We start from the raw sequence: 57172 nt of genomic DNA on the forward strand, positions 1-57172 counted from the left end.
TCCGCCACGCTCTTCTCGATCTCCAGCAGCAGCAGGATGGCGCGCTCGATCTCGGGCTCGTCCACCAGCACGATGTCGCGCACCCGTTCGCGCACGATGGGCAGGGTCAGCCTGCCGGGCTGCTTGACGGCGATGCCCTCGGCCAGGGTCGCCAGGCCGCAGTGGATCGGTTCGCCGGCCAGCGCCTGCTGCATGGCGGGGAAGCGGGTGGTCTGCACCCCGACCACCTCGATGCCGGGCTTGAGCTCCGTGGCGGCAATGGCGTTGCCGCCGATCAGCCCGCCGCCGCCGATGGGGATCACCAGGGCGTCGAGGTCGGGGGCGTCCTCGAGCATCTCCAGGGCGATGGTGCCTTGCCCCGCGATGATGCGCTCGTCGTCGTAGGGGTGCACGAACACCAGGTCGCGCTCGGCGGCGAGGCGGTGGGCGTAGTCGCCGGCCTCGGCGACCCCGTCGCCGTGGAGGTGCACCTCGGCGCCGAGCCGGCGGGTGTTGTGCACCTTGAGGTTGGGCGTATGCCGCGGCATGACGATGGTGGCGCGGATGCCCAGCCGGGCGGCGTGATAGGCCACCGCCTGGGCGTGGTTGCCGGCGGACATGGCGATGACCCCACGCTCGCGCTCCTCGGGGGTGAGAGTGAGCAGGTGGTTCAGCGCGCCGCGTTCCTTGAAGGCGGCGGTGAACTGGTGGTTCTCGAACTTGATGAAGAGTTCGCAGCCGGTGATCCGCGACAGGGTACGGGAGTGCAGGCAGGGGGTGCGCTCCACGCTGCCCCGGATGCGCTCGGCGGCGGTGCGGATGTCTTCTAGGGTGACGCTCATCTGGGCCGCTCCGTGGTTCGTGTCAACCCTCATCATGCTGTCTCGCACCGGGGATGTCGAAACCCTGCGGCTGGGATAGAGTCCCTCCAGGACACCCTTCCTTCATGCATGGGATCACGAGGAGAGCGCGATGAACGCCAGCAAGATTCTCGAGCAGCTGATGCGCCAGGCAGGCGGCCAGTCCGGCAACGCCGCCGGCGGAAGCGGCGGCCAGGGCGGTTCGGGCCTGGATATCAAGGGCATGCTGGACGGTCTCACCCGCCAGCTAGGCGGTGGCGGTGAGTCCGCCTCGGGCAAGGGCGGCGGGTCCGGCGTCGACGTGAAGAGCCTGCTCGGCGGCGGCGCCCTGGGGCTGCTGGTGGGCTCCAAGCGCGGTCGCAAGCTGGGCGGCAAGGCGCTCAAGTACGGCGCCATCGCCGGGGTCGGGATGCTGGCCTGGAAGGCGTGGCAGGGCTCGCGTGGCGGCGCCGACCAGGCGCAGGCGTCACCCGCCGAGGGCGAGCCGGTGGAGCGCCTGGGTGGCGAGGCCCGCGAGCGGCGTAGCCTGGAGCTGCTGCAGGCGATGATCATGGCGGCCCGCGCCGACGGCCATATCGACGCCCAGGAACGCGAGCTGATCGCCGGCCAGATCGACGCCCTGGGGGCGGACCAGGAGTTGCATGCCTGGGTGGAGCGCCAGCTTTCGGCGCCGCTGGACGCCGAGGCGCTGGCCGCCCAGGTGGACTCCCCCCAGGCGGCCCGGGAGATGTACCTGATCAGCGTGGCGGTGGTGGACGAGCAGAACGCCATGGAGCGCGCCTGGCTCGACCAGCTGGGCCGCGCCCTGGCGCTGCCGGGGGAGGTCACCTCGGCGCTGGAGCATCAGGCGCGTGAGGCCGGCTGATGCACGAGACGCTGATGGTGCTGGCCACCGGCCTGGGGCTGGGTCTCTCGCCCTGGGCGTCGGGCACGCTGGGGTCGCTTCTCGGCGTGCCGCTGGCCTGGTGGCTGCTGGGACGCGCGCGGCGGGTGCAGGCGGCGATGACGCTGGCCCTGCTGCTGGCCGCGGTACCGCTCTGCCACCTGGCCGAGCAGGCGCTTGCCGCCAAGGATGACGGGCGCATCGTGCTCGACGAGATCGTCGCCTTCCCGGTGGCGGTGCTGGGACTTGCGGCCGCGCGCCAGCCGGCGGTCATGGCCACCGCCTTCGTGGCCTACCGGGTCTTCGACGCGGCCAAGCCGCCGCCGGTGAGCCTCGCCGAGGCGGTGCCCGGCGGTGGTGGCATCGTGCTCGATGACCTGATCGCCGCGGCCATGGCCTGGCTGGTGATGGCCGGCGGCCTGGCGCTGTGGCGGCGGCGTCAGCCTTCCTCGTGAGCCGGTGGCGGGAAGCTCACATCGAAGCCGCGGGCGTCGAGCTGGCGGATCTCGCGGGGGCGGCCCTGGTCGTCGAAGTCCACCAGGCCGATCCCGCTGCCGTTCCAGAGCCGCTCCCCGGCCTTGGCGCGATCCGGATCGCGGGGCGTGATGGCCAGGCGGCGGCGCTTGGTGAACCAGTTGAGCGGTGAGCGGGGCGAGTAGAGCCAGCGGTTCAGGCGGTCGAACCAGTCGAGCAGGGTGTCGGGGAAGGCATTCTTGATGCCGCTGGAGGTGATCTGCCACAGCCGCGGCCCCTGGCGGCGCTGGCGGATGCGGATGTCGTAGGCGAAGGAGTAGTGCACGTCGCCGGAGAGGATGACGTAGTTCCCCGGGGTGCGCGAGTGGCGGAAGATGTTGAGCAGCACGCTGGCCGCCCCGCGGTGGGCCATCCAGTTCTCGGCGTCCACCAGCAGTGGCTTGCCGGCCAGGGTGAAGAGCTTCTGCACCACCTCGATCAGCTTGACCCCGAACATCGGCGCCGGCGAGACGATGATCACCGAACGGTGGTGGAGCAGCGCCTGCTGGAAGTCGCTCAGCGCCTCCCAGTCCATCAGCCCCGAGGGGCGCCTGGGGCTCCTCTCGCTGCGCCAGCGCCGGGTGCGGGTGTCGAGCACCACCAGCGGTGGCTCGCCGGGGATCTCGTACTCCCATCCCTCGAAGCGCAGCAGGTCCCGGATCAGGGCGTCCCACGCCACGGCGTCGAGCCAGCCGTCGCCGGTCGCGGCGCGCTCCAGGGGCTCGACGGCCGCCTCCAGCGGCTCGGCCAGGCGCTCGGGGTCGTTGCCCCAGCCCTGGAAGAGCAGGTAGCCGAGCAGGGCGTTGCCGATGATGCGCCGCGAGAAGGGGTGGCCGTAGGCGGTGCGCTCCCAGTCGGCGGTGAGGTTCCAGTCGTCGGTGATGTCGTGGTCGTCGAAGATCATCAGGGTCGGCAGCCGCGCCAGCAGGCGCGCGGCGGCGGGCAGCCCGGCCACGAAGCGCTCGATCACCTCGCGCTGCTCGGCGAACAGCGCGGCATGCCGGTCATCCAGCGCGGGCGTGGCCACCTCGATCAGCTCCCAGGGCGTGGGTGACCACACCAGCAGGTACATGGCCGCCACCTCGGCGAAGGTGGCTAGGTGGTTGCGGGCATTGGCGGAGGTGAACACCGGCTTGCGCACCCCGCCGAAGAAGCGCTCGCGCAGGTTCTCGCTGCTCTCGACATCGGGCAGCAGCGACTCGCGATCGTAGTAGTGGGCGGCCTCGCCATGCAGCGCGCGGCTGTCGGCCACCACGGCGCCCTCCAGCGGCTCGTCGAACAGCCCCAGGCGGCGGATCAGGGCGTGGATGGCCACCAGCATGGGGCCGGCGACGTCGTCGGCGTAGACCTGGTCGCCGGTCATCAACAGCCAGGCGGGGCGCTCCTCGGGGGCCGTGCGACGCTCGGCCAGCCACGCCTCGGCGCGTACCAGGCCGTCGCCGCCGTCGTGGTGGGGCTTGCGGCAGGAGCCGTGCAGCAGCCGGTGGTGGCGGCCGGCCAGCACGAAGGTGGGCAGCGCGCCGTCGGCCTCGAGCAGGTGGGGGGCCCAGTCGGCGATGCCGCTCGCGCGCTCGCCCTCCTGTACGCAGAGGTCGTAGGCGACCAGAGTGTCGGTCGGCAGCGGGGTTTCCAGCGGCAGGTCGATCAGGTGCAGCCAGGCGTGGCGGCCCAGCGGTACCCGCCGGCAGTGGGCGTCGAGAGGCAGCCGTCGCGTCGCCTCGCCGGCCGGGGTGAGGGCGAGGGTCGGCGCGAGGGGGCGGCTCGCCGCCAGCCACAGCACCAGGCGGTCGGGGGTGAGGCGGCGCAGCAGCGGGCCGGCGAGCACGGTGGGGAGGGAAGCGTCGTCCATGGGCGAGGTCGTCTGCGATTTCCTTGGGGCACCCCGTCACCGACAGGCGCGCGGGGTCGAGGTTCCACCCTCGCCGATGCAACACACCTCGGCAAGCGTCGCGTTGAGGCGCCTCACTGGCGCGGTGCGGGGAATCGCCTACAGTGGAGATTCAGGTTGAACGGTCATGCAAGCGTCATGCGGGTGTCATCCGGCCGTCATGGCCGGGCGCCATAAGGGGAAGGCGCGTCGCACCCGCTACGGCGTCGGACCTCGTCTCGCCAGTACGGACCTCGTCACACAAGGAGAACTCGCCCATGTCGATCACCCGTCGCCGCTTCCTGCAGGGCTCGCTGGCCGCCGGCGCGGCCGCCACGCTGCCCACCCCCTTCTACATCAACCGGGCGCTGGCCCAGCAGGAGCCGCTGCGCATCTACGCCTGGGCGGGCTACTTCAACGACGCCATGCTGGCCGACTTCACCGACAAGACCGGCATCCCCGCCACCTTCACCCCCTACGGCACCAACGACGAGCTGATGAACTCGCTGCGCGCCAGCGCCGGCGAGGGCTTCGACGTGATCATGCCCACCGTGGACCGGGTGCCGGGCTACCTGGACTACGATCTGATCCAGCCCCTGGACGAGTCGCGCATCCACTGGGACGGCGCCCTGGAGAGCGCCATCCAGGGCTCCGAGGTGGGCGGCGTGGTGGATGGTAAGCGCTACTTCGCGCCCAGCGACTGGGGCACCGAGGCGATCACCTGGCACCGCCGCTACGCCGACATCGACCGCGCCAACCTCAGCTACGCCGACCTGTGGAATCCCGAGCACGGCCAGGGCGTGACGGTGCGCGGTCACTCGGCGCTGGTGGGCATCGGCCTGTGGCTGGAGCGCGAGGGGCGCCTGCCGCGGCCACTGCTGGATTCCTACGCCAGCGAGGAGGCGATGCGCGCCAACTTCGACGTCATCCTCGAGGAGGCGATCAAGCACAAGGCGATGCTGGTGCAGTTCTGGAACACCGAGAACGAGGCCCAGGCCGCCTTCCGCACCAACGGCGCCATCATCGGCCAGACCTGGGACTCCACCGCCTTCCGCCTGCAGCAGGAGGGCGACGACATCGCCTACGGCGCGCCGAAGGAGGGCGCCCTGGCGTGGATGGAGGGCTTCGTGATCCCCAAGAACGCCCGCAACCCGGACGCCGTCTACGAGCTGATCAACTGGTACTACACCCCCGAGGCGGGCGCCATGTTCGTGGAGGCCACCGGCTACAACTCCACCTCCAGGGGGGCCACCGAGCTGCTGCCCGAGGCGACCCGGCGCTTCTTCACCGAGTCCTACACCGAGCAGGACCTCGAGAACCTGTGGTGGTGGCCGATCCAGGAGCCCTGGTACGTGGCGCTGCGCAACGAGTACCAGGATCGCTACCTGTCCGCCTGACGGATGCCTGGCCGCGAGGTGACCATGGACGGCAGTGTCCGCCTGGAGGAGGTGGTGATGCGCTTCGGCGACTTCACCGCCATCGACAAGACGTCGCTGACCATCGGCTCGGGGGAGTTCTTCAGCTTCCTCGGGCCCTCGGGATGCGGCAAGACCACCCTGCTCAACATGGTCAGCGGCTTCCTGACCCCGAGCGAGGGGCAGGTGCTGATCGGCGGCGAGCCCATGGCCGGGGTGCCGGTGAATCGCCGTCCCACGGCGATGATCTTCCAGAACCTGGCGCTCTTCCCGCTGATGACGGTGTTCGACAACATCGAGTTCGGCCTGGAGGTGCGCGGGGTCGACCGCCGCACCCGGCGCGCCACCGCCGAGCGCCTGCTGGCGCTGGTGGCCCTGGAGGGCAGCGGACCCAAGCGCATCGACGAGCTCTCCGGCGGCCAGAAGCAGCGCGTGGCGATCGCCCGGGCGCTGGCGGTGGAGCCGCGGGTGCTGTTGCTCGACGAGCCGCTCTCGGCGCTGGACCTCAAGCTGCGCCAGCACATGCGCAGCGAGCTCAAGGCGATCCAGCGCAAGACCGGCATCACCTTCATCTACATCACCCATGACCAGGGCGAGGCGCTGACCATGTCCGACCGGGTGGCGGTGATGTCGGCGGGGCGCCTGCAGCAGGTGGCCGATCCGGTGACCCTCTACCGCCAGCCCGCCACCGGCTTCGTGGCCGCCTTCGTCGGCGAGAACAACCGCATCGAGGCCAGGGTGATCGAGCGCCTGGGCGAGCGGGTGCGCCTGGATGCCGGTGCCCTGGGTGAGCTGGAGGGGCGCGTGGGCGAGGAGGCGGGGCTCGGCGTCGGCGTGGAGGTGGCGCTCTACCTGCGCCCCGAGCAGCTGCGCCCGGTGGCCGCCGATGCCGGCGGCATGACCCTTCCCGCGCGGGTCGAGTCGGTGAGCTTCGAGGGCGCCTGGCTGATGGTGGCGGCACGCCTCGAGGGCTCCGGCGAGGTGCTGCGCATGCAGCTCGGCAGCGAGGTGTCGCGCCGCTTCGCCGATGCCCTCGCCCCCGGCGAGGCGATCACCCTGGGCTTTGATCCCGCCGAGACGGTGGTGCTGCCCCGGGATGACGGCCCGCGGGTGGACGCCGAGACCGGCGAGGTGGTGGAGGCGAGCGATGAGCATCGCTAGGCAGCTCGCCGCGCGCTTCGGCGGCCCGCTGACGGCGGCGATCCTCGCCCTGCTGGGGATCTGGCTGATCCTGATGGTGACCCTGCCGCAGCTGCAGATGATCGACTACTCGCTGCGCCCCAACCTGCTGCCCGACCAGCGCGGCGGTCCCGAGGATGGCTGGACGCTTGCCAACTACGCCACCCTGTTCGCCAACGACATCCACCGCGCGATCTTCCTCAAGACGCTGTGGTCCAGCGTGCTGGTGACCCTGCTCACGCTCGGCGTCAGCTACCCGCTGGCCTGGTACCTGGCCAAGGTGGCCACCCCGCGGCAGGCGGCGCTGTGCCTGCTGCTGCTGATCATCCCCTTCTGGATCAACGAGATCCTGCGCACCTACTCGTGGTTCATCCTGCTCGCCTTCCGCGGCCCGCTCAACGAGCTGCTGATGATGCTGGGGCTGATCGACCGTCCCATCCGCTTCCTCAGCGGCGACGCCGGGGTGATGGTGGGCATGGTCTACGCCTACATCCTGTTCATGGTGTTCCCGGTCTACAACGCCATCGAGAGCCTCGACGACAACCAGGTGCGCGCCGCCCGGGACCTCGGCGCCGGTACCCTGCGCACCCATCGGCGCATCGTCATCCCCCACGCCAAGCCTGGCATCGCCACCGGCTGCATCATGACCTTCATGCTGGCCGCCGGCAGCTACGCGGTGCCGGCGCTGCTCGGCTCGCCGGGCAGCCGCTGGTTCACCCAGATCATCTACAACTGGTTCTTCGAGGGCGGCAACTGGAACCAGGGGGCGGCCTACGCCTTCCTGCTGCTGGTGCTGTGCATCGGCTTCATGTCGCTGGTGATGAAGGTGTTCAAGGTGGGACTGGGAGACATCGCCAAATGAGTTCGCAACGGCTGCTGGGCTGGGGCCTGCGCTTCTACGTGGTGGTGTTCTTCGGCTACCTCTTCCTGCCGCTCGCCATCATGGCCGCGGCCACCTTCAACGACAGCCGCTTCCCCACCGTGACCCCCTGGGACGGCACCACCCTGCGCTGGTTCGGCGAACTGGCCGAGGATGGCGCCATGTGGCAGGCGCTCGCCAACAGCGCCCTGGTCGCCGTCGGCGTGCTGCTGCTGGCGGTACCCATCGGCATCGCCACCGCGCTGTTCCTCAACACCGTCTCGAGCCGTGCCAAGCCCTTCCTCTACGCACTGATCCTCTCGCCGCTGCTCACCCCCGGGGTGATCATCGGCATCTCGACGCTGATCTTCTGGCGCCAGTGGGGCGTGGGCGGCGGCATCTTCCTCACCGTGGTGGGCCAGGCCACCTTCATCGCCGCCTACGTGATGCTGATGGTCACCGCCCGGCTGCAGCGCTTCGACCGCACCCTGGAGCGCGCCGCCCTGGACCTGGGTGCCACCCCCTGGCAGGCGTTCCGGCGCATCCTGCTGCCGTTCCTCAAGCCGGCGATCCTCTCGGCGGGGGTGATCGCCTTCCTGCAGTCGTTCGAGAACTACAACACCACCCTGTTCGTGGTGGGCTACGACACCACCCTGACGGTCTACATCGCCTCCAAGGTGCGCACCGGCCTGACCCCGGCGGTCAACGCCCTGGGGCTGATCCTGATCCTGGTCACGGTGCTGCTGGCGGCGGCCTACGAGTTCAAGCGACGCCGCGAGGCCGCACGACTGGTGAAGGGGGTGTGATCCCTGCGCTATGCTGGGGCCCGCCACAGGAGGGCCCCATGTCCCACGATCATGCCCATGACCACGCCCATCACGCCCACGACAGCCGGCGCCGGTTGAGCTGGGCGATCCTGCTTACCGGCGGCTTCATGGTCGCCGAGGTGGTGGGCGGCATCGTCTCCGGCTCGCTGGCGCTGCTGGCCGACGCCGGCCATATGCTGACCGACACCGCCGCCCTGGCGCTGGCCTGGTTCGCCGCCTGGATCAGCCAGCGGCCCGCGGACGGTCGGCGCAGCTACGGCTACCACCGGGTGCAGACCCTGGCCGCCTTCGTCAACGGCATCACCCTGATCGCCATCGTGGTGTGGATCGCCATCGAGGCGCTGCGCCGCTTCCTCGCGCCGGTGGAGGTGATGGGCGGCACCATGCTGACCATCGCCGTGCTGGGGCTGGTGGTGAACCTGGTGGTGTTCGCCATCCTCCACGGCGGCGATCGCGACAACCTCAACATGCGCGGGGCCGCCCTGCACGTGCTGGGCGACCTGCTGGGCTCGGTGGCGGCCATCGTCGCCGCCGTGGTGATACTGGCCACCGGCTGGACCCCCATCGACCCGCTGCTGTCGCTGCTGGTGGCGGCGCTGATCCTGAGGAGCGCCTGGAAGCTCACCCGCGAGGCGGGGCATATCCTGCTGGAGGGCTCGCCCGAGGATCCCGATGCCGCGACCCTGCGCCGGGAGATCCCCGCGGCGTTGCCGGCGGTGCAGGACGTCCACCACGTGCATGTCTGGTCGCTGACCCCGGCGCGTCACCTGGTCTCGCTGCATGCCGCGGTGGCGGCGGGGGAGGATCGCCAGGCGACCCTGGTGGCGATCAAGGCGCTGCTGGTGGAGCGCTACGGCATCCGCCACGCCACCATCCAGGTCGAGGCGCCGGGCGACTGCGCCGACGAGGCCTAGCCCGGGTCTCGCTCGCGCAGCGGGCTCGCTGGCAGCCGAACCCGCGCGGCCAGTCCGCCCAGCGCCGAGCGCGCAAGCGTAAGCTCGCCGCCGTGCAGCGCCACCAGCTCGCCGACGATGGCAAGCCCCAGGCCGCTCTGGGAACGCTGCTCGTCGAGCCGAGCGCCGCGCCCCAGGGCCGCCTGGCGCTGGGCCTCGTCCATGCCGGGGCCGTCGTCCTCCACCGCCAGCCACACCCCGTCCTCCGCTTCGCCGCCGTCGAGGCGCACCTCGCGTGACGCCCAGCGCAGGGCGTTGTCGAGCAGGTTACCGGCCAGCTCCTGCAGGTCCTGAGGATCCAGGCGCACGCGCAGGGTGGCGGGCAGTGCCACCCTGAGCACGATACCGCGTCGCTCGGCCAGGCGCCCCAGTCCCTCGACGATGGGGGCGAGCACCTCGGCCACCGCCACCCGTGGCGCCAGGCCGGCGTCGCCCGCCGCCGTGGCCCGCGCCAGGTGGTGACGCACCGCGGCGTCGATGCGCGCGAGCTCCTCGCGCAGGCGCCCGCGCCGCGGCTCCTCGATGCCGTCGGCCAGGGTGGTCAGCACGCTGACCGGGGTCTTCAGGGCGTGGGCCAGGTTGCCGGCGGCGTGGCGGGCGTGGGCCATCAGCCGGCGGTCGCGCTCCAGCACGCCGTTCATGGCCGCGGCCAGGCGGGCGAGCTCCTCGGGGAGGCGAGTGTCCAGGCGCTCGGCCTCGCCATCCTCCACCCGGCGAAGGTCGGCGCGCAGGCGGCGCAGCGGGGCCAGCCCCCAGCGGATCTGCAGCGCCAGGGCGGCCAGCAGCAGCGCGCCGAGGCCGGCCAGGGAGAGTGCCAGCAGGCGGTCGAAGCGGACGATCTCGCTGTCCAGCGACGCCCGGGAGATCGCCACGGCCACATGCAGCGGTGCGGCCAGCGGGGCGAGGCGGATGTCGCGTTCGATGGCGCGCAGCGGCGTGCCGCGCGGCCCCGTGAGGTCGCGGAAGGCGACCTCGGGGTGGGTGGCGGTGGCCAGGCGCTGGTCCCACAGCGAGCGCGAGGCGAGGGTGTGCTCGCCGCCGTCGCTGGCCTGCCAGTACCAGCCCGAGAAGACCCGGCTGAAGCGCGGCTCGCCCAGGTCGCGCTGCAGCACCAGCTCGCCGGCGACCTCGTCCCAGGCCAGCCCGGCGACGACCACCCTGAGCAGCGACTCCAGCCGCTCGTCGAAGGCGGCGGTGGCGGTGGCCTCGACATGGCGGGAGAGGGCGATGCCGGCGAGGGGCAGCGAGACCAGCAGGATCGAAAGCGTCGCCAGCATCAGCCGGCTGGCCAGGGAAAGGCGACGTCGGGTCATGGCGCGTCGTCGGTGTCGACCAGGCGGTAGCCCTGGCCGCGTCGGGTCTCGATGCGCGAAGCCCCCAGCTTGCGGCGCAGGCGGCTGATCTGCACGTCGATGACGTTGGAGTCGGGTTCGTGGTCGCGGTCGTAGACGTGCTCGGCGAGCTCGCTGCGGCTGACCACCCGCGGGGCGGCGTGGGCCAGGTAGGCGAGCAGCCGCGACTCCTGGGCGGTGAGGCTGACCGGTCGCCCGGCCAGGGTGACGCTGCCGCTGTGGGTGTCGAAGGCCAGCTCGCCCACCCGGATCACCGGGTGGGCGTGGCCGTGGCGGCGGCGCACCAGTGCGTGGAGCCGGAAGAGGACCTCGGCGGTCTCGAAGGGCTTGGTCACGTAGTCGTCGGCGCCGGCGGAGAAGCCGGCGGCCTTGTCGGCCCAGCGGGTGCGGGCGGTGAGCACCAGCACCGGCAGCTCGAGGCCGTCCTCGCGCCACTCGGCGAGCCAGCGGCTGCCGTCGCCGTCGGGCAGGCCCAGGTCGAGGATCACCGCGTCGTAGGCCTCGGTGCGCACCAGGAAGTCCGCCTCGTCGCCGCTGGCGGTGTGCTCGAGCAGCAGGCCGGCATCCCCGAGCGCCTCGCCCAGCGCCTCGGCCAGCGCCGGGTCGTCCTCCACCAGCAGTACCTTCACGGTGCCTCCTTGCGTCGCATGGCGTCGATCCTCACGCCCTCCATGCCGATCAGCTCGCCGCTCTCGGCGTCGAACTCGAACTCCACCTTCTGCCCCTGGGGACCGAGCATCTCGATCTCGTAGACCAGCCGGTCGTCGTCGCGCTCCAGCTCCATCTCCAGCACCTGGCCCGCGTAGCGCGCCTCCAGCCAGTCGAGGATCTCGGGCAGGGCCACGACTCGCTCCTCGCGCACCGCCTCGTGGAGCTCCTGCCAGTGCTCCTCGGCCGTCGCGGGCAAGGCGGCCAGTTGTACCAGCAGCCCTGCGAGCAGGCCGGCCAGCAGCATCAGCCGGGGGCGCAGGTGGGGGCGAGGGTGGGGGTGTCGTGTCAGCATGGGCTCAGGGTGCCAGGGGCAACATGAACAGAGCATGAACGGCTTCGTCACCTTCGGGCAAGGTGGGACGGTGTGTAATGGCTCGGCAACCCGCAGACAAGAGGACGACACCATGCAACGCAAGATGATCCTGACCGCCTCCCTGGCCGCCCTGCTGGGCGCCGCCACCCTGGCCCAGGCCGCCGATGATCGCCTCGCCACCGAGCGCCTCGACGAGGTGCTGGCCCAGGCCGGCGACTTCGGCTTCCAGACCTTTGATGAGATCGAGGTGAAGCGCGCCGACCGCGTCGAGGTCGAGGGCTGGCTCGATGACGAGTGGCAGGCCGAGGTGAGCTTCGACCTGGCCAGCGGCGAGAGCCTGAAGGAGGAGCGCAAGAAGCGCGACGGCGGCGCCTGGGGCCTCAGCGAGGCCGAGGTGCGCGATGCCATGGCGCTGGCCGTGGCCGAGGGCCTGGTCGAGTTCGAGGAGCTCCAGGTCGACCGCGACGGCCGCGTCGACATCGAGGGCGTCGACGCCGAGGGCCGTGAGCTGGAGGTCAAGAGCCGTGACGGCGAAGTGCTCGAGGTCGAGCACGATTGATCCTCGGCCGGGGACTTTCCCGGCCACCGACTCGATCGTGATGAGAGGGCCCGACGCGCCAGGTGTCGGGCCCTCTTCTTGGGCCTTCAGTAGAGCTTGCTGTAGCGCAGCCTGATGACTGACTCGGGCGGGGCGAAACTGTCGGCGCTGGCGCTCTCCCAGAAGTCGCGGAACACCGGGTGACGGTCGGCACCGCCCGCCAGCAGCTCACCCGGGGTCAGGTGGTCATGCAGCTCGGCGAAGCTTTTCACCTCATGGCGTGACACCCGGTGCAGCACATGCTCCGGGCCCAGTTCGCAGGAGTGGCGAAGCCCGGCGGCGCCCAGCATCTCGGCGAGCGCGGCGACGGTGTTGCCGTGGAAGCTTGTCACCCGCTGGGCCTTGGTGGGTACGTCCAGGCGGCTGCCGCGCAGGGTGTCCTGGGTGGCGACGCCACTGGGGCAGCGGTCGGTGTGACAACTGCGGGCCTGGATGCAACCCAGGGCGAACATGAAGCCGCGAGCGGCGTTGCACCAGTCGGCCCCCAGGGCCATGGTCCGGGCGATATCGAAGGCGTTGGTCAGCTTGCCGGCCGCCGCCAGTCGCACCCGGTCGCGGAGGCCGGCACCCACCAGGGTGTTGTGTACCAGCAGCAGCGCCTCGGTCAGCGGCATGCCCAGGTGGTTGATGAACTCCAGGGGGGCGGCGCCGGTGCCGCCTTCGCCGCCATCGACCACCACGAAGTCGGGGTGCTCACCGCGTTCGAGCATCGCCTTGACGATGGCGAACCACTCCCAGGGGTGGCCGATGGCGAGCTTGATGCCGACAGGCTTGCCGCCGGCCAGGTCGCGCAGCCGCACGATGAAGTCGATCATCTCGTTCGGCGTGGTAAAGGCGGAGTGGGCCGCCGGCGAGATGACGTCGCGGCCTGGTGGGACGCCGCGGGTGCTGGCGATCTCCGCGGTGACCTTGGCGCCGGGCAGGATGCCGCCGTGGCCCGGCTTGGCGCCCTGGGAGAGCTTGATCTCGATCATCTTGACGGCGTCCTGGCGGGCCGCCTGGCGGAAGCGCTCGGGGTCGAAGCGCCCGGCCTCGTCGCGGCAGCCGAAGTAGCCCGAGCCGATCTCCCAGACCAGGTCGCCGCCGCGGCGGTGGTAGGGCGAGATCGCCCCTTCGCCGGTGTCATGATAGAAGCCGCCTTCCCGGGCGCCATCGTTGAGGGCGCTGATGGCGTTGGCGGAGAGGGCACCGAAGCTCATCGCCGAGATGTTGAACACGCTGGCCGAGTAAGGCCTGGCGCGCTCGGCGCCTACCGTGATGCGCAGCTCACCGGGCTCGATATGGGCCGGCGCCAGGGAGGGGTTCATCCACTCATAGCCGGTATGGCTCATATGATGCAGCGAGCCGAAGGGGCGCTTGTCGCTTATCCCCTTGGCGCGCTGGTAGATCAGGCGCCGCTGCTCGCGGGAGAAGGGCACCTCGTCGGTGTCGTTCTGGATGAAGTACTGGCGGACCTCCGGACCGAACGACTCCAGGTTGTAGCGCAGGTGGGCCAGGATCGGGTAGTTGCGGCTGACCGTGTGGCGGCGCTGCAGCAGGTCATGGGTGCCCAGGGCGGCGAGCAGGCCGAAGGCCAGCACCCCCCAGCCCCACCAGGGGGAGAGGAGGGCCAGGCCGGCCAGGCTGACGGCCAGGCCCAGCAGGCTGAGCGCATAGGCGCCGTAGCGCAGCGGCAGGGCAGCGAGGCGGGAGAGGGGCGACATGACGCACTCCTTGCGGTGACGTGGAGGGAAGGGCGTGGGGCGCCGGGCCGTGACGCGCGGCCCTCGGCTCAGCCGGCAGCGCCGAGGCCGCTGACCAGCCCCACCAGGCTGACCAGGATCAGCACCGCGCCCAGCACCCGGAAGTAGAGGTTGGTGCGGCTGCCCACCAGGTAGCGGTGGGCACGCTCGCCCAGCAGGTGCCCCACCAGGGCGCAGGGCAGCAGCCACAGCTGGTGGATCAGCTGCAGGTCGACCCCGGCGATCAGGAAGGAGACCATCTTGATCAGCACCAGGATGAACCACAGCACGAAGAGCGTGTCGCGTAGCTGCCGGGCCGCCACGTGGGTGGCGAACACCGCCACGATCAGCGGCGCGCCGATCAGCGAGGTGCCGCTGACATAGCCACCCAGCGCCAGCAGCAGGGCGTCGACCCAGGGGTGGTGGCTGCGGAAGGGCTTGTCGAGCACGTAGCCCACCGCATAGACCAGCACGATCACGAAGATGATGCTGGTCATCACGTGGCCGGGCAGGGTCAGCAGGCCCACCACCCCCACCAGCTTGGGCACGATCATCACCTTCATGGCCCGCCACAGGTAGGCCCAGTCGATGTTGCCCTCGGCCGGCTTGCGGCCGCCGTTCTCGGCCACCAGTTGGCGATGGCCGTTCCAGGCGATCCAGCTGGAGAAGATCAGCAGGTGGATGGCGATGATCGGCAGGAACACCAGCGGCTGGTCGTGGACCAGCAGCAGGAAGGGCAGCGACAGCACCGCGCCGCCGAAGCCCAGGCTGGTGCGCACGAAACCGCTCCATACGAAGATCAGGGCGATCGCCAGGTACTGCCAGGTCGCGAGCGCTTCCATCAGTCACGTTCTCCGGGCAGCCTGGCGGCCAGGGCGAAGACGTGCTCATCCTCGACCTCGAGGGCGCGCAGCGCCTCGGCCAGGTGCAGCAGGTAGTCGCGGTTGGGGCCGCTGGGGCCGTGGGCGGCGGCGATCTGGGCGGCGATGGCGTCCAGCGGGGCGTCGCCGAGGTAGGCGGCGTTGTCGGCGCCGGCCAGGTAGACCAGCCCCTCCGCATGCCCCCCGGCGTCGTCGTCGAAGCCCAGGGTGATCACCTCGCGCAGGTAGCCATTCTTCTCGCGCACGTCGAGGGGGGCGAGCACCTCGGGGGTGATGCGGTAGGCCATGCCGTGGCAGACCGCCCCCGGTTCACGCACCAGGGTGACCACCCGGCCCGGCGCCTCCGGGGTACCGCGATGGTCGTGGGAACCCTGCCAGAAGCGCCGCACCCAGCCGTGGATATGCGCCGGGCGGCGCTCCAGGTAGGGGAAATCGGCCTTCCAGATCAGCGAGCCGTAGCCGAACAGCCAGATGGCGTCGTGGCCGGCGAAGTGGTTGCGCTGTCGATTCTGCTGGGTGGTGTCGTGGCTCATGTCGAGGTCGTGGCGTCGTGGGTCGGAAAAGGCGTCATGATGCGCCGCCGCTGGCGCGATGTCGAAGGCGCCCTCAGGCCTCCGGGCCTCCCCATACCGCCTCCAGGGCCGAGAGGGCCTCGGCGATCACCGGGTCCTCCTCGCGGCCCCGGGGCCACAGGAAGCACAGCGCGCAGGGCAGGCGGATCCCCTCGGCGAGTGCCAGGCCGCGCTCCTGGCGTTCGGTCATGGCCAGGGTGTCCCGCGCCAGGCTCAGCCCCACGCCGGCGCGCACCAGGTCGAGCATGCACGCCTCCTGGTCGACCCGGGCCACCCCGCGCGGCGCCAGTCCCAGGGGCGCCAGCGTCCCCTCGAGCAGGCGCTGATGCACCGAGTCGGGCGGCGTGACGATCCAGGGCAGGCCGGCCAGCCGGGCCCAGTCCGCCCCGGCCAGGCGGCCGCCCCAGCCCGCCGGAGCGATCACCCGGTAGTCGAAGTGGGTCAGCTCGCGGTGGGCGATGGTGTCGGCCTGCGCGCCGGGCCCCTCGCCGGGTGGCGCCAGGTAGAAGCCGACGTCGAGCTCGTCGCGGCCCAGGCGGGCCAGCACGCTGCCGCTCATGCCGTGGGAGAGCTCGGTCTCCAGCTGCGGGGCGCGCTCCACCAGGCGGTGCAGGAAGGCACCGAGGCGGATGAACTCGGGGTCGACGATGGTGCCGATGCGCAGCCGGCCGCGCAGGGTGCTGTGCAGCGCCCGGGCCTGCTGCTCGAAGGCGGCCATGGCGGCCAGCGCCTTGTCGGCGGCGGGCAGCAGCGCCTCGCCATCCTCGGTCAGCACGAGCCCCTGGGGGCGGCGGCGGAACAGGGTCAGCCCCATCTCCTGCTGGAGCTGCTTGAGCTTGAGGCTGACCGCGGGCTGGGTCAGGTGCAGGCGTTCGGCGGCGCGGGAGACGCTGCCCGCGCGGGCCACGCCGACGAAGGCGCGCAGGGTCTGAAGGTCGGCCATGGGGGGGCTCCGGGAGGAGTGATATCAGAGAAACTTATACGCTGCTTTTGGATTTCTCAATTGATCCCGGCCGGCGGCGCGCTAGTCTGGAAGGGTTGCATTCCCATGATACGGGCTTCCCGAGCCATCCCTTCGGGAGCATCCCCGACGACAATGATGAGGCGAGACATGAGCGCAGCCAGCATCCAGCATTATATCAACGGCGCCATCTCCGGCGGCGAGTCCGGCCGCACCCAGCCGGTCACCAACCCGGCCACCGGCGAGGTCACCGGCCAGGTGGCGCTGGCCAGCGCCGCCGACGTCGATGGCGCGGTGAGCGCCGCCGCCGCGGCCTTTCCGGCCTGGGCCGATACCCCGCCGATCCGCCGTGCGCGGGTGCTGTTCAAGTTCCTCGAGCTGCTCAACGCCAACAAGGACGCCCTGGCCGAGGCGATCACCAAGGAGCACGGCAAGGTGTTCACCGATGCCCAGGGCGAGGTGGCCCGGGGCATCGATATCGTCGAGTTCGCCTGCGGCATCCCGCAGCTGCTCAAGGGCGACTACACCGAGCAGGTGAGCAGCGGCATCGACAACTGGACGATGCGCCAGCCGCTGGGCGTGGTGGCCGGCATCACCCCCTTCAACTTCCCGGCCATGGTGCCGATGTGGATGTTCCCGGTCGCCATCGCTACCGGCAACACCTTCATCCTCAAGCCGAGCCCGCTCGACCCCAGCGCCTCGCTGATGATCGCCGACCTGCTCAAGCAGGCCGGGCTGCCCGATGGCGTCTTCAACGTGGTGCAGGGCGACAAGGAGAGCGTCGAGGCGCTGATCGACCACCCCGAGGTGCGCGCGCTCTCCTTCGTCGGCTCCACCCCCATCGCCAACCTGATCTACGAGCGTGGTGCACGCCACGGCAAGCGGGTTCAGGCCCTGGGCGGGGCCAAGAACCATATGGTGGTGATGCCCGACGCCGACCTCGACAAGGCGGTGGATGCCCTGATCGGCGCCGCCTACGGTTCCGCCGGCGAGCGCTGCATGGCGATCAGCGTGGCGGTGCTGGTGGGCGACGTGGCCGACCAGGTGGTGCCGCGCCTGGCCGAGCGGGCGCGCGCCCTCAAGGTCAAGGACGGCATGCAGCTCGACGCCGAGATGGGGCCCATCGTCACCCGCCAGGCCCACCAGCGCATCACCGGCTACATCGCCAAGGGCGTGGAGGAGGGCGCCGAGCTGGTGGTCGATGGTCGCGACTTCGATGCTTCCGCCACCGGCGAGGGCTGCGAGCAGGGCTTCTGGATGGGCGGCACCCTGTTCGACCATGTCACCCCGGAGATGACCATCTATCGGGAGGAGATCTTCGGCCCGGTGCTGGTCTGCGTGCGGGTCCCGGACGTGGCCACCGCCATCGAGCTGATCAACGCCCACGAGTTCGGCAACGGGGTGAGCTGCTTCACCGAGAGCGGCAGCGTGGCCCGCGAGTTCGGGCGGCGCATTCAGGTGGGCATGGTGGGCATCAACGTGCCGATCCCGGTGCCCATGGCCTGGCACGGCTTCGGCGGCTGGAAGCGCTCGCTGTTCGGCGACACCCATGCCTACGGCGAGGAGGGCGTGCGCTTCTATACCAAGCAGAAGTCGATCATGCAGCGCTGGTCCGACTCCATCCGCGGCGGCGCCGAGTTCGCCATGCCGACTCACAAGTAAGGCTGCCGATCACCGAATGAACGAGAGGCGCCGGGGACGACGTGAAGGGGAAGTAGCGTCGTCTCCGGAACAGCCTCGAGTGAAGTCATCACCGAGAGTACGCCATGGCGGAACAGGAATTCGACTATATCGTGGTGGGGGCCGGCACCGCCGGCTGCCTGCTGGCCAACCGCCTGAGCGCCGACCCGGCCAACCGGGTGCTGCTGATCGAGGCGGGGGGGCGCGACAACTACCACTGGATCCATATCCCAGTGGGCTACCTCTACTGCATCGACAACCCGCGCACCGACTGGCGCTTCCGCACCGAGCCTGACGCCGGCCTCAACGGCCGCTCGCTGATCTACCCCCGCGGCAAGACCCTGGGCGGCTGCTCGAGCATCAACGGCATGCTCTACATCCGTGGCCAGGCCCGCGACTACGACGGCTGGGCCGAGCTCACCGGCGAGCCCGAGTGGCGCTGGGAGCACTGCCTGCCCGACTTTCGGCGCCACGAGCACCACTATCGCCTGGACGAGGGGGGCGACGCCGACCCCGATCACGCCGACTACCACGGCCACGGCGGCGAGTGGCGGGTGGAGAAGCAGCGCCTCAGGTGGCAGGTGCTGGACGACTTCGCCACCGCGGCGGTGGAGGCGGGGATCCCGCGTACCCGCGACTTCAACCGTGGCGACAACGAGGGGGTCGACTACTTCGAGGTCAACCAGCGACGCGGCTTCCGTTGGAACACCGCCAAGGCCTTCCTGCGCGACGTCGAGAGGCGCGACAACCTGACCCTGTGGCACTCCACCCAGGTGCTGGGGCTGGAGCTCGACCGCGAGGAAGGCGAGCCCCGGGCCCGCGGCGTGCGCGTCGAGCGCGGCGGTGAGCAAACCGTGGTGCGCGCCGGGCGCGAGGTGATCCTGGCCGCCGGGGCGATCGGCTCGCCCCAGCTGCTGCAGCTCTCCGGCATCGGCCCGGCGGCGCTGCTCGCCGAACACGACATCTCGGTGGTGGCCGACCTGCCCGGGGTAGGGGAGAACCTCCAGGACCATCTGCAGATCCGTTCGGTCTACAAGGTAAAAGGGGCCAGGACCCTCAACACCATGGCCAACTCCCTGGTGGGCAAGGCGAAGATCGGCCTGGAGTATGCGCTGAAGCGCTCGGGACCCATGAGCATGGCGCCCTCGCAGCTGTGCGCCTTCACCCGCAGCAGCGAGGCCTTCACGCATCCCAATATCGAGTACCACGTGCAGCCGCTGAGCCTGCCCGCCTTCGGCCAGCCCCTCGACACCTTCCCGGCGATCACCGCCAGCGTCTGCAACCTCAACCCCACCAGCCGCGGCACGGTGCGCATCCGAAGCCGCGATCCGCGCCAGGCCCCGGCCATCGCGCCCAACTACCTGAGCACCCCCGAGGATCGCCAGGTGGCGGCCGACTCGCTGCGGGTCACCCGGCGCATCGCGAGCCAGCCCGCCTTCGCCAGGTACGCGCCGGAGGAGGTCAAGCCCGGCCTCGAGTACCAGAGCGACGACGACCTGGCGCGCCTGGCCGGCGACATCGGCACCACCATCTTCCACCCGGTGGGCACGGCGAAGATGGGGCGCGACGACGACCCCATGGCGGTGGTCGACCCGCACCTGCGGGTGCGCGGCGTGGCGGGCCTGCGGGTGGTGGACGCCAGCGTGATGCCCACCATCACCAGCGGCAACACCAACTCGCCGACGCTGATGATCGCCGAGAAGGCGGCACGCTGGATCCTCGCCGGGGCCTGAGCGTCACGTTCCGGTCATCCAGTGCAAATAGTGTTTGACGTGCGCCCGCCAAGGGCGCATGCTGAACGCAGTTGGTTAGCAAGTCGTAACACCCCAGGTAGGCATCGAACGCTCTAGCGCCTCGATTTTCCCGGGAACGTTTCTTGTTTTACCCACTGCAACTCGGGTATTTCCCGGCAAATCAAAACGCTATTCGAGGAATTCGATCATGGCTACCGGTACCGTCAAGTGGTTCAACGACACCAAGGGCTACGGCTTCATCTCTCCGGACGACAGCGGCGACGACCTGTTCGCACACTTCTCCGAGATTCAGGCCGACGGCTTCAAGACCCTGCAGGACGGCCAGAAGGTCTCCTTCGAGGTCACTCAGGGCAAGAAGGGCCTCCAGGCCTCCAACATCAAGGTCATCGACTGATCTGATGTGATTGCCCGGGCGTAAGCCCTGCGCATGATGAAAGGCTCGCCTCGGCGGGCCTTTCTGCTGTCTGGGTGCCCGTCAGGGCTATCGCCGTTAGCCATGCGGCGATAGCGAAAGGCGCCGGTAGCGCCTTGCGCCTTGCTTCTGTCTGCGATCACCCTGGGGGACTCGTTCCCGCCATGGCCAGCCCCGGCGCAGTGCGCTAGGGTAAGTCCTTTTCCCGCTGGAGACCCCGAGCCATGAGCGAACCCGGTGAGCTGATCATCGATCCCCAGGGCGGCACCCCCGCCGACGCCTGCGTCTTCATCCTCCACGGCCTGGGCGCCGACGGTCGTGACTTCGAGCCGCTGGTGCCGGCCCTGTCGCTGCCGCGGGATGCCAGCGTGCGCTTCATCCTGCCCCACGCCCCGCGCCTGCCGGTGACCATCAACGGCGGCATGGTGATGCCGGCGTGGTACGACATCAAGGAGATGAGCCTCGACCGTCGCGTCGACGAGCCGCAGCTTATCGCCTCCGCGGAGCGCATCCAGGGCCTGGTGCGCGAGCAGATCGGCCACGGCATCGACAGCCGGCGCATCATCCTGGCCGGTTTCTCCCAGGGCGGCGCGGTGGCCTATCAGGCGGCGCTCTCCTTCGAGCAGCCGCTGGGCGGACTGCTGGCGCTCTCCACCTACTTCGCCACCGCCGACTCCATCGCGCTCGCCGAGGCCAACCGCGAGCTGCCCATCGAGGTGCACCACGGCAGCTTCGACCCGGTGGTGCCCGAGGCGCTGGGCAAGGCGGGCTTCGAGACGGTCAAGCGGCTGGGCTACCCGGCCCACTACCGCCAGTACCCCATGGCGCACGCCGTCTGCCCCCAGCAGGTGGCGGACATCGGCCACTGGCTGGGCCAGCGCCTGGCGCGCTGAGTCGCCGAAGGTCGCCTCGACAGCCCCGTCGCCGGCGGGCAGGATGCGTCTCACGACCCTCCATGCCCGCAGGTATCCGACATGAGCACCTCCCCCTACGCCAACCTCCCCGATGCCCAGGGCTACTTCGGCCGCTTCGGCGGCCAGCTGATCCCCCCGGAGCTCAAGGCGGTGATGGACGAGATCGACGCCGCCTATGAGGAGATCCGCGTCTGCGAGGACTTCCAGGCCGAGCTCGCCAGCCTCTTCGCCGACTACGTGGGCCGCCCCAGCCCGATCTTCCATGCCCGGCGTCTCTCCGAGACGCTGGGCGGCGCCCAGATCCACCTCAAGCGCGAGGACCTGAACCATACCGGCGCCCACAAGATCAACCACTGCCTGGGCGAGGCGCTGCTCGCCAGGTTCATGGGCAAGACCAAGGTGATCGCCGAGACCGGCGCCGGCCAGCACGGCGTGGCGCTTGCCACCGCCTGCGCCCTGGTGGGCATCCCCTGCGAGATCCACATGGGCCAGGTGGACATCGAGAAGGAGCACCCCAACGTCACCAAGATGAAGATCCTGGGGGCCACCCTGATCCCGGTGACACGCGGCACGGCGACCCTCAAGGACGCCGTGGACAGCGCCTTCGAGGAGTACCTCAAGGACCCGCAGCACTTCATCTACGCCATCGGCTCGGTGGTGGGGCCGCACCCCTTCCCCAAGATGGTGCGCGACTTCCAGTCGGTCATCGGCCGCGAGTCGCGGGAGCAATTCCTGGCGCGCCACGGCCGCCTGCCGGACCACGTCACCGCCTGCGTGGGCGGTGGCTCCAACGCCATGGGCATGTTCACCGCCTTCCTGGACGATGACTCCGTGCACCTTGTGGGCGTGGAGCCGGCCGGCGAGGGCCTCGACACCCCGCGCCACTCGGCGACCCTGACGCTGGGCAAGCCCGGCGAGATCCACGGCATGGCCTGCTACGTGCTGGAGGACGAGGCCGGCAATCCCATGCCGGTGCACTCCATCGCCTCCGGCCTCGACTACCCGGGCGTGGGGCCCCAGCACAGCTACCTCAAGGAGCTAGGCCGGGTCGACTATCAGAGCGCCAGCGACGACGAGTGCCTGGAGGCCTTCCTGACCCTCTCCCGCGTCGAAGGCATCATACCGGCGCTGGAGAGCGCCCACGCCGTGGCCTGGGCGATGCGCGTGGCCCCGACCCTGCCCGCCGACCAGCATATCCTGGTCAACCTCTCCGGCCGCGGCGACAAGGATGCCGACTACGTGGCCGCTCGCCTGGGGCTGTAGGCGGCGAGCCCCGGCCGTCGGGTGGTGCCCTGCGCGGAAAACTGGAGTAGGGTGGGGCCAGGGCTCGGAGAGGCCCGGCCACCTACAGGGAACCGCGGGGCGAGGAGATGCTACCACTCAGGAAGAGATGGCAACGCTGGTGGCGCGGCGAGTCGACCGCAGGGGCGGGCCTCGACGCGCTGCTGCTGGCGCACTACCCCGGTGCGGTCATGCTGCTCGATGACCAGGGGGTGGTGTGCGAGGTCAACCCGGCCTTCGAGCGCCATGCCGGCTACCCGCCGGAGCAGCTGCTCGGGCGGCGGGCGGTGATGCTCGATATCGACCCCCTGCGCGGGGACTTCGCCCAGGCGCTGGAGCAGTGCCTGGCGACGCGGCGTGCCTGGCAGGGGGTGCTGCTGTGCCGCCGCGCCGATGGCTCCCTGCGCCACCAGACCACCATGATCCAGCCGCTCCAGCAGGGCGAGGCGCCGCCGCGCCTGCTGGTGATGCAGTACGATGTCACCGGCATGCGCGAGCGCGAGCTGCGTGAGCGCCACCAGCTGACACGGCTGGAGGGCAGCGTGGCGCGCATGCCCGGGGTGCTGTTCCGCCTGCGCCAGGACGGCGAGGGCCGGCTCGAGTTCCTCTACCTCAGCGAGGGGCTGCAGTCGCTGTTCGGGCTGGCCCCGGAGCAGTGCATGGATGCCCCTCAGTCGCTGCTCGGACGACTGCCCGACGAGGATCGCCAGCGGCTCGAGGCGGTCCTGGCCCAGTCGACGGTGTCGCTTGCGCCCTGGCAGCTGGACTTTCGCCTCTCGCTGCCCCGGGGGCTGCGCTGGGTAGAGGCCCGCGCCACCCCCCTGGCACGCCGCGAAGGGGAGCAGATGTGGGACGGGGTGCTGATCGACATCGACGAACGCAAGCAGGTCGAGCAGCGCATCCAGCGCCTGGTGGGCATCGACATGCTGACCGGTGCCCTCAACCGGCGCGCCTTCCTCGAGCAGGGGGAGGCGGCGCTGGCCCGGTCCGCCCGTCACGGCCAGACGCTGTCGCTGGCCATGCTCGACCTGGATCACTTCAAGGCCCTCAACGATACCTACGGCCATGCCGCGGGCGACCTGGCCCTGCAGCTCTTCGCCACCACCTGCCGCGAGTCGCTGCGCCCCTACGACCTCTTCGCCCGCATCGGTGGCGAGGAGTTCGTGGTGCTGCTGGTGGACAGCCGTCCCGAGGAGGCCTGGGCCATCCTCGAGCGGCTGCGCCAGGCGGTGGCGGCCATCGAGCTCGAGGCCGACGGTGAGACCATACGCTTCACCGTCAGCCTGGGGCTGGCCGTGCTCTCCGCCGATGGCTCGCTGGACGCGGGGCTCGGCCAGGCGGATCGCGCCCTCTATCGCGCCAAGCACAGCGGCCGCAACCGCATCTGCGGACCCGAATCCCTGGTGCAGACGCCCGACATGCCCTGAGCGGGGTGGCATTCCACGCGCCACCGCGGCACGATGAGTGGCCCAGTATCCCAGCAAGGAGTACCTCTGCATGTCCGGACTCTCCGAAGACTTCCGCCTGCCGGTGGCCTGCCCGGGCTGCGGCAGCCACCTGATGCGCGTCTCCCAGGTCAAGAATCCCGACGACGTGGTCCACTGCGCCTCCTGCGGCAAGGCGGTCTGCCTGTGGCACGAGGCCCAGACGGTGATCCGCCAGGGCCCCGGCAGCGAGAGCGAGGCGCTGATCGAGGCCGCGGTCAACCGCCGCGGCTGAGTGGCGTCGGGCGTGAGTTGACAACCGGAAGGCCGGCGCCGATGGCGCCGGCCTTCCTCCTTTGTGGCACCTGCCCAGGGCTACAGCAGCTCCTCGCCGGCCAGGGCCAGGCGCGAGCGCTCCACGCTCTTGAGGGTGACGTGGCCGGCGTGGGGCCAGTCGCGGAAGCGCTGCACCACCGCCGCCATGCCGCAGCTGTTGGCGGTCAGGTAGGGGGTGTCGATCTGGCCGACGTTGCCCAGGCAGACGATCTTGGTGTTGCGCCCGGCGCGGGTCACCAGCGACTTGAGCTGCTTGGGGGTGAAGTTCTGTGCCTCGTCGATGATCAGGAAGGTGTCGTTCAGGGTGCGCCCGCGCATGAAGCCCGGGGCGCGGATCTGTACCCGGGAGCCGAGCAGCTGGCGGGTAGCGCCATTGTCCCAGCTTGAGCCGCCATCCTCGTCGCGCAGCAGGTTGTCCATGTTGTCGTGGAAGGCGCCCATCCAGGGCGACATCTTCTCCTCCTCGGTACCGGGCAGGTAGCCGATGTCCTCGCTCATGGAGATCGGCGCCCGGGTGAAGACGATGCGCTCGAAGCGCTTGCTGTCCAGGGTCTGCTGGAAGGCCGCGGCCAGGGTCATGAAGGTCTTGCCGGTGCCGGCGCTGCCGGCGATGGTGACCAGGTCGATGCCCTCGTCCATCAGCAGGTTGAGGGCGAAGTTCTGGCGGCAGTCGCTGGCGTGCACGCCCCACACGCTGGCGCCGTGACGGTAGTTGGTGAGCAGCTCCAGGGTGGCCTGGCGACGGCTGGTGGCGCGCACGATGGCCTCGAAGCCGGCCTCGCAGTCGCCGTCGGCGACCAGCATCCCGGGGTGCCACTCGGCGGGGATCTCGCCCGCCAGGCGGTAGAGCACGCGGCGCTCGTCGCGCTCCACCTCGACCTCCAGCGCCAGGCCGTTCCACAGCTCGCTGCCGGCGTCGGGATAGACCCGGACCCCCTCGAGCATGGCGTCGCTGTCGTCGAAGGCGCGGTCGGTGAGGTAGTCCTCCACCGGCACGCCCAGGGCGGCCGCCTTGACCCGCAGGTTGATGTCCTTGGTGATCAGGATCACCGAGGCGTCGTCGCGCTCGCGGCGCAGCCGGCAGGTCTCGGCGAGGATGCGGTTGTCGGGGCTGTCGTCCAGGGTGTCGAGGGGCTCGAGGTCGGGGTAGCAGAGCAGCCGTAGCCGCCCCTGGTGGCCCTCCAGGCGCGGGATGGGGATGCCGTCGCGGATCTGCTCGAGGCCGACGTCGGCGGTGAGGTCGGACAGGGTGCGGCTGACCTGGCGGGCGGTGCGGGCGATCTCGCGGATGCCGTTCTTGTGCTTGTCGAGCTCCTCGAGCACGGTCATGGGGATGACCACCTCATGCTCGTCGAACTGGTAGAGGGCGGCGGGGTCGTGCAGCAGCACGTTGGTGTCCAGCACGTACAGCCGGGTGGCCTTCTTGTCGATGCGTACCATCGGCGCAGCTCTCCTGATTGTCGCGAGAGGGACGTCATGTGACGCCCCGATGTCGACACTGTCAGCGCGCGATGTCAGGAAGGTGACAGCGGCCCGACGGTGTCAGCGGCGCTGGGAAATCCCTCCTGTGGCCTTGGACAAGCGGCGGGGAACAGGGTGCCCCGCTGTCTCCGAGCATGGTCGGCGCCGCGGGGCATGGCAAGGCGGGTGGTCGATGCAGGGTCAACGAAGGAAGGTCAACCCAGCCGGGCTCACTCCGCGTGGCGATAGACCTGTTCGACGTCCAGGGTGGAGCGCTGCCCGAGATCCGCGAAGTGCTCGGCCAGCCAGGCCTCGGCGCTGCGCCGGCCCTGGTCGCGCAGGTGGCAGAGGAAGGGCCATTCGGCGTTCATCTTGCTCGACACCGAGAGCTCGGCGAGCGCCTCGTCGCCGCTGATGCGGTGGAAGAGGGCGCCGGCGTAGCAGCCGATGTCGACGCCGTGGTCGCCGAGCAGGCGCTGGAGCATGGCGATCATGCGCACCTCCTTGATCAGCGAGGCGTTGAAGGTGATCTCGTTGAGGCGGTTCATGATCGCCGCGGCGCTTGTGGGCACCTCGTCGCGGTAGATGGGGTTGATCTGCACGATGACGATGTCGCGGGAGCCGCAGTGCTCCATCAGCGGCATCAGCGCCGGGTTGCCGGTGTAGCCGCCGTCCCAGTAGGCCTCGCCGTCGATCTCCACGGCATGGAACACCGTGGGCAGGCAGGCCGAGGCCATCACGGCATCGATGCTCATCTCCTCCCGGGCGAAGACGCGCTGCTTGCCGCTGCGCACGTTGGTGGCGGTGACGAAGAGCTTGAGGTCGGGGCAGCGTCGCACGCGCTCGAAATCGACCCGCTCGGCGACGATATCGCGCAGCGGGTTGAGGTCGAAGGGGTTGAACTGGTAGGGCGAGACCAGCCGGCTCATCAGGTCCATGGCCACGTAGCCGGGGGAGTGGTCCAGGCTCCAGTTGCCGGTGAGCATGTCCAGCGGGGTGCGACGGATGGGACTGGCCATGCCGGCGCGGCTCACCGCGGCCCAGAAGTCGTGGAGCGCCTGGCGGGCGGTGTCGCGGTCACCGCGGGTCAGGGCGTCGGCCATCACCACGCCGTTCATGGCCCCGGCGCTGGTGCCGCTGATGCCCTCGATCTCGAGGCGCCCCTCCTCCAGCAAGCGGTCCATCACGCCCCAGGTGAAGGCGCCGTGGGCACCGCCGCCCTGCAGCGCCAGGTCGATCCGTTTGGTCTCGCTCATCGGCTTGCCTCTCATGGCGGTTACGCTGTGCTGCATTGCATCACGAACAGCATAGAGAGTTCACCTCGGGGCGGCCAGCGCTGCTGTCAGGCCTGGATCCACACCTCCTCGCCCTTGAAGCTCACCTTCCAGGTGCGCAGCCGAACGCTGTCGTCCTCCAGGCACCGGCCGTCGGCGAGGCGGAAGTGCTGCTTGTAGAGCGGCGAGGCGACCACCGGCTCGCCTTGTAGATCGCCGACGATGCCGCGGGCGATGACGTTGGCCCCTGAGAAGGGGTCGCGGTGGTCGATGGCGTAGAGTTCCTGCGCGTGGCCGGCCAGCGACGGTGGGGTCTGGGCGGCTGACTGCGGCGGGTTCGCGCCGCCAGGTAGATAGAAGAGCGCGACCTGAACCGGGCCCGCGTCGGTTTCGAGCCAGGCGGCCACGCCGGAGTAGGGCACCAGGTCGGCGCGGGTGCATAGACGTTGCCAGGTCTGGGTCATGGTGTTGGCTGCTGCAGAGGCGATAGTCATGGGGAAAGACTCCTTCAGGCGGGACGTAACTGGCCGCGCTCGCTGGTCATGATGATGTCCGGATCCGGGCGCGCGTCGTTGACGAAGCTGCGGAAGCGCTTGAGCTTCTCCGGGTCGCTGATGGCATTGGCCCATTCGCACTGGTAGGCATCGATCACCGTCTGCATCTGCCGCTCCAGCTCATCATTGATGCCGAGGCTGTCCTCGAGAATCACTTCCTTGAGGTAGTCCAGACCGCCTTCCAGGTTCTCGCGCCATACCGAGGTGCGCTGCAGGCGGTCGGCGGTGCGGATGTAGAACATCAGGAAGCGGTCGATGGTGCGGAACAGTTCCTCGTCGCTGAGGTCGGTGGCGAACAGCTCGGCGTGGCGCGGGCGCATGCCGCCGTTGCCGCACACGTACAGGTTCCAGCCGTTCTCGGTGGCGATCACGCCGACGTCCTTGCTCTGGGCCTCGGCGCACTCGCGGGCGCAACCGGAAACGGCGAACTTGAGCTTGTGCGGCGCGCGCAGGCCCTTGTAGCGGTCCTCCAGCCGGATTGCCATGCCCACGCTGTCCTGCACGCCGTAGCGGCACCAGGTGCTGCCCACGCAGGATTTCACGGTACGGGTCGACTTGCCGTAGGCGTGACCGGTCTCGAAGCCGGCTTCGATCAGTTCGCCCCAGATCGCCGGCAGGTCCTCCAGGCGGGCGCCGAACAGGTCGATGCGCTGGCCGCCGGTGATCTTGGTGTAGAGCTCGTACTTCTGCGCCACCTGGCCCAGCACCACCAGCTTGTCGGGGGTGATCTCCCCGCCGGCGATGCGCGGCACCACCGAGTAGGTGCCGTTCTTCTGCATGTTGGCCATGAAGGTGTCGTTGGTGTCCTGCAGCGGAATGTGGGCCGCGTCGGTGATCGGCTCGTTGAAGCAGGAGGCCAGTATCGAGGCCACCGCCGGCTTGCAGATGTCACAGCCAAGCCCCGGGGCTGATGAAGAGCCGAGACCATGTCCCACCTTGGAACCGTGCTTCTCCATCAGCTCGCTGAAGGTCTTGATGCCCTCCACCCGCACGATGTCGTAGAGCTCCTGGCGGGTGTAGTGGAAGTGTTCGCAGATCGACTTGTCGACCTCCACGCCGCGGCTCTCGAGTTCGTGATCGACCAGGGTCTTGAGCAGGGCGGCACAGCCGCCACAGCCGGTGCTGGCGCGGGTCTCGCCTTTCACCGCGCCTAGGTCGACCGCGCCGCCGTCGATGGCGCTGCACACGTCGGCCTTGGTGACGTTGTGGCACGAGCAGATGGTGGCGGTAGCCGGCAGGGCGTCCGGCCCCAGCGCGGGGGCGGCTTCGCTGCCGGCCGGCAGGATCAGGGAAGCCGGGTCCTCGGGCAGCTCGATGCGGTTGGCATAGTACTGCAGCAGGGTGTCGTAGTAGCTGTTGTCGCCCACCAGCATGGCGCCGACCAGGCGCTTGCCGTCGCTGGAAACCACCAGCTTGCGATACTGCTGCTTGAGCGGGTCGAGGAAACGGAACTGGCGTGCTCCGGGTGTACGGTCGCCGTGGGCATCGCCGATGGAGCCCACGTCGACCCCCATCAGCTTGAGCTTGGTGCTCATGTCGGCACCCTTGAAGGCTTCATTTCCCTCGAGCAGGGTGGCGGCGGCGACCTTGGCCATCTGGTAGCCGGGGGCGACCAGGCCGAAGATGCTGTTGTTCCACAGCGCCACTTCGCCAACGGCGAGGATGGCCGGGTCGCTGGTCAGGCAGCTGTCGTCGATCACTACGCCGCCGCGCTCGCCGATCTCCAGGCCACTGTCGCGGGCCAGTTCGTCGCGGGGACGAATGCCGGCGGAGAAGACGATGAGGTCGGTCTCCAGCACTTTCTCGTCCTGGAACACCATGCGGTGGCGACTGGCCTCGCCGTCGACGATCTCCTGGGTGGCGCGGCCGGTGAGCACCTGTACGCCCAGCGCTTCGATCTTCTCGCGCAGCAGCTCGCCGCCTTCACTGTCGACCTGCATCGGCATCAGTCGCGGAGCGAACTCTACCACCGCAGTGTCGAGATCGAGCCCGCGCAGGGCGTTGGCGGCTTCCAGGCCGAGCAGGCCGCCGCCCACCACCACGCCGGTGGTGGCAGTTTCGGCCGCTTCGCGGATGGCGTCGAGGTCCTCCAGGGTGCGGTAGACCAGGCAGCCTTCGCGGTCGTTGCCGGGAATCGGCGGCACGAAGGGGTAGGAGCCGGTGGCCAACACCAGGCGGTCGTAGGCGTAGCGGCCCTGGGCCGTGACCACCTCGCCCGCCTCGCGGTCGATGGCGGTCACCGCTTCGTGCAGGCGCAGTTCGATGCCGTGCTCGGCATAGTAGTCGGCGGTGGAGAGCGCCAGCGAGGCGGCATCGCGGCCGCTGAAGTACTCGGAGAGGTGCACGCGGTCGTAGGCCAGGTGACGCTCCTCGCCGAACACGGTAATGGCGTAGCGCTCGGTGGCGCCCTGTTCGACCAGTTGCTCGACCAGGTGGTGGCCGACCATGCCATTGCCGATGACGATCAGTTGCGGTTTCACGGGAGTGTTCATGCGGCCTCCTTTGCGGGGCTGTGCGGTGATTCATTCAGGGCATCGTCGAGCAGGGCCTGGGCGTCGGCGGCACCGAGCAGCAGCGCGGTGCGGCAGGCGGTGAGGTCGACCCCGGCCAGGGCCTGCTCGAAGTACCAGGGGCCGGAGGCGGTGTCGCCGTAGAGCACGGCGCCCTCCAGGCGGCCGCCTCTCAGCAGCAGGCGGCGGTAGTTGCCCTGCTGGGGATCGCGGTAACTTAGTACCTCGTGATCGGGTTCGGCTTCGGTGGGGCCGAAGGCGTAGAGCGAGATGCCGCTGACCTTGAGCTTGGTGGCGGTCGGTTTCTCGACGTAGCCCTGTGCGTCTTCGTCATCGGCGTGGTCATGGTCGAGACAGAGCCGCTCGGCCAGCACCTCTACCTGGCGCCAGATCGGCTCGACCAGGCCGTAGAGGTTGCCGCGGTGCTCGCAGCATTCGCCCAGTGCGTGGATCGCCGGGTCGCTGGTGGTCAGCCACTCGTCGACGATCACGCCGCGATTGACCTCCAGTCCGGCCACGCGCCCTAGTTCGGCATTGGGCACGATGCCGATGGCCACCACCACGCAGTCGGCGGCGAGCCGCGTGCCGTCGGCGAGCAGGACGGCGCACACCTGGCCCTCGGCGTCGGCTTCCAGCCGTTCGAGCTGGGCGTCGGTATGGATGTCGAGCCCACGACCGCGTAGCTCATTCTCCAGCAGGCGGGCGGCGGTAAGGTCGAGCTGGCGATTCATCAGGCGGTCGTCGCGCTGCAGCAGGCTCACCTGCATGCCGCGCTTGCGCAGCCCTTCCGCGGCTTCCAGGCCGAGCAGGCCGCCGCCGATCACCACGGCGTTGCGGCCGCTTTCGGCGGCGCGTGCCAGGGCGTCGGCGTCGTGCAGGTCGCGGAACACGTGTACGCCGGGAAGCTCGAGTCCCGGCACCGGCGGGCGGGCTGGGTTCGAACCGGTAGCCAGCACCAGGCGGTCGTAGTCGAGCCGGCGACCGGCATCGGTGCTGAGTGTGCGTGCGTCGCAGTCGATCTTCTCCACCCGCTCGCCGAGGATGAGTTCGATGCCCTGCTCGGCATACCATTCGGCGCTGCGCAGGGTGAGGGCCTCGCGCTGCATTTCGCCGGCCAGCAGCGGCGAGAGCAGGATGCGGTTGTAGGCCGGCGCCTGCTCGGCCCCGATGACCGTGATCCTGGCGGGGCGCTCGGTCCGGGCGAGGAGTGCCTCGACCAGCCGGTGGCCGGCCATGCCGTTGCCGACGATGACCAGATGCTCGACGGTGGATGTCTCGGGATGTCGCCGTGGCATGCGAACACCTCCTCTCGCTGCGCTTGTCAGAATGACGGGCCTATAACGCAACGACGCCTCGGCGCTTCCCCTGTCGATTCGAGGATCGAACCGGGGAGCACAGAGACGTCGTTGTCGCATTCATGTGGGCGATCGCCTTTGATCGCCGCTTTGTCCTGCAGTTAGCAAGATTCTGGCCAAGGTACCTGTTGCGTGAAGTTTTTCCTTGTTTGCCAGTGTGTTGGAAAGTGACTTGAGGGCGTGATGCTGGCCGGAGGAAACTCAGCTTTCACCGGCCATGCACATCAATGGTGCGTTGCGGCATCGAAATGCACAGCGCTGTAGCATGCCGCCAGTAGCGCGGGATCGAAGCGGCCGCCCTGCGCTTCGAGCTGGCTCACGATGGGGGCGGCGAAGTGCAGTGCGGCCTGTGGCGTCGGGCGCAGCATGTCCGCCCCGCAGAGATGCTGATGAATGGGGGCTGCGTCGTTGTCGAGCGTTTCGAGATGGCGAATCGAGCGGTCGAGGTAGGGCGGCAGGGCTAGCCACTCCCGTGCCTGGCGACGGTGATCCGGCGAGGCGGCCAGCCACTCGCTGGCTGTTGCCAGGGCCCGCAGCAGGGCGGCCAGGGTAGCGGGGTAGCGCTGCGCCCAGGAGCGGGTCACGCCGAGCACTTTCTCGGGGTGGTCCTGCCACAGTTGGGCGCCAGTGGCGACCAGTTGGCCCGCGCCGCAGTGGCGGGCCAGGGTGCCCCAGGGCTCGCCGGCGCAGAAGCCGTCGATCTGGCCGTTGCGCAGGGCTTCCACCATGCGCGGCGGTGGCAGGGCGATCAGTTCCACGTGGCGCTCGGGGGCGATGTCGCCCAGGGTCAGCCATTCGCGCAGCTGGTAGTGCTGGCAGGAGTAGGGGTATACCATGGCCAAGCGTGGGCGTTTGCCGCTGCCCGGCCCGCGCAGCCAGTCGCCCAGTGCCAGGGCGCTGGTGCCTGGGTCTGTTGCTAGCGCGGCGCCGCTGGCCTGACACAGCGACGTGGAGAGCGTGATGGTATTGCCGTTGCGCGAGAGCAGCGTCGGCGCAAGCGTTTCGCAGGGGGCGCGGCCCAGCCCCAGGCTCATGGCCAGCGGCATGGGGGCGAGCATTTGGGCGCCGTCGAGCAAGCCGGCAGCGACCTTGTCGCGCAGGGTGCTCCAGGCGTTCTCCCGCGAAAGACTGACCTCGAGGCCTTGGGCGGCAAAGCAGCCCTGCTCGCGGGCGACGATCAACAGAGCGGCGTCGAGCAGCGGCACGAAGCCGAGGGTGAGACGCTCGAGTTCGGGGCTGGCGGCATGGTGTTGCGGGTGGCTCATGAGCGGGATCCCCGTTGGTCGGGTCGCCCCTGGGGCGATGCCAGGGTCGGATTCAGGCGGTCGAGTATGTCGATGACGCTGTCGGCGACCTCGGCGATACGCTGGCCGCGGTCCATGGCGAGCTTGCGCAGCATGCGGTAGGCCTGCTCCTCATCGCAGCTCTGGTGCTTCATCAACAGGCCCTTGGCGCGTTCGATGCGCTTGCGCTCGGCGAGCTGGTTGCGCGCCTTGTCGAGTTCCTGGCGCATGCTGTGGAAGGCGTCGAAGCGGGCGATGGCGACCTCGACGATGGCCTCTACACGCTCCGGCACCAGGCCGTCGACCACATAGGCGCTGACGCCGGCCTTGAGCGCGGCCTGCAGCGTGTCGGAGTCGTGCTGGTCGGCGAAGAACACCACCGGACGAGGGTTTTCGCGGTTGAGCAGGGCCATGCTTTCCAGCGTGTCGCGGTCGGGGCTCTCCATGTCGATGATCACCACGTCGGGCTGGTGGCGCTCGACCATCTCGTTGAGGCTGGCCGGGCTCGTCAGCCGGCAGATGACCCGGTGACCCTCGGCCATCAGCGCTTCCTCGACCATGGCGGCACGCACTACCTCATCGTCGACCAACAGAATGTTCAGAGGTGATGGTGATGGCATAGGGTCTCGCTCTGTGTCGCGCCTTTGCATTGGCGCAAGAGCCTAGCGGCTCCTGTGGTACTTCTTGCGAAACACGATGCAAGAAACGTTCCAACTGATACTCCGTCGCGGTCCGTCGCGGGTAGTGGGGCATTTGGCGTGCTACTGGCTGGTGGCGAGCGAGCCTGATTCGCTCACTGGCACCAGTCTGGTGCAAGGGCGGAACCGGCCATGGGGAAATGGTGCAAAGCAGCATGGAGGGGCGTCAGGAACGAAAGAGCATCTGCCTGATACCCGCTCGTTCTTCGGTGGATGGCACGCTTCCTGCTTGCTACGGGTCAATACTCTCTAGAGGGCGCCATGCGGTGCCCCAAGCGGCAACGACGCCCGCCAACGCCACCCTTCGGGGGCGGCCGTTGGCGGGCGTCGTCGTTTCGCCAAGACCAGACAGGAGATCGACATGCGCGAGGCCCGAACCACCTGCCCCTACTGCGGCGTCGGCTGTGGCGTGCTGGCCAGCGTCGAGAACGAGCGGATCGTCGAGGTGCAGGGCGACCCGGAGCATCCGGCCAACTTCGGCCGGTTATGCGTGAAGGGTTCGGCGCTGCACGAGACGTTGGGCCATCATGGCCGCCTGACCCGGCCGCGGGTTGACGGCGTCGAGACCGATTGGAATACGGCGCTGGAGGCCGTCGCCGAGCGGCTGGCGGCGGTACGGGCGGCCCACGGGCCGCAGGCGCTGGCCGCCTACCTCTCCGGGCAGCTGCTCACCGAGGACTATTACGTCGCCAATAAGCTATTCAAGGGCTTTCTCGGTACGCCGCACCTGGATACCAACTCGCGGCTGTGCATGGCCTCGGCGGTGGCGGCCCACAAGCGTGCCTTCGGCGCCGACGCTGTGCCATGCAGCTATGAGGATCTCGAAGAGGCCGAGCTGGTGGTGCTGGTGGGCTCCAACCTGGCCTGGAACCATCCGGTGCTCTATCAGCGGCTGAAGGTGGCCAAGCAGCGCAACCCGCTGCTGCGGGTGGTGGTGATCGACCCACGGGTCACCGATACCTGCGAGATCGCCGACCTTTACCTGGGGCTCAAGCCGGGCAGCGATGCGCGCCTGTTCACCGGGCTGCTGGCGTGGATGGCGAAGCGCAACAAGCACGACCGGGTCTATCTGGAGGCGCATACCCAGGGCTTCGAGGAGGCGCTTGCCGCGGCGCGGGAGCAGGATGCCGCTGTGGAGGCCATCGCCGCCGACTGCGATGTCGATGCCGAGCGCCTGGAGACCTTCTTCTACTGGTTCGCTAGTCACCTGCATGTGGTCACGCTGTTCTCCCAGGGGGTGAACCAGTCGAGCAGCGGCACCGACAAGGGCAACGCCATCATCAACTGCCACCTGGCCGGCGGCAAGATCGGCCTGCCGGGGGCGGGACCTTTCTCGATCACCGGCCAGCCCAACGCCATGGGCGGGCGCGAGGTGGGCGGGCTGGCCAATCAACTGGCCGCTCATATGGACTACGACACACCCGGCGCGCGGGACCGGGTCACGCGCTTCTGGGCCACCGAGCGGCTGGTGCCGTGCCTGCCCGAGGCGCCCGGCCACAAGGCAGTGGCACTGTTCGAGGCGATCGAGCGCGGCGAGGTGCAGGCGCTGTGGATCATGGCCACCAACCCGGCGGTGAGCCTGCCGCGGGCCGACCGGGTGCGTGCGGCGCTGAAGAAATGCCCGCTGGTGATCGTCTCCGAGTGCATGGCCAACGCCGACCTGCTGCCCTATGCCGATATCGTGCTGCCGGCCTCGAGCTGGTCGGAGAAGGACGGCACCGTGACCAACTCGGAGCGGCGCATCTCTCGCCAGCGCGGCATCCTGCCGCCGCCGGGAGAGGCAAAGCACGACTGGTGGATCGTCTGTGAAGTGGCCAAGTGGCTGGGTTTCGGCGAGGCCTTCGACTACAGCCACCCCAGCGAGATCTTCGATGAGCATGCCAGGCTCTCGGGCTTCGAGAACGGTGAGGGCCCGGGGGAGAGCCGCCGGCTGTTCGATATCTCTGGCCTGGCCGGGCTCGACCGCGACGCCTACGATGCCCTGGCGCCGATCCAATGGCCGGTCAACGCCGGGGCCCCCCACGGCACCGCGCGGCTGTTTACCGATGGCCGCTTCGCCACGCCGGGCGGCCGCGCGCGGCTGCTGCCGGTACGTCCGCGCCCGCCGGCCCAGGCATTGGACGCGGCCCGTCCGCTGCGGCTCAATACCGGGCGCGTGCGCGATCAGTGGCACACCATGACACGCACCGGCCGTGCGCCGCGGCTGATGAATCACCGCGCCGAGCCGTTCATCGAACTCACCCCGGAAGATGCCGCCGAATGGGGCGTGGCGGAGCATGGCCTGGCACGCCTGGAGGGAGCGGGTGGCGACTATGTCGGGCGGGTACGGCTGTCGCGCGGACAGCGTCGCGGCGAGGTGTTCGTACCGATGCACTGGAGCGGCTATTTCAGCGGCACGGCGCGCATGGGGACGCTGCTCGAAGCGCATCTCGATCCGGTCTCCGGCCAGCCGGAATCCAAGCACGGGGCGGTGGCGCTGGCCCCGCTGGCGGTGGAGTGGGAGGCCACCCTGCTGGTGGCCGACGACCTGGGCGTGGCGGAATCGAGCTGGTGCGACGAGAGCCGCTACTGGGCGCGCATTCCGCTGCACGGCTGCCAGCGCTGGCAGTTGGCCGGTGGCGAGAGCGCCTGCGGCGGGGTTGCGAAAAAAGCGGCGCAGCGCGACTGGCTGACCTGGCTCGAGGCGACGCTGCCGGTGGCGCCGACGCTGTGGTGCACCGATCCGGCTACCGGAAGGCTACGTGCCGCCGGAGTGGATGCCGCGGGACGCCTGCGCTGGTGGCTGATGGCGGGACCGCCGGTAGAGCTGCCCAACCTGGCCTGGCTCGACGCTCGCTTCGAGGAGGCCAGAGCCGGTGTGGGGCTCTCGGCGCAGCATCGCCGTCGGCTGCTGGCTGGCTGCGACGACGGCGCCGCCAATCAGGGGCCGGTGGTGTGCAGCTGCCATCAGGTCGGCCAGAAGGCGATCGTCTCTGCCATTCGCGACGGCGACACCAGCGTCGAGGCGCTGGGCGCCCGGCTCGCCTGCGGTACCCAGTGCGGCAGCTGTATTCCCGAACTCAAATCCCTGATTGAAGAGGAGCCTAGCCATGAGCGCGCCAAGCCGACCCCTGACACCCAAGTGGCCTAATACCCTGGCCCGCTTCGGCCGGAGCATCACCCGCCATCTGTCCCTGGGCGGTGATGCAGCGCCCGGCGCTGACGCTCCGGACATGCACCTGCGCGGCGAGTGTCGCTCGGGGAAGGTCTATCTGGTCGGCGCCGGCAGCGGCGACGTCGAGCTGCTGACGCTGAAGGCTGCGCGGCTGCTGCAGCAGGCCGATGCGGTGGTCTACGACCGCCTGGTCGGCGATGAGGTGCTAACGCTGATTGGCATTGCCAGCGAGCGTTACTACGTGGGCAAGGCGCGTGGCCACCACAGCGTGCCCCAGACCGAGATCGGCGCGCTGCTGGTGAGGCTGGCACAGAAGGGTAAATCCGTGGTGCGGCTCAAAGGCGGCGACCCCGGCGTGTTCGGGCGCATGGGGGAGGAACTGGCCGCACTGGCCGAGGCCGGTATTCAGGCCGAGATCGTGCCGGGAATTACTGCCGCCTCGGCGGCGGCGGCCGGCATGGGCATTCCGCTCACCGACCGCGGCCACGCCCAGCAGCTGCGCTTCATCACCGCCCAGCTTTGCCGCGAGGACGGCACCCCGGACTGGCAGTTGCTGGCGCGCCGCGACGAGACCCTGGTGTTCTATATGGGGCTCTCCAAGGTGGCGGCCATCTGCGCCGGGCTGCGCCACGCCGGCCTGCCCGGCGACTGGCCGATCATGCTGGTAGCCAACGCCAGCAAGCCCGAGCAGCAGGCGCTGACCGGCACCCTGGCCGACATGCCGGCGCAGCTGGCAGAAAAGCCGCTGCCTTCGCCGTGCCTGATCGTGGTCGGCAGCGTGGTGCACATGGCCGCCACCAGCCCGGCCGTTCAGCGAGTCGCCGCCATCGATGGCAACCCGACGGGAGGGCTCGTGTGACAGCAACGCGGGTAATAGTGATGCGCGCTTGAGTAAGGTGGCAGCCGACGCAACTGACCCGCCACCACCACGCACAAGGGCCGGCTTCTATGGCCGGCCCTTGTGTATCTATGGTGTCGGGGGCTAAGGGGTCAGCGTCCTGTTTCTATGGCGGCGGACGGGTGGAGCACCCCCCCAGGTGGGGGCGCGAGGTTCAGCGCAGCGACAGGACGCCGGTGCCGGTGTCTTCGCCTACGGCGACCTGGTAGGCCTTGGCCTCTTCGGCCTCGATCTCCGGGGAGAAGCGCACGACCAGCGCGCAGGAGGCCAGCACCAGCACGGTCACCCCCAGGTAGAAGAGCCCCTGCTGATAGGTGATCGCCTCGGAGCGGAACAGGAAGGCCGCGGCCACGGCGCCCACGTTGCCGCCGGCGCCGACGATGCCGGCCACGGCACCCAGCGCCTTCTTGTTGATGAAGGGCACCACGCCATAGGTGGCACCTTCGGCCATCTGCACGAAGAGGCTGAAGACCAGCATGATGCCGATGGCATAGGAGAGCACATGCATCTGGGAGAAGGCGATCAGGGCGATCCCCTCGCAGACCAGGGCGATGAACAGCCAGCGCACGCGACCCTTGAGGCCGCCGTTGCGGGCGAACAGGTCGGAGAACACGCCGCCCAGGGTGCGGGCGAAGACATTCATCAGCCCGAACAGGCCGGCGATCATGCCGGCGGTGGCCAGCGTCAGGTCGAAGTGATCGAAGAAGTAGATGGCGGCGATGTTGTTGATGGTCAGTTCGACGCCGAAGCAGATGGCATAGACCACGAACAGCGCCCACACGCGGATATCCTTGGCGGCGGCCATGAAGCTCTTGCCGGCACTGTTCTCACCGGTGGCGGGGGGCAGCTCGCCGCGTGCGCGTAGCTCGGCGAAGTTGCCGTTGGGAGCGTCCTGGGTGAACAGCCAGTAGCCGATGCCGGTGACGAACATCACCACGCCCGGTACCACCATGGCCAGACGCCAGCCCAGGGTCTCGCTGACGCCCAGCATCAGCAGCCCGGAGAAGATCAGCGGCATGACGATCTGAGTGGTGCCGCCGCCCAGGTTGCCCCAGCCGGCGCTGGTGGCGTTGGCCGTGCCTACCACGTTGGGGGCGAACATCATGGTGGTGTGGTACTGGGTGATGACGAACGAGGCACCGATGGCGCCGATGGCCAGGCGCGCCAGCAGGAAGGTCTCGAAGCTGTTGGCGAAGCCGATGCCCATCACCGGGAGCGAGCCCAGCAGCAGCAGCCCCGAGTAGGTCTTGCGCGGGCCGATGCGGTCGCAGAGCACGCCGATCGCCAGGCGCACGATCACGGTGATCAGCACCGAGGCGATGATGGTGTTGCCGATCTGGGTCTGGGTCAGGCTGAGGTCCTCGCGGACCACCGCCATCAGGGGGGCGATGCCGAACCAGCCGAAGAAGCAGATATGGAAGGCGAACCAGGAGAAGTGGAAGGCACGCATCTGTGGTGTGCGCAGGCTCAAGAGACGAATTCGGTTCGCCTTGTTGAGAATTTCCATGGGCTATGACCTCGTACGGATTGTCGATACAAGAGTTCGCCCTTCTCCGTTGAAGGTCAGGTCTGACGCACTCGTGCTTCCTGGAAGCCTGGTCCACGCCTACCCGGCAATTTGATTCATATCAAGCAATCCATTTGCCATATTGCCTTGTTGTTCATGTAAAACATCGGGTTATGGTTTGATGAATGGATCGGGGGTCGGACGACCCTGAAGAGAATGGCAAGAGAGCAGCCGCTGAGTGGTCACAGGGTGGCAACAATGGTGCAGTGCCGCACGAAAATGCCCTCTGCTGGTGCCAAGGGGCAGAGGGCGAGATCGGTCGGCAGGTATTCCGCGTGGATCAGTACATGGCCAACTGGGTGGCCTCACGCTCGCAGCTGAGGAACGCGGAATTCTCCAGCCATTCGGGGTCGGGGTAGTAGGCGAACAGGTACTGCTCCTCCTTGAGGCTGTCGATCAACGGATAGGTGACCGCCTGGCGCACCGCGGGACAGCCCAGGCTGCGGCCCAGGCGACCGGTCTGCTCGATGAACGATTCGCTGACGTAGTCGGCGCCGTGCATGACGATGGCGCGCTCATAGGCGAGATGGTTGACGCCTGGCTCCAGCCCCTCCAGGCGTAGCGAGTAGCCGTTGCGCCCGTGGTAGGTGTTCATGGTGCGGAACAGGCCCAGGCTCGACTGGTGGCTCTCCGGGGTGTTGGAGAAGGCGGTGGCCAGGGCGTCGCCGGAACCGCGGCCATGGGAGACCAGCTCCTCGAACAGCAGCCGCTCGCGCGCCAGGTCGAATACCCATAGCCGCGGCTCGCTGGAGGGCAGCGAGTAGTCGATCACCGCCAGGCGCTCGGCCCCAGGGTCGGCGCAGGAGAGGGCCTCGGCGGCCAGCTCGAGCACCTCGGGGCTGGCCTTCGGGGCCAGGCGTGTCAGGGTGTCGGCGAGTGCCTCGTCGCCGAGCACCCGGGGGTGCAGCACCTGGGCGAGGGTAGTCTCGGCGCCGGCGGTGGCGCTGGTCATCAGGCCGGCCGCGCACAGCAGCCAGGCGGAAAGGGTCGGTCGCAGCATGGCGTGGGCCTCCTAGTTTGTCGCTATTATGGAGGGGCGGGCCGGGATGGCCAAATTAGATGTCAACGATATTGGAGGCGAACATGCGGCGATCTGTCGCGATAGGCGCAATGTTGCTGGGTATCCTGCTGGTGCCTGGCATGTCCCTGGCACAGCCGTCGACGGCCCGGGACGGCACCGCGAGCGCGGTGGCGCAGGCCCTCGATCGGCGTGATGACACCATCGAGGCCTTCTATGCGGCCCGCGACTTCCGCGCCGCCTGGCACGATGCGCGTCGGGTCGAGGCGCTGGCCGAGGCTCTGCGTGACCTCGCCGCCGATGGGCTGGAACCCGCCGACTACGGTGCCGAGCGGCTGCTGGCCGACCATCGCCAAGCCCGGGAGGCCGGCGACCAGGCCATGGGGCGTTTCGATACCGCCACCACCCGCACCCTGCTGACGGCGCTGCGCCACCTGCACCACGGCAAGGTGGACCCCAGGCGCGTCGACCCCGATTGGGAGGTGCCCATCAACGAGCGGCTGCCGCCGGCGGCAGCGATCGAGGCGGCGGTCGCGGCGGGGGAGATCGCCGCGTTGTTCGACCGGGTGCGTCCTTCCTACGCCCCCTACGAGCGCCTGCGCCAGGGGCTTTCGCGCTATCGTGAGCTGCGGCGGCTGGGAGGCTGGCCGCGCCTGCCGGAGGGCCCCACCCTGCGCCCGGGTGATGTCCACCCCGACGTGGCACGCCTGCGCGAGCGGCTGGTGCGCGGCGGCGAGATGGCGGTCGCCGCCGCGGACGCCTCCATCCTGCCGGGGGCGACGCTCGAGGCGCCGGATCCCGAACGCTTCGATGCCGAGCTGGAGGCGGCGGTGAAGCGCTTCCAGCGGCGCCACCTGCTGGAGGTCGACGGCATCGTCGGCCCGCAGACCCGGGCGGCGCTCAACGTCCCGGTGGGGCGGCGCATCGACCAGATCCGCCTCAACCTGGAGCGGGCGCGCTGGCTGATGCATGGCCTGCCCGAGGCCTTCGTGCTGGTGGACATCGCCGGCTACCGGCTGGCCTACTTTCGCCCCAACGGCGAGACCTGGCGTTCGCGCATCGTGGTGGGGCGGCCCTATCGGCGCACGCCGTCGCTGCGCTCACGGATCACCCACCTTACCGTCAACCCGACCTGGACGGTGCCGCCCACCATCCTGCGCGAGGACGTGATTCCCAAGGTTCGCCGCGACCCGGACTACCTGGCGCGCCAGAACATGCAGGTGATCACGCCCTCGGGCCAGCGCCTCGCCCCCTGGCAGGTGGACTGGTCGAACCCCGGCAACGTGATGATCCGACAGTCCGCCGGGCCCGATAACGCCCTGGGCCAGGTGGTGGTGCGCTTCCCCAACGACCACCTGGTCTACCTGCACGACACGCCGGCGCAGGGGCTCTTCGCCCGCGAGCAGCGCGCCTTCAGCTCGGGCTGCATCCGCGTGCAGGGGGTGATCGAGTTCGCCCAACTGCTGCTGGATGACAGCGGCAGCGAGCGCGACCTGCGGGCCCTGCTGGCGGAGGGGCGCACCCGCAACGTGCCCCTGGCCGAGCCCATGCCGGTGGTGCTGCACTATTGGACGGTGCATCCCGACCCGGCGGGCCACCTGGAGTTTCGTCCGGACATCTACCAGCGCGACGACGCCCTGCTGCGGGCGCTGGATCGTCCGCTGTCGTCCTGATCACTCGTAGCCCCGGGCCTGGAGCCGGAACAGCCGCGCGTAGCGGCCGTTGGCGGCCATCAGGCTCGCGTGGTCGCCCTGCTCGAGGATCTCGCCGCCGTCGATGACGAGGATCTGGTCGGCGGCGCGCACCGTGGAGAAGCGGTGGGAGATCAGCAGGGTCATCTTGTCGCGGCTGTGGTCGCGGAAGTCGGCGTAGACGGCCGCCTCGGCGGCGGCATCCATGGCCGCGGTGGGCTCGTCCAGCACCAGGATGTCGGCTTCCTCGCGCATGTAGGCCCGCGACAGGGCGACCTTCTGCCACTGCCCGCCGGAGAGCTCCTGGCCGCCCTGGAACCAGCGCCCCAGCTGGGTGTGGTAGCCGCCAGGCATCTCGGCGATGAAGTCGTCGGCGAGCCCGCGGCGAGCGGCCTCGCGCCAGCGCGCCTCGTCCTCGAAGGCGGCCACGTCGCCGGCGCCGAGGTTCTCGCCCACCTTGAGCTGGTAGCGCACGAAGTCCTGGAAGATCACCCCGATGCGGCCTCGCAGCGCCTGCACGTCCCACGCCTGCAGGTCGCTGCCATCGAGCAGGATGCGCCCCTCGCTCGGGGCATAGAGGCGGGTGAGCAGCTTGATCAGGGTGGTCTTGCCCGAGCCGTTGGCGCCCACCAGCGCCAGGCTCTGGCCCGGGCGGAGGTGCAGCGAGATGCCCTGGAGCGCGGGGCGCTCGGCGCCGGGGTAGGTGAAGCCGACGTTCTCGAAGCGGATGCCGTCGCCGGGGTGGGCGCCCGCCGTCAACGAGCCGGCGTCGGGAGGAGTGGGCTGCTCCAGGTACTCGTAGAGGTTGGAGAGGTAGAGGTTGTCCTCGTACATGCCGCCAATCGCGGTGAGGCTCGCCGAGAGTGCTCCCTGGCCCTGCCGGAACACCATCAGGTACATGGTCATCTCGCCCAGGGTCAGGCGCCCGGTGACGGTCTCCGCCACCACCCAGGCGTAGGCCAGGTAGAAGGCGAGGGTGCCCAGCAGGCCGAGGGCGAAGCCCCACCCCTCGCGGCGCAGGGTCAGGCGGCGATCCTCGGCGTAGAGGGTGTCGAAGATGCGCCGGTAGCGGTCGAGCAGCAGCGGCTCCAGTCCGAACAGCTTGACCTCCTTGATGCTGTCCTCCCGGGCCAGCACCGTCTCCAGGTACATCTGCATGCGGGTCTGGGGCGAGCGCCAGCGGAACAGCCGGAAGGCGTCGCCGGAGAACTTGGCCTCGGAGAGGAACACCGGCAGCGCGCCCGCCACCAGCAGCAGCGGCGCCCAGGGCGAGAACTGCACCAGCAGCACCCCGAAGCTGGCCAGCGAGATGGCGTTCTGGGCCAGGCCGAAGGTCTTGTTGACCAGCCCCAGCGGGCGCACCGAGGCCTCGCGACGGGCCCGGGTGAGCTTGTCGTAGAACTCCGAGTCCTCGAACTGGGCCAGGCTTAGGGTGCCGGCCTTCTCGAGGATCATCACGTTGACCTTCTGCCCCAGCAGGGCGCGCAGCAGCGACTGCTGGGCGGAGAGGGCGCGCTGGGCCAGGGCGATGGTGGCGACCACCGCGGCCTCGGCCAGCACGTAGCGCAGCACCGACCACCAGGCGACCTGGCCGGTCTCGGCATGGCGTTCCATGGCGGCGACCACGGCGTCGACGATCAGCTGGCCGAGCCAGGCCGCCACCGCTGGCAGCACCCCGGCCACCAGGGTGGCCACGGCGAGCCCGATGGTAAGGGAGCGCGAGGTCTGCCACACCAGCGCCAGGGCGCGGCGGCTGTAGCGGAAGACGCCGAGGAAGGCGGCGAGGCGGTTCTCGGGGGGCGGCGCGGGGCGGGGCGAGCGGGAGGACACGGTGGCTCCTGTCAGATGCAAGGCGCCCCGCACGAGGGCGGGGCGCAGGCGGGGCGGGCGGTGGAGGCGACGGCGATCAGCCCTCGTCGCCCTCCGCGGCGTCCTCGGGCTCGCCGCCGGTGCTGGCCACCACCGGGCCGGTCTCGCCGGAGCGCAGGGTGGCGAGCAAGGGCTCGGCCTCGCGCTGGAAGGCCACCAGCCGATCGCCGGTCAGGCTCCTGTTCTCGGGCAGCTTGACCTTCATGGCGTCGACCTGGTTGTTGTTGACCAGCACCTCGTAGTGCAGGTGGGGACCGGTGCTGCGGCCGGTGTTGCCCGACAGGGCGATGCGCTGCCCCATGGTGACCCGCTCGCCGCGGCTGACCAGGGGCTTGGAGAGGTGCAGGTAGCGGGTGCGGTAGCCGTTGTCGTGGCGGATCACCACGTAGCGGCCGGCGGCGAAGTGGTTGCTGACCTTCTCCACCACGCCATCGGAGGGGGAGGAAACCGGGGTGCCGATGGGCATGGCGAAGTCGGTGCCCTTGTGGGGGCTGATGCGGCCGGTGACCGGGTGCTTGCGGCGCGGATTGAAGTTGGAGCTCAGCCGGTAGCGCCCCTCGAAGGGGTAGCGGGCGAAGGCGGGATCGAGGCTCTCGCCCTCCGGCGTGTAGAAGTTGTTGTCGGCGCTGTTGCGCACCAAGGTCAGGTCGATGCGCTCGCCCTGATACTGCACGGCGAGGATGCGCGGATCGAAGCTCTCGCCGTCGACCACGTCGGACTCCACCAGCACCTGGAAACGATCGCCGCGACGGGTGTCGCGGCGGAAGTCGAGTTTCTTGCCCAGCACGTGGGTCAGGCGCGAGACCTCGGTGCTGGAGAGGCCGGTGGCCTGGGCCGAGCGGGCGAAGCTGCCGCTGACGCTGCCGGCGAAGAGGCGCTGGGCGGCCTCGCCGGTGCGCTCGATGACCGCTACCTCGAAGCCGGCGGCCTCGCCCTCGCCGCGCTCGGCGACGAAGCCGCTGCGGGCGTCGCGCATCAGGCGCAGGGAGAGCAGCTTGCCGTCCTCGTCGAGCTGGTAGTCGAAGCGAGTGCCGACCCGCCAGCGGGTGAGGACGTTCTTATCGGGCAGCTGCTCGAGCAGGGCCATCACCTCGCTGTAGCCGAGGCCCAGGCGCTCTTGGGCCATCACCGCGAAGGTGTCGCCGCGCTGGACGGTGTAGGTCTCCCACTCCGGCACGTAAGGCTCGGTGGCGGCGATCTCCTCCTCGAGGATGATCGGGCCATCCTCGAACAGGCTGAGCTCCTCCTCGGGGATCTCCTCGTAGGAGGTGGCGTCGGCCAGCAGGCTGCCGTCGTGGTCGAGCATGCCGGCGCCGATGGTGCCGATCACGGTGGCAATATGGATGGCGCCCTGGTCAAGCGTGACCGTTCGCGGCTCGTTCACCCGGCCGGCCGCGGCGATGGCCGTCTCGCTGAGCCTGTCGTCCTCGGCCACCTCGGGGTCGCCGGCGGTGGTTGCCGGGCGGGCCAGCAGCGGCGGTGCCGCCGCGTCGTCGGCCTCCGCGACCAGGTCGAGGTCGATCACCTCGCTGGGCTTCAGCTGGGAGAGCGGCACGTGGCGGCGGGTCGCCTCCAGGGCCTGGTTGGCGAGGTCGATGGCCTCGCCCACCTGGTGACGCTGGAGGTTCAGCGAGGGCAGGCCGGGAGAGGCGTCGGCATCGAGGGGGACGACGACGGTGTCCAGCGCGCGGGACTCCCGCTGGACATCCTGGTAGGTGGTGACGATCTTCTGTGCGCCCAGCACGGTGACCATGGTGGCGACCGGTAACAGCAATAGCTTGTGCGTGCGGGGCAGCGAATGGAGGATTCGCAGCATGGGTAATGGCCAGTGAATAGAGGTAAAGGTGACAAAAAGGCCTCTGAACCATAACCCATGGTGGGGGTATTGCCTAGGCTGTATGCATTCACAGGCGTAGCCCCGGCGCCATGAAAGCACCAGAGCGGTGAGATGCCGAGTTCTCAGTGAACGCTGTTTGCTAATTATTCATTGGACCGAATCCGCCCGGATTTTGCAACCCGGGCGGTGGTCAACCGACCTGGCTCAGGCGGTGCCGCTTGTGAAGGTGCCGTCGCGGTAGTCGCGCAGCGCCTGCTGCAGCTCCGCCTGGGTGTTCATCACGAAGGGGCCATAGTGGGCGATGGGCTCGCCATGGGGGGCGCCCGCCAGCAGCAGCGCCTCGGCGCCATCGCGGCTCGACAGCATCAGGCGATCCCCCTCGCCCAGCCGGGCCAGGTGGCCGGCACCGACGCGCGTCTCGCCGATGGCCAGCTCGCCGCGGAAGACATAGACCAGCAGGGTGGGGGCGTCCTGGTCCAGGGTGGGGTGGGCGCCCGCCGCGAGGCTCAGGTGGGCCACCGCGCCGTCGCCCGCCAGGGCCTCCAGCGGGCCCTCGACGCCCTCGCCGCTCGCCAGTCGCCAGCGGCCGCCCAGGGCCACCAGCTGGCTGTCGCCCTCGACGAGGTGTGGCATCTCGCTGCCGCGTACGTCGCGATAGGTCGGCGCGCTCATCTTGTCGCGGGCCGGCAGGTTCAACCATAGCTGGAAGGCGTGCAGCCCCTGGTGGTCGGTCAACGGCATCTCGGAGTGCACGATGCCGCGGCCGGTGTGCATCCACTGGGCGTCGCCCGCGCGGATGGTGCTGGCATGCCCCAGGTGGTCCTCGTGGGTGAGTCCGCCGTGGATCACGTAGGTGAGGGTCTGCATGCCGCGGTGGGGGTGGGGCGGGAAACCACCGATATAGTCGTCGGGGCGCTCGGATCCCAGTTCGTCGAGCATCAGGAAGGGGTCGAGGCCGCCGCCGAAGTCGTGGATCCGCTTGATCTTGACGCCGTCGCCATCCTGGCTGGGTTGGCTGGGCTGCAGGTGTTCGACCTGGCGCAGGGCAGGGGTGGTCATGGCGCTCTCCTCGCGGTGACGCAGTGATATTTGCCTGGCATTCTAGGCCGATTTTTTCGAAGATTAAGCGCATAGTTTTGCTTGGTTCATTCGAGGAGTTCGAAATGTCGCGAGTCACCCTGGCGCAGTGGCAGATGCTGGCGGCGGTGGTCGATCATGGCGGTTTCGCCCGTGCCGCCGAGGCCATCCACAAGAGCCCCTCCACCCTCAATCACGCGGTGCACAAGCTCGAGGAGCAGCTGGGGGTGCGGGTGCTCGAGCCCGCGGGGCGCCAGGTGCGCCTGACCGAGGCGGGCGAGATGCTGCTGCGTCGCGCGCGTCAGCTGATCGAGAGTGCCGAGGCGCTGGAGGATGTCGCCGGCAGCCTGGCCGAGGGGCTGGAGGCCGAGGTGGTGCTGGCGGTGGACCAGGTGTTCCCGTCGGATGCCCTGGCGCGGGCATTGGCCACCTTCTCGGCGGCCTTCCCCCATGTGCGCGTCCAGCTCCACGAGACGGTGCTCAACGGTGGCATCGAGATGCTCTACGACGGCAGCGCCGACCTGGTGATCTCCGGCCTTGCCGCCCAGGGTTTCCTCGGCGAACCGCTGGTGACGGTGCGCTTCGTCGCCGTGGCCCACCCCGATCACCCGCTGCATGCCCTGGGCAGGACCCTGGACCTGCGCGACCTGGTGCAGCATCGCCAGCTGGTGGTGCGCGACTCGGCCCAGCGCCAGTCACTCGACTCTGGCTGGCTCAAGGCGGAGCAGCGCTGGACCGTGAGCCACCTGGAGACCTCCATCGACATGGTCAAGCGCGGCCTGGGCTTCGCCTGGCTGCCGGAGACCCGCCTCGGCGAGGCGCTCGAGGCCGGGCGGCTCGCGCCGCTGCCCCTCGCCGCCGGCGGTATCCGCGAGATCCCCGTGCAGCTGATCCATCGCGACCGGGACCGCGCCGGGCCCGCCACCCGGGCCATGGCCGAGGCCCTGGCCACGGAGGCGATGCGTTGCCTCGACGAGGCGCCATTCGAAGGCATCGAATAGAAGCGCCCATTATCTGCGCTGATGCGTCGACGGTTTCGCCTTATCCTTGAGCCAACCTTCAATGACGGGGAGGCGACTCCCGAGGAGTACGACATGGGCCTTCTGATCGACGGCGTCTGGCATGACCAGTGGTACGACACCGACAAGCACGGCGGCGAGTTCGTCCGCGAATCCGCCAAGCTGCGCGACTGGGTCACCCGCGACGGCGCGCCCGGTCCCGATGGCCAGCCGGGCCTGCCGGCCGAGGCAGGGCGCTACCACCTCTATGTCTCCCTGGCCTGTCCCTGGGCACACCGGGTGATGATCCTGCGCAAGCTTAAGGGGCTGGAGTCGCTGATCGGCCTCTCCCACGTCAGCCCGTTGATGCTCGACCAGGGTTGGACCTACCACGAGGACGAGGGCTCCAGCGGCGATCCGGTCAACGGCGTGACCTACCACCGCGAGCTCTACACCCTCACCGACCCGCACTACACCGGCCGGGTCACGGTGCCGGCGCTGTGGGACCGGCGGGAGGGTCGCATCGTCAACAACGAGTCCGCCGAGCTCCTGCGCATGCTCAATGGGGCCTTCGATGGCCTCACCGGCAACCGCCTGGACTTCTATCCCGAGGACCTGCGCGCGACCATCGATGCGGTCAATGCTGACGTCTACGACCACATCAACAACGGCGTCTACAAGTCGGGCTTCGCCACCGACCAGCGGGTTTACGAGAAGCATGTGGTGGCGCTGTTCGAGGCCCTTGACCGCATGGAGGCGCGCCTGGCCGAGCACCGCTACCTGGCCGGCGAGTGGCTCACCGAGGCGGATATCCGGCTCTTCACCACCCTGGTGCGCTTCGACGCCGTCTACCACGGCCACTTCAAGTGCAACCTGCGCCGCATCGAGGACTACCCCAACCTCTCGAACTATCTGCGCGAGCTCTACCAGTGGCCGGGCGTGAAGGAGACCGTGGACTTCGACCACATCAAGCGCCACTACTACTACAGCCACGACACCATCAACCCCACCCGTATCGTGCCCCACGGCCCGCTGCTGGAGCTGGAACGCCCCCACGACCGCGAGCACCTGCCGGGGCAGGGTATCCGCGAGAAGGGGGGAGGCTGGTAGAATGCGCCCAACTTCCCGACCCGATACGAGAGCCATGACCGACCAGATCCAGCGCTTCCTGTTCGACAACACCAATGTGCGCGGCGAGCTCGTCAGCCTGGAGCAGGCCTATGCCGAGGTGCTCGACCGCCACGACTACCCGGCGCCGGTCAACCGGCTGCTGGGCGAGCTGGTCGCCGCGGTGGCGCTGCTCACCGATACCGTCAAGCTCGAGGGCACCCTGAGCCTGGAGGTGCGCGGCAGCGGCCCCCTGTCGCTGCTGATGGCCGAGTCCAACCCCGGCGGTGAGCTGCGCGCCATCGCGCGCCTCGCCGAGGACGCCGAGATGCCCTCCGAGGATGCCGGCTTCCGCGAGCTGCTCGGCGACGGTCAGATCATGATCACCCTGGATCCCCGCGAGGGGCATCGTTACCAAGGTATCGTCGCCCTCGACCAGGAGAGCCTGGCGGGCTGCCTGGCCGCCTACTTCGCCCAGTCCGAGCAGCTGCCCACCCGGCTGTGGCTGGCCGCCGATGGCCGGCGTGCCGGCGGCCTGCTGCTCCAGCGCATGCCCGACGAGTCGCAGAACCAGGACGTGGACGCCTGGGAGCGCACCCTGCACCTGGCCGAGACCGTCAAGGCCGAGGAGCTCACCGGCCTGGCCCCCGAGGAGCTGCTGCACCGCCTCTATCATGAGGAGACGGTGCGGGTCTTCGCGCCCAAGCCGCTGCGCTTCGGCTGCACCTGCTCCCGGGAACGCATCGCCGGCGCCCTGGTGACCCTGGGCGCCGAGGAGCTGCGCGACGTGGTGGCGGAGCAGGGGGGCATCGAGACCCAGTGCCACTTCTGCCATACCCGCTACGCCTTCAGCGCCGAGGAGGTCGAGGCGCTGCTCGCCGAGTCCAGCACGCCGCCGCCCACCCTGCACTGAGGTCGGGCGCGAAGGCAGCGTGCCCGTCGCCTGCCATGCCGTCGCCGCCGATATTGCGCTGCACAAGAATATCGGCGGCGAAATCCTTTCATGTTGTAGAAAAACTACATGAATTTCGCCTAAAAGGGGCGTTTCCCACCCCGGCCCTTTTTGCCATAATGGCGCCGCTTTCAGAGGTGACCACCCACAGAAGACGGCCCACCGTCCGCCCGGTCGCTATCCCTCCCCGGCTTTTCCGCGTCTTCGGCGACGCCAGGCACACGAGAGAATCGGCCCTCCGGCCCAGGAATCAACATGACCACACCCCAAGCTTCTCACGCCCACGTCAATCTCAGCAGCGCCGAACTGATCGAGCGGGCGGTGACCCGCGGCGAAGGCCGCCTGTCCGCCAACGGTGCCCTGGTGGTGAGCACCGGCGTGCGCACCGGCCGCTCGCCCAAGGATCGTTACATCGTCGACGAGCCGTCCACCAGCGCCAAGATCGACTGGGGCAGCGTCAACCGTCCCTTCGACGCCGAGAAGTTCGACGCCCTCTGGGCGCGGGTCGAGGACTACCTGCTGGGCAAGGAGCATTTTGTCTCCGAGCTGCACGTGGGCAGCGACCCGGTCCATTACCTGCCGGTGCGGGTGGCCACCGAGACCGCCTGGCAGAACCTCTTCGGCCGTACCATGTTCGTGCGTCCCGAGGCCTTCAACCCCTCCACCAAGGAGGAGTGGACCATCCTCAACGCCGCCGACTTCGAGTGTGACCCGGCCCGCGACGGCACCAACTCCGACGGCACCGTGATCATCAACTTCGCCCAGAAGAAGGTGCTGATCGCCGGCATGCGCTACGCCGGCGAGATGAAGAAGGCGATGTTCTCGGTACAGAACTTCCTGCTGCCCGAGTCCGACGTGCTGCCGATGCACTGCTCCGCCAACGTCGGTGAGGATGGCGAGACCTGCCTGTTCTTCGGCCTCTCCGGCACCGGCAAGACCACCCTCTCCGCCGACCCCGGTCGCTACCTGATCGGCGACGACGAGCACGGCTGGGGCCCGGGCACCGTGTTCAACATGGAGGGGGGCTGCTACGCCAAGTGCATCGACCTCTCCGAGAAGAACGAGCCGGTGATCTGGAACGCCATCAAGTTCGGCACCGTGCTGGAGAACGTGGTCCTCGATGACCGCCGCGAGCCGGACTACGCCGATGACAGCCTGACCCAGAACTCCCGCGCCGCCTATCCGCTGGAGCACGTCGAGAAGCGCGTGCCGGAGAATCGCGCCGGCGAGCCCAGCGCCATCGTCTTCCTGACCTGCGACATGAGCGGCGTGCTGCCGCCGGTCTCGGTGCTCACCGAGGAGGCCGCGGCCTACCACTTCCTCTCCGGCTACACCGCCAAGGTGGGCTCCACCGAGATGGGCTCCTCCGAGGGGCTGGCCGCCACCTTCTCCACCTGCTTCGGCGCCCCCTTCTTCCCGCGCCCGGCCCGCGAGTACGCCGACCTGCTGATCCGGCGCGTGGTCGAGAAGGATGCCCAGGTCTACCTGGTCAACACCGGCTGGACCGGCGGCGCCTACGGCGAGGGCGGGGCGCGCTTCTCCATCCCCACCACCCGCGCCATCATCAGCGCCATCCAGTCCGGGGTGCTGCGCGACGTCGAGACCAAGCGCATCGACGGCCTCAACCTCGACGTGCCCACCGCGGTGCCGGGCGTCGACTCCAGCCTGCTCGACCCGCGCGAGACCTGGGAGGACAAGGACGCCTACGACCGCCAGCGCCAGGAGCTGGCCGCCAAGTTCGTCGACAACTTCAAGAAGTTCGACGGCGTCAGCGAGGCGATCGTCCAGGCGGGGCCCAGCCTGACCTGAGGACTGGCATGGCGAACCCCCGGGCATGACCGGGGTCTGAACGGGGGAGCGGCATCGCCGCTTCCCCGTTCTGCTGTCTGCCCCCCTGACGGAGAGAGACCATGCAACGACGCCACTTCCTCGGCCTGGCCGGTGTCGGCGTATCCACGCTGCTGCTCCCGGGCCTGGCCACCGCTCGCCCCAAGCCCGACCTGACGCGTGCCCCGGGGCTCGAGCCCCTCGAGCTCAGCGAGGCCGAATGGCGCGAGCGCCTGACGCCCGAGCGGTTCGAGATCCTGCGCGAGGCGGGCACCGAGCCGGCCTTCTCCAGCCCCCTGGACAAGGAGACCCGCGAGGGCGAGTACCGCTGCGCCGGCTGCGACCTGGTGCTGTTCACGAGCGCCATGAAGTACGACTCCGGCACCGGCTGGCCGAGCTTCTTCGAGCACGTCGAGGGTCACCTGCTGACCAGCGTCGACTTCTTCCTGGTCATCCCGCGCACCGAGTACCACTGCGCCCGCTGCGGCGGCCACCAGGGCCATGTCTTCGACGATGGCCCCGAGCCTACCGGCCTGCGCTGGTGCAACAACGGCCTGGCGCTGACCTTCGTGCCCGCCTGACCGACGCGCCGGCGTCAAGCCTGCCGCGGGCACGGCGGCTGTGATACCTTGTCGCGATTCGTTCTCGAGATCAGCGAAGGGGTTACATGGACGCCACCAACCGCATCATCACGCGCCTCGCCGAGGAGCTCGCCGTACGCCCGCCGCAGGTCAAGGCCACGGTGGAACTGCTCGACGGCGGGGCGACCGTGCCCTTCATCGCCCGCTACCGCAAGGAGGTGACCGGCGGGCTCGATGACACCCAGCTGCGTCAGCTCCATGAACGCCTGGGCTACCTGCGCGAGCTGGAGGAGCGCCGCGTGGCGGTGCTGGCCGCCATCGACGAGCAGGGCAAGCTCACCGACGAGCTGGCCGGTCTGATCCAGGCCGCCGATACCAAGCAGCGCCTGGAGGACCTCTACCTCCCCTACAAGAAGAAGCGTCGCACCAAGGCCCAGATCGCCCGGGAGGCGGGGCTCGAGCCGCTGGCCGAGGCGCTGCTGGCCGACCCCACCCTGGACCCGGAGGCCGAGGCGGCCAGCTATCTTCGACCCGCAGAAGGTGACATCCCCGCGGTGGAGGACGCCAAGGCGGCGCTGGACGGCGCCCGCCAGATCCTGATGGAGCGCTTCGCCGAGGACGCCGAGCTGGTCGGCCGCCTGCGCGAGCGGCTGTGGCAGGAGGGAGAGCTCAGTGCCCGGCTGATCCCCGGCAAGGAGCGCGAGGGGGCCAAGTTCTCCGACTACTTCGAGCACGACGAGGCGCTGTCGAAGGCACCCTCCCACCGAGCCCTGGCCATGTTCCGTGGCCGCAACGAGGGCGTGCTGACCCTGGCCATCCGCCTGCCCGGTGAGGAGGAGGCACCGATCCACCCTTGCCAGGTGGCCATCGCCCGCCACTTCAACATCCGCGACGAGGGGCGTGCCGCCGACAAGTGGCTGCGCGACGTGGTGCGCTGGACCTGGCGGGTCAAGCTCTACACCCACCTGGAGACCGAGCTTCTGGGCCGCCTGCGCGAGCGCGCCGAGCAGGAGGCGATCGAGGTCTTCGCCGCCAACCTCAAGGACCTGCTGCTGGCCGCCCCGGCGGGGCAGAAGGCGACGCTTGCCATCGACCCGGGCCTGCGCACCGGCTGCAAGGTGGCGGTGGTGGACGCCACCGGCCAGTTCCTGGCCCATACCACCATCTACCCCCATGCACCCCGCAACGCCTGGGACGCCTCCCTGGCCGAGCTGGCCAGGCTGGTGGAGGCGCACGACGTGGCGCTGGTCGCCGTGGGCAACGGCACGGCGAGCCGCGAGACCGACCGCCTGGCCGGCGACCTGGTGAAAGCCTTTTCCACAAGGACTGGGGCCGGCAAGCGTGCGCTCTCCAAGGTGATGGTCAGCGAGGCGGGGGCCTCGGTCTACTCCGCCTCCGAGTACGCCGCCCGGGAACTGCCCGACCTCGACGTCACCATCCGTGGCGCCGTCTCCATCGCTCGGCGCCTGCAGGACCCGCTCGCCGAGCTGGTCAAGATCGAGCCCAAGTCCATTGGCGTGGGCCAGTACCAGCACGATGTCTCCCAGGTGCAGCTGTCGCGAAGCCTCGAGGCGGTGATCGAGGATTGCGTCAACGCCGTGGGGGTGGACCTCAACACCGCGTCAAGCGCCTTGCTCTCCCGGGTCGCGGGCCTCTCGCCGGCGCTGGCCGACGCCATCGTCGCCCGGCGCAATGCCGAGGGTGCCTTCGCCAGCCGCAAGCAGCTGCTCGACGTCAGCCGCCTGGGGCCCAAGACCTTCGAGCAGTGCGCGGGCTTCCTGCGCATCATGAACGGCAACAACCCGCTGGACGCCAGCGCCGTGCACCCCGAGGCCTACCCGCTGGTGGAGCGCATCGCCGAGAAGAGCGGCCGCCCGCTATCCAGCCTGATCGGCGACAGCGCCACCCTCAGATCCCTCAAGCCCGCCGACTTCGCCGACGAGCGCTTCGGTGTGCCCACGGTCACCGACATCCTCGCCGAGCTGGACAAGCCCGGCCGTGACCCGCGGCCCGAGTTCAAGGCCGCCGAGTTCCGCGAGGGGGTCGAGACCCTCAAGGACCTGGAGCCCGGCATGGTGCTGGAGGGCAGCGTCACCAACGTCACCCACTTCGGCGCCTTCGTGGACATCGGCGTCCACCAGGACGGCCTGGTGCATATCTCGGCGCTCTCCGACCGCTTCGTCGAGGACCCGCGCTCGGTGGTCAAGGCCGGCGATATCGTCAAGGTGAAGGTGATGAGCGTCGATCTGGAGCGTGCGCGCATCGGCCTCTCCATGCGCCTCGACGACCAGCCGGGGGAGGAGGGCGACAAGCCCCGCCGCCGTCGTGAAGGGGATGGCGGCGAGCGTCAGGCCCGCGGCGGCAAGCCGGCGCGCCGGGGCGGTGGGCGCGGCAACGACGCCGGCCAGGGCGGGCAGATGGGCGCCCTGGGGGCGGCCCTGCTCAAGGCCAAGCAGAAACGCTGAGGCCGAAGCCGGTGCCGGGGCACTTTCGTTGCAAGACCCAAGGGGCGCTGGGGACGAGTCGAAGAGGAGGTCCTACGCCATGGATGGCGTCGGTAGCGCCCAGGGAGGGGTTCACAGCGCCTCATAGGAGGCTTGTCCCCAGAGTCGCCCCGGGCTGTAAATAGGTCCGCTCTCATTGGTTAATAGCCGGCTAAACTTTGCATCCGGCCCGGCAGCCACCATAATCAGCCCTTTCACGGGCGCCGCCAGGGCGCCCGTCCCATGACCAGCGAGGCGCGCCGCCTCGGCGCCGTTACCACCAGCAGGGGTGTCATCTTGTCCGACTCATTCGCTACCCTCATCGAGCGCCTGGCCGGCCCCGCCCGCCGGGGGGAGTTCAGCCGGCTGCGGCGCGGCCTTGAGAAGGAGGGGCTGCGCGTCGACCGTGACGGTCGCGTGGCCCAGACGCCGCACCCCCGGGCGCTGGGCTCCAAGCTGACCCACCCGCATATCACCACCGACTACTCCGAGGCGCTGCTGGAGTACATCACCCCGGTCACCTGCCGGCCCGCCGACGCCCTGGAATTCCTCGGCGACCTGCACCGCTTCAGCTATCGCCTGCTGGGCGACGAGCTGATCTGGCCGGCCAGCATGCCGGCACGCCTCGACGGCAACGACAGCATCCCCATCGCCGACTATGGCCCCTCCAACGTGGGTACCATGAAGCGGGTCTATCGGCAGGGGCTGGACGTGCGCTACGGGCGCATCATGCAGGCGATCGCCGGGGTGCACTACAACGTCTCGCTGCCCGACGACCTGTGGACGCTGCTGCGCGGGATCGACGGCGCCGAGGCTACGCCGCTCGATGACTACCGCTCCGCCCGCTACTTCGGCCTGATCCGCAACTTCCGCCGCCACAGCTGGCTGCTGCTCTACCTGTTCGGCGCCTCGCCGGCCATCGACCGCAGCTTCCTGCCCGACGGCGAGATTCCCGACAAGCTCGAGCCCCACGGCGAGCAGACCCTGGTCTCGCGCTACGCCACCAGCCTGCGCATGTCGGATCTCGGCTACCAGAACAAGGTGCAGGAGCAGCTCAAGATCTGCTTCAACTCGCTCTCCAACTACGTGAATACCCTGCGTCACGCCATCTCCACGCCCTGGCCCGCCTACGAGGCGCTGGGCGTGCGCGAGGGCGAGGAGTGGCGCCAGCTCAACGCCAACATCCTGCAGATCGAGAACGAGTACTACAGCGACATCCGCCCCAAGCGGGTGGCGCGCCACGACGAGACCCCCAGCCAGGCGCTGGAGGCCCGCGGGGTGGAGTACATCGAGGTGCGCTGCCTCGACCTCGACCCCCTCGCCACCCTGGGCGTGGACGAGGCCCAGATCCGCTTCCTCGACACCTTCGTGATGTGGTGCCTGCTGGCCGAGAGTCCCTGGATCCCCGATGCGGAGTGCGACACCCTGGACGACAACCGCCGCCGGGTGGTGGAGCGCGGCCGCGACCCGGCGCTGCGCCTGTGCCGCCATGGCGAGCCGGTGAGCGTGGCGGAGTGGGGCGAGGAGATCCTCGGCGAGATGGCCCGGGTGGCCGAGCTGCTCGACGCCCTGGAGGAGGGCAGCCCCCATGCCGAGGCGGTGGCCGCCATGGCGCCGCGCCTGGCCGATCCCTCGCTCACCCCCTCCGGCCGGCTGCTGGCGCGCCTGGAGGAAACCGGCGAGGAGTTCAGCGAGGCGATGCTGGCGATCGCCCGGGAGCAGGCCGCGCGGCTGCGCGAGGAGCCCCTCGACCCGGCCCGCGCCGCCCTCTTCGACGAGCTGGTGGGTACCTCCCACGACCAGCAGGCGCAGATCGAGGCCGGTGACCGGGTTCCCTTCGCCGACTTCCTGGCCGACTACTTCGCCCGGGCCCGCGAGACGCGCATCGCCGACGGGGTGAGCCGATGAGCGCCCTGGCCCGCCTCTCCGTGCGCCAGTGGAGCCTCGCCGGGCTCGCCTTCTGCGTGCTGATGATGGCCGTGGCCCTGGGCCTCGAGCATCTCGTCGGCCTCGAGCCCTGCCCGCTGTGCATCTTCCAGCGGGTGGCGGTGATCGCGGCCGGCGTGGTGTTCGCCGTGGCGGCGATCCACAACCCCGCCGGTCGCCTCGGCGCGACCCTCTATGGCCTGCTGGGCCTGGCCGCGGTGGGCGGCGGCATCGGCGTGGCGGGCCGCCACCTCTGGCTGCAGTCGCTGCCCGCCGACGAGGTCCCCAGCTGCGGCCCCGGCCTCGACTACATGCTGGAGGTCCTGCCGCTGCAGCAGGTGGTGGACATGGTGCTCTCCGGCTCCGGCGAGTGTGCCGAGATCGACTTCCTGTTCCTCGGTCTCTCGCTGCCGGGCTGGACCCTGGTGGGCTTCCTGGTGCTGGCTCTGGCGCCGCTGGGCCTGCTGCTCTCGGCCTTCCGCGAGCGCTGATCAGGACGGGGCGACTGGCCATGCTCTACCGCGACTTCGCCACCCAGGAGGCGATCGACGCCGCCTACGACCCCATGATCGGCCGGGACCCGGCGACGCTGGTGGCCGGCTGGCGCGCGCGCAGCGACGCCGCCCGCGCTCGCCATCGGGTGTCGCTGGACATGCCCTACGGGCCGACGCTCGCCGAGCGTCTCGATCTCTACCACGCCGAGGACAGGGGAGAGGGAACCGGCGAGGGCGCGCCGCTGCACCTCTTCTTCCATGGCGGCTACTGGCGCTCGCTGGGCCACCGGGAGTTCGGTTTTCTCGCCGACGA

General features: G+C 69.5%; 48 protein-coding genes (2 of these 48 running past the window's edge). 27 read left to right on the forward strand and 21 right to left on the reverse strand.

Features of this window, described 5'->3' with window-relative positions; all coding sequences use genetic code 11:
* Positions 1-821 carry the 5' portion of a threonine ammonia-lyase gene (locus BLP95_RS07595; protein ID WP_089677884.1) on the reverse strand. 427 nt of this gene lie to the left of the window's left edge, so the window shows 821 of its 1248 coding nt (coding positions 1-821); its start codon is at positions 819-821; its stop codon lies off the left edge, out of view.
* A 130-nt stretch (positions 822-951) separates the two neighbouring features.
* Between BLP95_RS07595 and BLP95_RS07600 the strand changes: the two genes are divergently transcribed.
* Together BLP95_RS07600 and BLP95_RS07605 are read left to right on the forward strand one after the other, a co-directional pair.
* On the forward strand, positions 952-1704 hold the full coding sequence (locus tag BLP95_RS07600; protein WP_089677885.1) for a tellurite resistance TerB family protein: 753 nt from the start codon (positions 952-954) through the stop codon (positions 1702-1704).
* Positions 1704-2177 carry a phosphatidylglycerophosphatase A family protein gene (locus tag BLP95_RS07605; protein ID WP_089677887.1) on the forward strand — a complete coding sequence of 158 codons (474 nt, stop codon included), beginning with the start codon at positions 1704-1706 and terminating at the stop codon, positions 2175-2177. Before BLP95_RS07600 ends, BLP95_RS07605 begins: the two co-directional genes overlap by 1 nt.
* Here the strand turns inward: BLP95_RS07605 and BLP95_RS07610 are convergent.
* Positions 2162-4084, reverse strand: coding sequence for an alkaline phosphatase D family protein (locus tag BLP95_RS07610; RefSeq protein WP_089677889.1), 1923 nt, complete (start codon positions 4082-4084; stop codon positions 2162-2164). The two genes, BLP95_RS07605 and BLP95_RS07610, sit on opposite strands and share 16 nt — an antisense overlap.
* 296 nt (positions 4085-4380) lie before the next feature.
* Here BLP95_RS07610 and BLP95_RS07615 point away from each other — a divergent pair, with 296 nt between their 5' ends.
* Genes BLP95_RS07615 through BLP95_RS07635 form a run of 5 tightly spaced genes read left to right on the forward strand, consistent with a single transcriptional unit; the run spans position 4381 to position 9296 of the window.
* A complete protein-coding gene (locus tag BLP95_RS07615) occupies positions 4381-5499 on the forward strand; it encodes a substrate-binding domain-containing protein (protein ID WP_023005748.1) in 1119 nt (372 codons plus the stop codon).
* Between the two features lie 24 nt (positions 5500-5523).
* Entirely contained in the window at positions 5524-6678 is a 1155-nt protein-coding gene (locus BLP95_RS07620; RefSeq protein WP_089678255.1) for an ABC transporter ATP-binding protein, read from the forward strand.
* The gene (locus tag BLP95_RS07625) at positions 6671-7558 is read left to right on the forward strand and encodes an ABC transporter permease (protein WP_176760254.1); all 888 of its coding nucleotides are present in this window, start codon (positions 6671-6673) and stop codon (positions 7556-7558) included. The genes BLP95_RS07620 and BLP95_RS07625 overlap by 8 nt, the downstream gene beginning before the upstream one ends.
* Positions 7555-8361: an ABC transporter permease gene (locus BLP95_RS07630; protein WP_089677892.1), complete on the forward strand. Its 807-nt coding sequence runs from the start codon at positions 7555-7557 to the stop codon at positions 8359-8361. Before BLP95_RS07625 ends, BLP95_RS07630 begins: the two co-directional genes overlap by 4 nt.
* Before the next feature lie 38 nt (positions 8362-8399).
* On the forward strand, positions 8400-9296 hold the full coding sequence (locus tag BLP95_RS07635) for a cation diffusion facilitator family transporter (RefSeq protein ID WP_089677895.1): 897 nt from the start codon (positions 8400-8402) through the stop codon (positions 9294-9296).
* Here the strand turns inward: BLP95_RS07635 and BLP95_RS07640 are convergent.
* The 3 genes from BLP95_RS07640 to BLP95_RS07650 are packed head-to-tail and all read right to left on the reverse strand — an operon-like array spanning position 9293 to position 11690.
* The gene (locus BLP95_RS07640) at positions 9293-10648 is read right to left on the reverse strand and encodes a sensor histidine kinase (RefSeq protein ID WP_089677898.1); all 1356 of its coding nucleotides are present in this window, start codon (positions 10646-10648) and stop codon (positions 9293-9295) included. The two genes, BLP95_RS07635 and BLP95_RS07640, sit on opposite strands and share 4 nt — an antisense overlap.
* Positions 10645-11316 carry a response regulator transcription factor gene (locus BLP95_RS07645; RefSeq protein WP_089677900.1) on the reverse strand — a complete coding sequence of 224 codons (672 nt, stop codon included), beginning with the start codon at positions 11314-11316 and terminating at the stop codon, positions 10645-10647. Before BLP95_RS07645 ends, BLP95_RS07640 begins: the two co-directional genes overlap by 4 nt.
* Positions 11313-11690: a PepSY domain-containing protein gene (locus BLP95_RS07650; RefSeq protein ID WP_089677902.1), complete on the reverse strand. Its 378-nt coding sequence runs from the start codon at positions 11688-11690 to the stop codon at positions 11313-11315. The genes BLP95_RS07645 and BLP95_RS07650 overlap by 4 nt, the downstream gene beginning before the upstream one ends.
* Positions 11691-11802: 112 nt before the next feature.
* Here BLP95_RS07650 and BLP95_RS07655 point away from each other — a divergent pair, with 112 nt between their 5' ends.
* Positions 11803-12270, forward strand: coding sequence for a PepSY domain-containing protein (locus tag BLP95_RS07655; RefSeq protein WP_176760247.1), 468 nt, complete (start codon positions 11803-11805; stop codon positions 12268-12270).
* An 86-nt stretch (positions 12271-12356) separates the two neighbouring features.
* Here BLP95_RS07655 and BLP95_RS07660 read toward each other — a convergent pair whose 3' ends face one another.
* From BLP95_RS07660 to BLP95_RS07675, 4 genes are all read right to left on the reverse strand, one after another.
* The gene (locus BLP95_RS07660) at positions 12357-14012 is read right to left on the reverse strand and encodes an FMN-binding glutamate synthase family protein (RefSeq protein WP_089677906.1); all 1656 of its coding nucleotides are present in this window, start codon (positions 14010-14012) and stop codon (positions 12357-12359) included.
* 68 nt (positions 14013-14080) lie between these two features.
* Entirely contained in the window at positions 14081-14872 is a 792-nt protein-coding gene (locus tag BLP95_RS07665; protein ID WP_089677909.1) for a sulfite exporter TauE/SafE family protein, read from the reverse strand.
* On the reverse strand, positions 14872-15444 hold the full coding sequence (locus BLP95_RS07670; protein ID WP_089677911.1) for a gamma-glutamylcyclotransferase: 573 nt from the start codon (positions 15442-15444) through the stop codon (positions 14872-14874). The genes BLP95_RS07665 and BLP95_RS07670 overlap by 1 nt, the downstream gene beginning before the upstream one ends.
* Before the next feature lie 73 nt (positions 15445-15517).
* Positions 15518-16426, reverse strand: a complete 909-nt coding sequence (locus BLP95_RS07675; RefSeq protein WP_089677913.1) for a LysR family transcriptional regulator — start codon at positions 16424-16426, stop codon at positions 15518-15520.
* 168 nt (positions 16427-16594) lie between these two features.
* Between BLP95_RS07675 and BLP95_RS07680 the strand changes: the two genes are divergently transcribed.
* The 7 genes from BLP95_RS07680 to BLP95_RS07710 all read left to right on the forward strand — a co-directional run bounded on the left by BLP95_RS07680 (position 16595) and on the right by BLP95_RS07710 (position 24204).
* Positions 16595-18106 carry a CoA-acylating methylmalonate-semialdehyde dehydrogenase gene (locus BLP95_RS07680; RefSeq protein WP_089677915.1) on the forward strand — a complete coding sequence of 504 codons (1512 nt, stop codon included), beginning with the start codon at positions 16595-16597 and terminating at the stop codon, positions 18104-18106.
* Between the two features lie 104 nt (positions 18107-18210).
* Positions 18211-19857, forward strand: coding sequence for a GMC family oxidoreductase (locus BLP95_RS07685; protein WP_089677917.1), 1647 nt, complete (start codon positions 18211-18213; stop codon positions 19855-19857).
* Between the two features lie 208 nt (positions 19858-20065).
* Positions 20066-20272, forward strand: a complete 207-nt coding sequence (locus tag BLP95_RS07690; protein WP_023005734.1) for a cold-shock protein — start codon at positions 20066-20068, stop codon at positions 20270-20272.
* A 242-nt stretch (positions 20273-20514) separates the two neighbouring features.
* A complete protein-coding gene (locus BLP95_RS07695) occupies positions 20515-21183 on the forward strand; it encodes an alpha/beta hydrolase (protein ID WP_023005733.1) in 669 nt (222 codons plus the stop codon).
* Between the two features lie 81 nt (positions 21184-21264).
* Positions 21265-22467: a tryptophan synthase subunit beta gene (gene trpB, locus BLP95_RS07700; protein WP_089677919.1), complete on the forward strand. Its 1203-nt coding sequence runs from the start codon at positions 21265-21267 to the stop codon at positions 22465-22467.
* Positions 22468-22574: 107 nt separating this feature from the next.
* Entirely contained in the window at positions 22575-23912 is a 1338-nt protein-coding gene (locus BLP95_RS07705; RefSeq protein ID WP_089677922.1) for a sensor domain-containing diguanylate cyclase, read from the forward strand.
* 70 nt (positions 23913-23982) lie between these two features.
* Entirely contained in the window at positions 23983-24204 is a 222-nt protein-coding gene (locus tag BLP95_RS07710) for a hypothetical protein (RefSeq protein ID WP_089677924.1), read from the forward strand.
* 80 nt (positions 24205-24284) lie between these two features.
* On the opposite strand, the gene BLP95_RS07715 is transcribed toward BLP95_RS07710, so the two are convergent.
* The 7 genes from BLP95_RS07715 to BLP95_RS07745 form a co-directional block, all read right to left on the reverse strand.
* On the reverse strand, positions 24285-25685 hold the full coding sequence (locus BLP95_RS07715) for a PhoH family protein (RefSeq protein ID WP_089677926.1): 1401 nt from the start codon (positions 25683-25685) through the stop codon (positions 24285-24287).
* Between the two features lie 251 nt (positions 25686-25936).
* Positions 25937-26962: a patatin-like phospholipase family protein gene (locus tag BLP95_RS07720; protein WP_089677929.1), complete on the reverse strand. Its 1026-nt coding sequence runs from the start codon at positions 26960-26962 to the stop codon at positions 25937-25939.
* Between the two features lie 86 nt (positions 26963-27048).
* Positions 27049-27474 (reverse strand): nitrite reductase small subunit NirD, encoded by a 426-nt coding sequence (nirD, locus tag BLP95_RS07725; protein ID WP_089677931.1) that lies wholly within the window; start codon positions 27472-27474, stop codon positions 27049-27051.
* Between the two features lie 14 nt (positions 27475-27488).
* Positions 27489-30026: a nitrite reductase large subunit NirB gene (gene nirB / locus BLP95_RS07730; protein WP_089677933.1), complete on the reverse strand. Its 2538-nt coding sequence runs from the start codon at positions 30024-30026 to the stop codon at positions 27489-27491.
* The gene (locus BLP95_RS07735; protein WP_089677935.1) at positions 30023-31339 is read right to left on the reverse strand and encodes an NAD(P)/FAD-dependent oxidoreductase; all 1317 of its coding nucleotides are present in this window, start codon (positions 31337-31339) and stop codon (positions 30023-30025) included. Before BLP95_RS07735 ends, nirB begins: the two co-directional genes overlap by 4 nt.
* 284 nt (positions 31340-31623) lie before the next feature.
* Positions 31624-32664, reverse strand: a complete 1041-nt coding sequence (locus BLP95_RS07740) for a CmpA/NrtA family ABC transporter substrate-binding protein (protein WP_089677937.1) — start codon at positions 32662-32664, stop codon at positions 31624-31626.
* Positions 32661-33302: an ANTAR domain-containing response regulator gene (locus BLP95_RS07745; protein ID WP_089677939.1), complete on the reverse strand. Its 642-nt coding sequence runs from the start codon at positions 33300-33302 to the stop codon at positions 32661-32663. The genes BLP95_RS07740 and BLP95_RS07745 overlap by 4 nt, the downstream gene beginning before the upstream one ends.
* A 439-nt stretch (positions 33303-33741) precedes the next feature.
* On the opposite strand from BLP95_RS07745, the gene BLP95_RS07750 reads away from it, so the two are divergent.
* Together BLP95_RS07750 and cobA are read left to right on the forward strand one after the other, a co-directional pair.
* Positions 33742-36510, forward strand: coding sequence for a nitrate reductase (locus BLP95_RS07750; RefSeq protein WP_089677941.1), 2769 nt, complete (start codon positions 33742-33744; stop codon positions 36508-36510).
* Positions 36470-37393 carry a uroporphyrinogen-III C-methyltransferase gene (cobA, locus tag BLP95_RS07755; RefSeq protein ID WP_089677943.1) on the forward strand — a complete coding sequence of 308 codons (924 nt, stop codon included), beginning with the start codon at positions 36470-36472 and terminating at the stop codon, positions 37391-37393. Before BLP95_RS07750 ends, cobA begins: the two co-directional genes overlap by 41 nt.
* A 193-nt stretch (positions 37394-37586) precedes the next feature.
* Here the strand turns inward: cobA and BLP95_RS07760 are convergent, their stop codons facing one another.
* Together BLP95_RS07760 and BLP95_RS07765 are read right to left on the reverse strand one after the other, a co-directional pair.
* Positions 37587-38939 (reverse strand): NarK family nitrate/nitrite MFS transporter, encoded by a 1353-nt coding sequence (locus tag BLP95_RS07760; RefSeq protein WP_089677945.1) that lies wholly within the window; start codon positions 38937-38939, stop codon positions 37587-37589.
* A gap of 340 nt (positions 38940-39279) precedes the next feature.
* The gene (locus tag BLP95_RS07765; RefSeq protein WP_089677947.1) at positions 39280-39999 is read right to left on the reverse strand and encodes a murein L,D-transpeptidase catalytic domain family protein; all 720 of its coding nucleotides are present in this window, start codon (positions 39997-39999) and stop codon (positions 39280-39282) included.
* A 140-nt stretch (positions 40000-40139) separates the two neighbouring features.
* On the opposite strand from BLP95_RS07765, the gene BLP95_RS07770 reads away from it, so the two are divergent.
* Complete coding sequence (locus tag BLP95_RS07770) at positions 40140-41690, forward strand: L,D-transpeptidase family protein (RefSeq protein ID WP_245678710.1); 1551 nt, start codon at positions 40140-40142, stop codon at positions 41688-41690.
* Here the strand turns inward: BLP95_RS07770 and BLP95_RS07775 are convergent, their stop codons facing one another.
* From BLP95_RS07775 to BLP95_RS07785, 3 genes are all read right to left on the reverse strand, one after another.
* On the reverse strand, positions 41691-43538 hold the full coding sequence (locus tag BLP95_RS07775; protein WP_089677951.1) for an ABC transporter ATP-binding protein: 1848 nt from the start codon (positions 43536-43538) through the stop codon (positions 41691-41693).
* Positions 43539-43614: 76 nt separating this feature from the next.
* Entirely contained in the window at positions 43615-45393 is a 1779-nt protein-coding gene (locus tag BLP95_RS07780) for a peptidoglycan DD-metalloendopeptidase family protein (RefSeq protein ID WP_089677953.1), read from the reverse strand.
* 225 nt (positions 45394-45618) lie between these two features.
* Entirely contained in the window at positions 45619-46473 is an 855-nt protein-coding gene (locus tag BLP95_RS07785; protein ID WP_089677955.1) for a pirin family protein, read from the reverse strand.
* 104 nt (positions 46474-46577) lie between these two features.
* On the opposite strand from BLP95_RS07785, the gene BLP95_RS07790 reads away from it, so the two are divergent.
* The 9 genes from BLP95_RS07790 to BLP95_RS07830 form a co-directional block, all read left to right on the forward strand.
* Positions 46578-47492, forward strand: coding sequence for a LysR family transcriptional regulator (locus BLP95_RS07790; RefSeq protein ID WP_089677957.1), 915 nt, complete (start codon positions 46578-46580; stop codon positions 47490-47492).
* 93 nt (positions 47493-47585) lie between these two features.
* Positions 47586-48599 carry a glutathione S-transferase family protein gene (locus BLP95_RS07795; protein ID WP_089677959.1) on the forward strand — a complete coding sequence of 338 codons (1014 nt, stop codon included), beginning with the start codon at positions 47586-47588 and terminating at the stop codon, positions 48597-48599.
* 34 nt (positions 48600-48633) lie between these two features.
* Positions 48634-49509 (forward strand): Hsp33 family molecular chaperone HslO, encoded by an 876-nt coding sequence (gene hslO / locus BLP95_RS07800; protein WP_089677961.1) that lies wholly within the window; start codon positions 48634-48636, stop codon positions 49507-49509.
* Positions 49510-49803: 294 nt separating this feature from the next.
* Positions 49804-51357, forward strand: a complete 1554-nt coding sequence (locus tag BLP95_RS07805; protein WP_089677963.1) for a phosphoenolpyruvate carboxykinase — start codon at positions 49804-49806, stop codon at positions 51355-51357.
* Positions 51358-51458: 101 nt separating this feature from the next.
* The gene (gene msrB / locus BLP95_RS07810; RefSeq protein WP_089677966.1) at positions 51459-51956 is read left to right on the forward strand and encodes a peptide-methionine (R)-S-oxide reductase MsrB; all 498 of its coding nucleotides are present in this window, start codon (positions 51459-51461) and stop codon (positions 51954-51956) included.
* An 86-nt stretch (positions 51957-52042) separates the two neighbouring features.
* Complete coding sequence (locus tag BLP95_RS07815) at positions 52043-54421, forward strand: Tex family protein (protein WP_089677969.1); 2379 nt, start codon at positions 52043-52045, stop codon at positions 54419-54421.
* A 261-nt stretch (positions 54422-54682) separates the two neighbouring features.
* Complete coding sequence (gshA, locus tag BLP95_RS07820; protein ID WP_089677970.1) at positions 54683-56347, forward strand: glutamate--cysteine ligase; 1665 nt, start codon at positions 54683-54685, stop codon at positions 56345-56347.
* A complete protein-coding gene (locus BLP95_RS07825; protein WP_089677972.1) occupies positions 56344-56856 on the forward strand; it encodes a disulfide bond formation protein B in 513 nt (170 codons plus the stop codon). Before gshA ends, BLP95_RS07825 begins: the two co-directional genes overlap by 4 nt.
* 20 nt (positions 56857-56876) lie before the next feature.
* Positions 56877-57172: the 5' portion of an alpha/beta hydrolase gene (locus BLP95_RS07830; RefSeq protein ID WP_089677974.1), read on the forward strand. Its footprint extends 604 nt past the window's final position; 296 of the gene's 900 nt are visible here — the first part of the coding sequence; the start codon lies at positions 56877-56879; its stop codon lies off the right edge, out of view.

Source organism: Halomonas shengliensis (genome assembly GCF_900104135.1).
Taxonomy (GTDB): domain Bacteria; phylum Pseudomonadota; class Gammaproteobacteria; order Pseudomonadales; family Halomonadaceae; genus Halomonas; species Halomonas shengliensis.

Bases quoted from the DNA above. Each gene is read 5' to 3' on its own strand.
- BLP95_RS07740 (WP_089677937.1), bottom strand. From the start codon at position 32,664: ATGAGCCACCCGCAACACCATGCCGCCAGCCCCGAACTCGAGCGTCTC.
- BLP95_RS07600 (WP_089677885.1), top strand. From the start codon at position 952: ATGAACGCCAGCAAGATTCTCGAGCAGCTGATGCGCCAGGCAGGCGGC.
- BLP95_RS07695 (WP_023005733.1), top strand. From the start codon at position 20,515: ATGAGCGAACCCGGTGAGCTGATCATCGATCCCCAGGGCGGCACCCCC.
- BLP95_RS07605 (WP_089677887.1), top strand. From the start codon at position 1,704: ATGCACGAGACGCTGATGGTGCTGGCCACCGGCCTGGGGCTGGGTCTC.
- BLP95_RS07675 (WP_089677913.1), bottom strand. From the start codon at position 16,426: ATGGCCGACCTTCAGACCCTGCGCGCCTTCGTCGGCGTGGCCCGCGCG.
- BLP95_RS07705 (WP_089677922.1), top strand. From the start codon at position 22,575: ATGCTACCACTCAGGAAGAGATGGCAACGCTGGTGGCGCGGCGAGTCG.
- BLP95_RS07615 (WP_023005748.1), top strand. From the start codon at position 4,381: ATGTCGATCACCCGTCGCCGCTTCCTGCAGGGCTCGCTGGCCGCCGGC.
- BLP95_RS07685 (WP_089677917.1), top strand. From the start codon at position 18,211: ATGGCGGAACAGGAATTCGACTATATCGTGGTGGGGGCCGGCACCGCC.
- BLP95_RS07680 (WP_089677915.1), top strand. From the start codon at position 16,595: ATGAGCGCAGCCAGCATCCAGCATTATATCAACGGCGCCATCTCCGGC.
- BLP95_RS07690 (WP_023005734.1), top strand. From the start codon at position 20,066: ATGGCTACCGGTACCGTCAAGTGGTTCAACGACACCAAGGGCTACGGC.
- hslO (WP_089677961.1), top strand. From the start codon at position 48,634: ATGACCGACCAGATCCAGCGCTTCCTGTTCGACAACACCAATGTGCGC.
- BLP95_RS07745 (WP_089677939.1), bottom strand. From the start codon at position 33,302: ATGCCATCACCATCACCTCTGAACATTCTGTTGGTCGACGATGAGGTA.
- cobA (WP_089677943.1), top strand. From the start codon at position 36,470: ATGAGCGCGCCAAGCCGACCCCTGACACCCAAGTGGCCTAATACCCTG.
- BLP95_RS07815 (WP_089677969.1), top strand. From the start codon at position 52,043: ATGGACGCCACCAACCGCATCATCACGCGCCTCGCCGAGGAGCTCGCC.
- BLP95_RS07760 (WP_089677945.1), bottom strand. From the start codon at position 38,939: ATGGAAATTCTCAACAAGGCGAACCGAATTCGTCTCTTGAGCCTGCGC.
- BLP95_RS07665 (WP_089677909.1), bottom strand. From the start codon at position 14,872: ATGGAAGCGCTCGCGACCTGGCAGTACCTGGCGATCGCCCTGATCTTC.
- BLP95_RS07670 (WP_089677911.1), bottom strand. From the start codon at position 15,444: ATGAGCCACGACACCACCCAGCAGAATCGACAGCGCAACCACTTCGCC.
- trpB (WP_089677919.1), top strand. From the start codon at position 21,265: ATGAGCACCTCCCCCTACGCCAACCTCCCCGATGCCCAGGGCTACTTC.
- BLP95_RS07720 (WP_089677929.1), bottom strand. From the start codon at position 26,962: ATGAGCGAGACCAAACGGATCGACCTGGCGCTGCAGGGCGGCGGTGCC.
- BLP95_RS07715 (WP_089677926.1), bottom strand. From the start codon at position 25,685: ATGGTACGCATCGACAAGAAGGCCACCCGGCTGTACGTGCTGGACACC.
- gshA (WP_089677970.1), top strand. From the start codon at position 54,683: ATGACCAGCGAGGCGCGCCGCCTCGGCGCCGTTACCACCAGCAGGGGT.
- BLP95_RS07650 (WP_089677902.1), bottom strand. From the start codon at position 11,690: ATGCTGACACGACACCCCCACCCTCGCCCCCACCTGCGCCCCCGGCTG.
- BLP95_RS07710 (WP_089677924.1), top strand. From the start codon at position 23,983: ATGTCCGGACTCTCCGAAGACTTCCGCCTGCCGGTGGCCTGCCCGGGC.
- BLP95_RS07660 (WP_089677906.1), bottom strand. From the start codon at position 14,012: ATGTCGCCCCTCTCCCGCCTCGCTGCCCTGCCGCTGCGCTACGGCGCC.
- msrB (WP_089677966.1), top strand. From the start codon at position 51,459: ATGCAACGACGCCACTTCCTCGGCCTGGCCGGTGTCGGCGTATCCACG.
- nirB (WP_089677933.1), bottom strand. From the start codon at position 30,026: ATGAACACTCCCGTGAAACCGCAACTGATCGTCATCGGCAATGGCATG.
- BLP95_RS07640 (WP_089677898.1), bottom strand. From the start codon at position 10,648: ATGACCCGACGTCGCCTTTCCCTGGCCAGCCGGCTGATGCTGGCGACG.
- BLP95_RS07635 (WP_089677895.1), top strand. From the start codon at position 8,400: ATGTCCCACGATCATGCCCATGACCACGCCCATCACGCCCACGACAGC.
- BLP95_RS07765 (WP_089677947.1), bottom strand. From the start codon at position 39,999: ATGCTGCGACCGACCCTTTCCGCCTGGCTGCTGTGCGCGGCCGGCCTG.
- BLP95_RS07780 (WP_089677953.1), bottom strand. From the start codon at position 45,393: ATGCTGCGAATCCTCCATTCGCTGCCCCGCACGCACAAGCTATTGCTG.
- BLP95_RS07610 (WP_089677889.1), bottom strand. From the start codon at position 4,084: ATGGACGACGCTTCCCTCCCCACCGTGCTCGCCGGCCCGCTGCTGCGC.
- BLP95_RS07620 (WP_089678255.1), top strand. From the start codon at position 5,524: ATGGACGGCAGTGTCCGCCTGGAGGAGGTGGTGATGCGCTTCGGCGAC.
- BLP95_RS07630 (WP_089677892.1), top strand. From the start codon at position 7,555: ATGAGTTCGCAACGGCTGCTGGGCTGGGGCCTGCGCTTCTACGTGGTG.
- BLP95_RS07825 (WP_089677972.1), top strand. From the start codon at position 56,344: ATGAGCGCCCTGGCCCGCCTCTCCGTGCGCCAGTGGAGCCTCGCCGGG.
- BLP95_RS07735 (WP_089677935.1), bottom strand. From the start codon at position 31,339: ATGCCACGGCGACATCCCGAGACATCCACCGTCGAGCATCTGGTCATC.
- BLP95_RS07805 (WP_089677963.1), top strand. From the start codon at position 49,804: ATGACCACACCCCAAGCTTCTCACGCCCACGTCAATCTCAGCAGCGCC.
- BLP95_RS07795 (WP_089677959.1), top strand. From the start codon at position 47,586: ATGGGCCTTCTGATCGACGGCGTCTGGCATGACCAGTGGTACGACACC.
- BLP95_RS07750 (WP_089677941.1), top strand. From the start codon at position 33,742: ATGCGCGAGGCCCGAACCACCTGCCCCTACTGCGGCGTCGGCTGTGGC.
- nirD (WP_089677931.1), bottom strand. From the start codon at position 27,474: ATGACTATCGCCTCTGCAGCAGCCAACACCATGACCCAGACCTGGCAA.
- BLP95_RS07790 (WP_089677957.1), top strand. From the start codon at position 46,578: ATGTCGCGAGTCACCCTGGCGCAGTGGCAGATGCTGGCGGCGGTGGTC.
- BLP95_RS07785 (WP_089677955.1), bottom strand. From the start codon at position 46,473: ATGACCACCCCTGCCCTGCGCCAGGTCGAACACCTGCAGCCCAGCCAA.
- BLP95_RS07770 (WP_245678710.1), top strand. From the start codon at position 40,140: ATGTCCCTGGCACAGCCGTCGACGGCCCGGGACGGCACCGCGAGCGCG.
- BLP95_RS07655 (WP_176760247.1), top strand. From the start codon at position 11,803: ATGCAACGCAAGATGATCCTGACCGCCTCCCTGGCCGCCCTGCTGGGC.